Annotated in this window: 49 protein-coding genes (2 of these 49 only partly in view); 17 read left to right on the top strand and 32 right to left on the bottom strand. The window is 63.4% G+C overall.

The genetic code is table 11. The features are described 5' to 3' along the window. Positions 1–295, top strand: the end of a protein-coding gene (locus PJE01S_RS10810; RefSeq protein ID WP_068833618.1) for an NAD(P)/FAD-dependent oxidoreductase. 962 nt of this gene lie to the left of the window's left edge; 295 of the gene's 1,257 nt are visible here — the last part of the coding sequence; the start codon falls outside the window, past its left edge; its stop codon occupies positions 293–295. Positions 296–304: 9 nt separating this feature from the next. On the opposite strand, the gene PJE01S_RS10805 is transcribed toward PJE01S_RS10810, so the two are convergent. From PJE01S_RS10805 to PJE01S_RS10775, 7 genes are all read right to left on the bottom strand, one after another. After that, a complete protein-coding gene (locus PJE01S_RS10805) occupies positions 305–985 on the bottom strand; it encodes an aspartate/glutamate racemase family protein (protein WP_068833617.1) in 681 nt (226 codons plus the stop codon). 45 nt (positions 986–1,030) lie between these two features. Continuing rightward, entirely contained in the window at positions 1,031–1,810 is a 780-nt protein-coding gene (locus tag PJE01S_RS10800; RefSeq protein WP_068833615.1) for an amino acid ABC transporter ATP-binding protein, read from the bottom strand. A 1-nt stretch (position 1,811) separates the two neighbouring features. Beyond that, positions 1,812–2,480 (bottom strand): amino acid ABC transporter permease, encoded by a 669-nt coding sequence (locus PJE01S_RS10795; RefSeq protein ID WP_068833614.1) that lies wholly within the window; start codon positions 2,478–2,480, stop codon positions 1,812–1,814. Between the two features lie 11 nt (positions 2,481–2,491). After that, positions 2,492–3,331: a transporter substrate-binding domain-containing protein gene (locus PJE01S_RS10790; protein ID WP_068833612.1), complete on the bottom strand. Its 840-nt coding sequence runs from the start codon at positions 3,329–3,331 to the stop codon at positions 2,492–2,494. Between the two features lie 261 nt (positions 3,332–3,592). Next, positions 3,593–4,513 (bottom strand): DMT family transporter, encoded by a 921-nt coding sequence (locus PJE01S_RS10785; protein WP_068833611.1) that lies wholly within the window; start codon positions 4,511–4,513, stop codon positions 3,593–3,595. After that, positions 4,510–5,040, bottom strand: a complete 531-nt coding sequence (locus PJE01S_RS10780; RefSeq protein ID WP_068833610.1) for a methylated-DNA--[protein]-cysteine S-methyltransferase — start codon at positions 5,038–5,040, stop codon at positions 4,510–4,512. Before PJE01S_RS10780 ends, PJE01S_RS10785 begins: the two co-directional genes overlap by 4 nt. After that, the gene (locus tag PJE01S_RS10775; protein WP_084389463.1) at positions 5,030–6,688 is read right to left on the bottom strand and encodes a DNA-3-methyladenine glycosylase 2 family protein; all 1,659 of its coding nucleotides are present in this window, start codon (positions 6,686–6,688) and stop codon (positions 5,030–5,032) included. The genes PJE01S_RS10780 and PJE01S_RS10775 overlap by 11 nt, the downstream gene beginning before the upstream one ends. 149 nt (positions 6,689–6,837) lie before the next feature. On the opposite strand from PJE01S_RS10775, the gene PJE01S_RS10770 reads away from it, so the two are divergent. The 3 genes from PJE01S_RS10770 to PJE01S_RS10760 are packed head-to-tail and all read left to right on the top strand — an operon-like array spanning position 6,838 to position 10,620. Beyond that, the gene (locus PJE01S_RS10770) at positions 6,838–8,223 is read left to right on the top strand and encodes a phosphomannomutase/phosphoglucomutase (RefSeq protein WP_068833608.1); all 1,386 of its coding nucleotides are present in this window, start codon (positions 6,838–6,840) and stop codon (positions 8,221–8,223) included. 10 nt (positions 8,224–8,233) lie between these two features. After that, positions 8,234–9,277 carry a lipopolysaccharide heptosyltransferase I gene (gene waaC, locus PJE01S_RS10765; protein ID WP_068833720.1) on the top strand — a complete coding sequence of 348 codons (1,044 nt, stop codon included), beginning with the start codon at positions 8,234–8,236 and terminating at the stop codon, positions 9,275–9,277. Positions 9,278–9,282: 5 nt separating this feature from the next. After that, positions 9,283–10,620: a 3-deoxy-D-manno-octulosonic acid transferase gene (locus PJE01S_RS10760; protein ID WP_068833607.1), complete on the top strand. Its 1,338-nt coding sequence runs from the start codon at positions 9,283–9,285 to the stop codon at positions 10,618–10,620. A gap of 330 nt (positions 10,621–10,950) precedes the next feature. On the opposite strand, the gene PJE01S_RS10755 is transcribed toward PJE01S_RS10760, so the two are convergent. The 4 genes from PJE01S_RS10755 to PJE01S_RS10740 form a co-directional block, all read right to left on the bottom strand. Further along, positions 10,951–11,754, bottom strand: coding sequence for an oxidoreductase (locus PJE01S_RS10755; protein ID WP_068833605.1), 804 nt, complete (start codon positions 11,752–11,754; stop codon positions 10,951–10,953). A 40-nt stretch (positions 11,755–11,794) separates the two neighbouring features. Further along, the gene (locus PJE01S_RS10750) at positions 11,795–14,869 is read right to left on the bottom strand and encodes an efflux RND transporter permease subunit (RefSeq protein ID WP_068833597.1); all 3,075 of its coding nucleotides are present in this window, start codon (positions 14,867–14,869) and stop codon (positions 11,795–11,797) included. Next, positions 14,866–15,975, bottom strand: coding sequence for an efflux RND transporter periplasmic adaptor subunit (locus PJE01S_RS10745; RefSeq protein ID WP_068833595.1), 1,110 nt, complete (start codon positions 15,973–15,975; stop codon positions 14,866–14,868). Before PJE01S_RS10745 ends, PJE01S_RS10750 begins: the two co-directional genes overlap by 4 nt. A gap of 78 nt (positions 15,976–16,053) precedes the next feature. Then, complete coding sequence (locus PJE01S_RS10740; RefSeq protein WP_068833593.1) at positions 16,054–16,671, bottom strand: TetR/AcrR family transcriptional regulator; 618 nt, start codon at positions 16,669–16,671, stop codon at positions 16,054–16,056. Between the two features lie 93 nt (positions 16,672–16,764). Between PJE01S_RS10740 and PJE01S_RS10735 the strand changes: the two genes are divergently transcribed. The 4 genes from PJE01S_RS10735 (at position 16,765) to PJE01S_RS10720 (ending at position 20,781) form a co-directional block, all read left to right on the top strand. Then, entirely contained in the window at positions 16,765–18,225 is a 1,461-nt protein-coding gene (locus PJE01S_RS10735; protein WP_068833591.1) for an efflux transporter outer membrane subunit, read from the top strand. A gap of 5 nt (positions 18,226–18,230) precedes the next feature. Further along, positions 18,231–18,896, top strand: coding sequence for a TetR/AcrR family transcriptional regulator (locus tag PJE01S_RS10730; RefSeq protein WP_068833589.1), 666 nt, complete (start codon positions 18,231–18,233; stop codon positions 18,894–18,896). A 623-nt stretch (positions 18,897–19,519) separates the two neighbouring features. Beyond that, complete coding sequence (gene copC, locus PJE01S_RS10725; protein WP_068833587.1) at positions 19,520–19,912, top strand: copper homeostasis periplasmic binding protein CopC; 393 nt, start codon at positions 19,520–19,522, stop codon at positions 19,910–19,912. Further along, positions 19,912–20,781: a CopD family protein gene (locus PJE01S_RS10720; RefSeq protein ID WP_068833585.1), complete on the top strand. Its 870-nt coding sequence runs from the start codon at positions 19,912–19,914 to the stop codon at positions 20,779–20,781. The genes copC and PJE01S_RS10720 overlap by 1 nt, the downstream gene beginning before the upstream one ends. A 1,123-nt stretch (positions 20,782–21,904) precedes the next feature. Here the strand turns inward: PJE01S_RS10720 and PJE01S_RS24455 are convergent. The 3 genes from PJE01S_RS24455 to PJE01S_RS10700 all read right to left on the bottom strand — a co-directional run bounded on the left by PJE01S_RS24455 (position 21,905) and on the right by PJE01S_RS10700 (position 24,991). Beyond that, a complete protein-coding gene (locus PJE01S_RS24455) occupies positions 21,905–22,342 on the bottom strand; it encodes a ribonuclease HI family protein (protein ID WP_174548538.1) in 438 nt (145 codons plus the stop codon). 139 nt (positions 22,343–22,481) lie between these two features. Continuing rightward, positions 22,482–23,108: a response regulator transcription factor gene (locus PJE01S_RS10705; RefSeq protein ID WP_068833581.1), complete on the bottom strand. Its 627-nt coding sequence runs from the start codon at positions 23,106–23,108 to the stop codon at positions 22,482–22,484. Beyond that, the gene (locus tag PJE01S_RS10700; protein WP_169804375.1) at positions 23,105–24,991 is read right to left on the bottom strand and encodes a sensor histidine kinase; all 1,887 of its coding nucleotides are present in this window, start codon (positions 24,989–24,991) and stop codon (positions 23,105–23,107) included. The genes PJE01S_RS10705 and PJE01S_RS10700 overlap by 4 nt, the downstream gene beginning before the upstream one ends. Before the next feature lie 194 nt (positions 24,992–25,185). Between PJE01S_RS10700 and PJE01S_RS10695 the strand changes: the two genes are divergently transcribed. The 4 genes from PJE01S_RS10695 to ccsB all read left to right on the top strand — a co-directional run bounded on the left by PJE01S_RS10695 (position 25,186) and on the right by ccsB (position 31,443). Further along, positions 25,186–26,154, top strand: coding sequence for a DctP family TRAP transporter solute-binding subunit (locus PJE01S_RS10695; protein ID WP_068833577.1), 969 nt, complete (start codon positions 25,186–25,188; stop codon positions 26,152–26,154). A 147-nt stretch (positions 26,155–26,301) separates the two neighbouring features. Beyond that, positions 26,302–27,630, top strand: a complete 1,329-nt coding sequence (locus PJE01S_RS10690) for a dicarboxylate/amino acid:cation symporter (protein ID WP_068833718.1) — start codon at positions 26,302–26,304, stop codon at positions 27,628–27,630. A 522-nt stretch (positions 27,631–28,152) separates the two neighbouring features. Then, positions 28,153–29,904: a cytochrome-c peroxidase gene (locus tag PJE01S_RS10685; protein ID WP_157090287.1), complete on the top strand. Its 1,752-nt coding sequence runs from the start codon at positions 28,153–28,155 to the stop codon at positions 29,902–29,904. Between the two features lie 153 nt (positions 29,905–30,057). Then, entirely contained in the window at positions 30,058–31,443 is a 1,386-nt protein-coding gene (gene ccsB / locus PJE01S_RS10680; RefSeq protein WP_068833573.1) for a c-type cytochrome biogenesis protein CcsB, read from the top strand. 63 nt (positions 31,444–31,506) lie between these two features. On the opposite strand, the gene PJE01S_RS10675 is transcribed toward ccsB, so the two are convergent. The 13 genes from PJE01S_RS10675 to PJE01S_RS10615 form a co-directional block, all read right to left on the bottom strand. After that, positions 31,507–32,535, bottom strand: a complete 1,029-nt coding sequence (locus PJE01S_RS10675) for a cupin-like domain-containing protein (RefSeq protein ID WP_068833717.1) — start codon at positions 32,533–32,535, stop codon at positions 31,507–31,509. Positions 32,536–32,568: 33 nt separating this feature from the next. Further along, positions 32,569–33,912, bottom strand: coding sequence for a TolC family outer membrane protein (locus PJE01S_RS10670; protein ID WP_068833571.1), 1,344 nt, complete (start codon positions 33,910–33,912; stop codon positions 32,569–32,571). Between the two features lie 104 nt (positions 33,913–34,016). After that, on the bottom strand, positions 34,017–34,382 hold the full coding sequence (locus PJE01S_RS10665; protein ID WP_068833569.1) for a rhodanese-like domain-containing protein: 366 nt from the start codon (positions 34,380–34,382) through the stop codon (positions 34,017–34,019). A gap of 53 nt (positions 34,383–34,435) precedes the next feature. Continuing rightward, a complete protein-coding gene (locus PJE01S_RS10660; protein ID WP_068833567.1) occupies positions 34,436–35,125 on the bottom strand; it encodes a protein-L-isoaspartate O-methyltransferase family protein in 690 nt (229 codons plus the stop codon). Positions 35,126–35,176: 51 nt separating this feature from the next. Further along, entirely contained in the window at positions 35,177–38,449 is a 3,273-nt protein-coding gene (locus tag PJE01S_RS10655) for an efflux RND transporter permease subunit (protein WP_068833565.1), read from the bottom strand. Positions 38,450–38,461: 12 nt separating this feature from the next. After that, positions 38,462–39,640 (bottom strand): efflux RND transporter periplasmic adaptor subunit, encoded by a 1,179-nt coding sequence (locus PJE01S_RS10650; protein ID WP_068833563.1) that lies wholly within the window; start codon positions 39,638–39,640, stop codon positions 38,462–38,464. A gap of 2 nt (positions 39,641–39,642) precedes the next feature. After that, on the bottom strand, positions 39,643–40,338 hold the full coding sequence (locus PJE01S_RS10645; RefSeq protein WP_068833561.1) for a TetR/AcrR family transcriptional regulator: 696 nt from the start codon (positions 40,336–40,338) through the stop codon (positions 39,643–39,645). A gap of 106 nt (positions 40,339–40,444) precedes the next feature. Beyond that, complete coding sequence (locus tag PJE01S_RS10640; protein WP_068833559.1) at positions 40,445–41,221, bottom strand: YdcF family protein; 777 nt, start codon at positions 41,219–41,221, stop codon at positions 40,445–40,447. Between the two features lie 228 nt (positions 41,222–41,449). Beyond that, positions 41,450–42,646, bottom strand: a complete 1,197-nt coding sequence (locus PJE01S_RS10635; protein ID WP_068833557.1) for an acyl-CoA dehydrogenase — start codon at positions 42,644–42,646, stop codon at positions 41,450–41,452. 89 nt (positions 42,647–42,735) lie between these two features. Next, positions 42,736–43,878, bottom strand: a complete 1,143-nt coding sequence (locus PJE01S_RS10630) for a CaiB/BaiF CoA transferase family protein (protein ID WP_068833555.1) — start codon at positions 43,876–43,878, stop codon at positions 42,736–42,738. A gap of 5 nt (positions 43,879–43,883) precedes the next feature. Continuing rightward, the gene (locus tag PJE01S_RS10625) at positions 43,884–44,858 is read right to left on the bottom strand and encodes a Bug family tripartite tricarboxylate transporter substrate binding protein (protein WP_084389461.1); all 975 of its coding nucleotides are present in this window, start codon (positions 44,856–44,858) and stop codon (positions 43,884–43,886) included. A gap of 44 nt (positions 44,859–44,902) precedes the next feature. Next, the gene (locus tag PJE01S_RS10620; RefSeq protein ID WP_068833553.1) at positions 44,903–46,612 is read right to left on the bottom strand and encodes an acyl-CoA dehydrogenase family protein; all 1,710 of its coding nucleotides are present in this window, start codon (positions 46,610–46,612) and stop codon (positions 44,903–44,905) included. A 161-nt stretch (positions 46,613–46,773) separates the two neighbouring features. After that, positions 46,774–48,108, bottom strand: coding sequence for a serine hydrolase domain-containing protein (locus PJE01S_RS10615; protein WP_068833550.1), 1,335 nt, complete (start codon positions 48,106–48,108; stop codon positions 46,774–46,776). A gap of 201 nt (positions 48,109–48,309) precedes the next feature. On the opposite strand from PJE01S_RS10615, the gene PJE01S_RS10610 reads away from it, so the two are divergent. Then, positions 48,310–49,191: a LysR family transcriptional regulator gene (locus PJE01S_RS10610; protein ID WP_068833548.1), complete on the top strand. Its 882-nt coding sequence runs from the start codon at positions 48,310–48,312 to the stop codon at positions 49,189–49,191. A gap of 51 nt (positions 49,192–49,242) precedes the next feature. Next, a complete protein-coding gene (gene msrA, locus PJE01S_RS10605; RefSeq protein ID WP_068833546.1) occupies positions 49,243–49,782 on the top strand; it encodes a peptide-methionine (S)-S-oxide reductase MsrA in 540 nt (179 codons plus the stop codon). 103 nt (positions 49,783–49,885) lie between these two features. Here the strand turns inward: msrA and PJE01S_RS10600 are convergent, their stop codons facing one another. From PJE01S_RS10600 to PJE01S_RS26175, 5 genes are all read right to left on the bottom strand, one after another. Next, a complete protein-coding gene (locus PJE01S_RS10600) occupies positions 49,886–50,890 on the bottom strand; it encodes a M14 family metallopeptidase (RefSeq protein ID WP_068833544.1) in 1,005 nt (334 codons plus the stop codon). Between the two features lie 65 nt (positions 50,891–50,955). After that, positions 50,956–51,867: a metal ABC transporter substrate-binding protein gene (locus tag PJE01S_RS10595; RefSeq protein WP_068833543.1), complete on the bottom strand. Its 912-nt coding sequence runs from the start codon at positions 51,865–51,867 to the stop codon at positions 50,956–50,958. 54 nt (positions 51,868–51,921) lie between these two features. After that, positions 51,922–52,824, bottom strand: coding sequence for a metal ABC transporter permease (locus tag PJE01S_RS10590; RefSeq protein ID WP_174548537.1), 903 nt, complete (start codon positions 52,822–52,824; stop codon positions 51,922–51,924). Next, on the bottom strand, positions 52,824–53,591 hold the full coding sequence (locus tag PJE01S_RS10585) for a metal ABC transporter ATP-binding protein (protein WP_068833541.1): 768 nt from the start codon (positions 53,589–53,591) through the stop codon (positions 52,824–52,826). Before PJE01S_RS10585 ends, PJE01S_RS10590 begins: the two co-directional genes overlap by 1 nt. Next, positions 53,585–53,719, bottom strand: a complete 135-nt coding sequence (locus PJE01S_RS26175; protein WP_281178591.1) for a hypothetical protein — start codon at positions 53,717–53,719, stop codon at positions 53,585–53,587. The genes PJE01S_RS10585 and PJE01S_RS26175 overlap by 7 nt, the downstream gene beginning before the upstream one ends. A 169-nt stretch (positions 53,720–53,888) precedes the next feature. On the opposite strand from PJE01S_RS26175, the gene PJE01S_RS10580 reads away from it, so the two are divergent. The 3 genes in view from PJE01S_RS10580 to PJE01S_RS10570 are tightly spaced (each overlapping or abutting the next) and all read left to right on the top strand, a layout consistent with a single transcriptional unit that may run on beyond the window. Further along, entirely contained in the window at positions 53,889–54,395 is a 507-nt protein-coding gene (locus tag PJE01S_RS10580) for a Fur family transcriptional regulator (RefSeq protein WP_068833539.1), read from the top strand. Next, on the top strand, positions 54,392–55,060 hold the full coding sequence (locus PJE01S_RS10575; protein WP_068833537.1) for an ABC transporter ATP-binding protein: 669 nt from the start codon (positions 54,392–54,394) through the stop codon (positions 55,058–55,060). Before PJE01S_RS10580 ends, PJE01S_RS10575 begins: the two co-directional genes overlap by 4 nt. Further along, positions 55,057–56,211, top strand: the 5' portion of a protein-coding gene (locus PJE01S_RS10570) for an ABC transporter permease (protein ID WP_068833535.1). It continues 48 nt past the right edge of the window; only the first 1,155 of its 1,203 coding nucleotides appear in the window; the start codon lies at positions 55,057–55,059; the stop codon falls past the right edge of the window. Before PJE01S_RS10575 ends, PJE01S_RS10570 begins: the two co-directional genes overlap by 4 nt.

Below are 56,211 nucleotides of genomic sequence, written 5' to 3'. Positions count from 1 at the left end.
GCCCCCGCGCCATGCGCAGCTGGAGCTGGCCGAAAAAGCCGCGCGCCAGGCCATTTCCATGGGGGAGCGCATGGAGCGCGATGTGTGGCTGGGCCGCCGCCCGACGCTGCCTGACAGCCGTCCCATCATTGGCGAAATGCCGGGCCGCCCGGGCCTGTGGCTGGCCTTTGGCCACCAGCATGTGGGCTTTAGCACGGGTCCTGGAACGGCTGCCCTGTTGGGGGCACAGATGTATGGCGACGTCCTGCCGATCGATCCGGAACCGTTCCGTGCGGGCCGTTTTTTGTCGGCTTGAAATTCCCGCTTAAGGGCCGCCGACATGGCTCAACCACGCCTGGTTGAGCAAGGTCACGATGTCGTGCACGGGACGAGCCGTGGACTTGGCCACGGCGTCGCGGTACACCGGCATGTTGGTGCATTCGAGCACCACGGTTTTCACCTCAGGGTGCCGCGCCACCAGCTGCAGCGCCGCTTCGACCACATCACGCTCGGCCTGCGCGATGTCCATCTGGGTGTCGTTTGACAGAATGCGGTGGTGAAATTCACAGCCCGGGCGCACGCCTTGCACCGGCGTTCCCTCGGGCACGGCAGCCGCCCGCAAAATGGCCGGATGCAGTGACGCCGCGTTGATGGTCACGATGCCCGGCGCGGCGAGGGCGCGGCACTGCAGGAGGCTGGACGTGATGACGGGTACCGGCACGGCCGCCTCGAGCTGCTGCTGGTAAGCGGCCAGGAATCCGCAGCTGGTCGAGATCATGGCCGCGCCCTGCTCGACCAGCGCGATCGCCGCATCGACAAAGGGCTGCAACATGGCCGGGTCGGCCTGCTCGACGATTCTGGACGGTGAGGCGCCTTCAACCTTGCTCAGGCGAACGGGGATGCCCAGTGGCGCAAAGGTCTGCACATTCCCGATGTCTCCCGGCGGCCTTGGAAACCGTGTGTCCAGCATCAGGATGCCAAGAAAGGGGCGGCTTGTCGGGCTCATGCTGATTTATTGACAGGGGGTGCTGGAGCGCCGGCCTTGCGCTTCTCAAGCCTGGTCGGCTGCGGCACCGGCAAAGCGGCCCAGAAATGCGCGCGTCGCATCGTTCCTGGGGTTGTCGATGACCTCTTCAGGGGGGCCGGATTCGGCCACCACGCCATCGCGCATGAAGATGATCTGGTCCGCGACTTCGCGCGCAAACGCGATTTCGTGGGTCACCAGAATCATGGTCATGCCTTCCCTGGCGAGCGACTTGATCACGCCCAGCACTTCGGCCACCAGCTCCGGGTCCAGCGCCGAGGTGGCCTCGTCAAACAGCATCACGCTGGGCTGCATGGCCAGCGCGCGCGCTATGGCGACGCGCTGCTTTTGCCCGCCCGACAGCTTGTCGGGGTACATGTCCGCGCGCTCAATGAGTCCCACCTTGGTGAGCAGCGCCCGCGCCGTGGCCTCGGCCTCGGCTTTGGATTTGCGCAGCACGGTGACGGGACCTTCCATGACGTTTTGCAAAGCCGTCATGTGCGGGAACAGGTTGAAATGCTGGAACACCATGCCGGTCTTGGCGCGAAAGCCCGAGAGCACGCGGTCGCCCGGCAGTCTGGTGTGTTTTCCGCTGAAGGCCATGGTGTGCTCGCCCACCGTGATCTCGCCGCCTTCGGGAACGGTCAGCAGGTTGATGCAGCGCAGCAGCGTCGACTTGCCGGAGCCCGAGGGCCCGATCAGCGCGACCACCGTGCCGCGTGCCACCTGCAGCGAAATGTCCTTGAGGACGGTGTGGCTGCCAAATGACTTCTTCAGTCCTTTGATTTCAATCAGGGGCTTGGACATACTAGGCTTCGTGGGGCTCGGCGTTGCCGTGTTCCATGCGTTTTGCCCAGATCGTCACAGGCAGCAGGATGGCGAAGTAGGCCACGGCAATAAAGGTATAGACCTCGAGAGGCCGGTAGGTGTCATGTGCAATCACCTGGCCCTGGTACAGCAGGTCGGGTACCGCCAGCACCGACAGCAGCGAGGTGTTTTTCAGCTGCATGATGGACTGGTTCATCAGCGGCGGCACCATGCGCTTGAAGGCTTGCGGCAGCACCACGCGCTTCATCACCTGGTAGCGCGTCATGCCCAGCGCCTTGCCGGCTTCGGTCTGGCCCTTGTCGGTGGAAATGATGCCGCCGCGTATGATTTCCGAGTAGAACGCGCCGCCGTAGAGCGACAGGCAGATGGCCGCGGCCATGGGGGCCGACATTTCCCAGCCGACGAGCACGGGCAGCGCGTAGTAAAACCACACCAGTTGCACCAGCACCGGCGTGCAGCGAAAGACTTCCACAAAGGCCCGCAGGGGCGCTGTGATGAAACGCTGGTTTGACAGCCGGCCCAGGCCCGTCACCAGGCCCACGGCCAAACCGCCGGCCACGCAGATCACGGTGAACAGCAGCGTGTAGCCTATGCCGTTGACCAGCAGCGTCTGGTATTTCCACAGCGTGGAAAAGTCCCACTGGTACATACAGATCCTGCTTAGAACTTCACTTCAGCCGGAAAGCTGTCGGCCTTCACGCCGGCGAGCTTTTCCATGTTCTTCAGGATGACGCTGCGCACTTCGCCCTTGCCGCGCACTTCTTCAAGCCAGCCGTTTACAGCCTGCTCAAAGCCCTTGTCGGTTTCCTTGCGGATGCCGATGTTCACCGTCGAGGTTTCGACCGGCGCAGGAATGCTCATCGTGCCGACATCGGCGCGCTTGGCCAGCAGCGGCTGGGCCAGCAGGACCACCAGCACCTGGCAGTCGGCACGGCCGGTTTGCACGGACATGGTGGCGGCGCCCGAATTTTCCAGGCGGGCGATATTGGCCTTGGGCAACATGCGCGTTGCGAATTGGTCCTGGTTGGAGCCCACATCCACCACGATTTTGGTGTTCGGGTTGTTCAGTTGCTCCCAGGTCTTGACCGCGGGAAAGCCTTTTTTGCACACCGCCGTGAAGGTGTTGTTGAACAGGGTATGGGAGAAGTCCACGACTTCACGGCGCGCAGGCGTCGGGCCCATGCCAAACATGGCGTCGATCTTGTTGGCTTGCACATCCAGTACGGCGTTGCCCCAGGTGGTTTCTACATACTCCACCTTGACGCCCAGCTTTTTGGCCAGGCTTTCAGAGAAATCGGGGCCAAAGCCTTCCCATTTTTGGCTCACCAAATCTTTATTGAAATAAGGAACAGCGCCTGCAACGGCGCCCACGCGCAGCACCTTGGTGCGCTGGACACGGGCCAAGGTGCTTTCGGCCGAAGCCTGGGCAAAGGCACTGGCGGCCAGGGTCACGCTGGCGATTGCGGCCAGACTTTGAATCAAATAGCGCTTGGAAATCATTGAATACTCCAGGGTGAGAGGGGCCGCCTCAAAAAATACGGGTTTTTCCGTTGGCAGAGCCAAGAGTTTAGCGCTGCGGGTTGTGGGTCCCCGGCATGCATAACGATATTTCAGAGCAATTCCTGCGCCAGATTGACGGTTCAAACCGTCAATTCGTCGGCCGCCAGGGTTCCGGATGCCGGCTTGGCGCCGGCACGGGCGGCTTCCCCTTGGGCTTTATCCTGTGCGCCACGCTGCGTGGCCGGCCGATGATGTGTTGCCCTAGCGCTCCAGCTTCAGCAGGCCCGTGGACAGCGCCGTGCCGCACACGATCACGCCGGCGCAGACGATCATCCAGGGCGTGACCGATTCGCCGAGAAACAGCAGGCCGTACAGGACCGCAAACACCGGCACCAAAAACGTCACCGACAGCGCGCGCGGCGGGCCGGCATTCTCAATCAGGCGGAAAAACAGGATGTAGGCCAGCCCGGTGCAGAGCACGCCGACGGCCAGCAGGGCCAGCCAGGCGGAGCTGCCCGGCATCTGCGCCGGCCACAGCCACGCGGCGGGCAGGGCCAGGCCCACGGTGGCGCCCAGCTGGCTGCCGGCCGCCGTCACCAGCGGCGGCAGGCCCGCGAGGTAGCGCTTGGCATAGCTGGCGGAAATGCCATAGCAAACACAGGCCAGCAGGCAGGCCAGCACCGCCCAGCCGGGTGCCACACCCGAGGCGTCGGGCTTGAAGCTGGCCTTGTCCCAGGCCAGCATGGCGACGCCCGCAAAGCCGATGACCAGGCCCAGCACCCGCGAGGCGGTCGGTTTGTCCTTGAGCCAGGCCCAGGCGATCAACGCGCCAAACATGGGCACCGTGGCATTCAGGATGGCCGACAGCCCGGTGGTGATGGACAGCAAGGCGAACGAAAAGCAGGCAAACGGAATGCCCGAATTGAGCAGACCTATCAGGCCTATGCGTTTCCAGTTCGCCTTCAGCACCGGCAGCAGGCCGCGCAGCCACACGATGGGCAGCAGAAACAGCGCCGCAATCGCCACGCGCAGGGCGGCGGTGGGCAGCGGGCCAAACTCGACGGTGCTGATGCGCATGAAGAGAAACGACGAGCCCCAGATGGCGGCCAGCAGCACAAAGTCGCTGGCCCAGCTTTTAGAAGCGCTGACGGCCACCGTCGCGCCGGACGCGGGTGCGCTCACAGCGGGCTCCCCTGCAATGCGCCTTCCAGCTCAAGCAGGGTCGTCTTCCGGTCCAGCCCGCCGGCATAACCCGTGAGGGCGCCCGTGGCCCCGAGCACGCGGTGGCAGGGCACGATGACGCTGACCGGGTTGCGCCCGACGGCGGCGCCCACGGCCCGGACGGCCGCCGGCTTGCCGATGCGCGCGCTGATTTCGCCGTAGCTGGCGGTGTCGCCCTGCGGAATGCTCAGCAAGGCCTGCCACACCGATTGCTGAAACGCCGTGCCATAGGACAGATCCAGCGGCAGCTCGAAATGGCTGCGCCGGCCTGCGAAATATTCGGTGAGCTGGCGGCTGGCTTCTTTCAGCACGGAATGATCGGGGTCTGTGGGCCAGACGGCCTGCCCGGGCCGCCCCGAGAGTTCCGGAGGCAGATGGCGCTGGCCTTCAAACCAGAGCCCGGCGAGGCCCTTGGCCGTGGCCGCCAGGATCATGGTGCCCAAAGGGCTCTGGAAACGGGTTTGGACAATGGAGGGGTCAAATTTCATGGTGTTCACCTTGGAGTGTCTCTGATTTGGCTGGAATCTGCTTTTTTGAGCGTTTTAGGGCTGTAGCCCTTTTATGGTTGGCGTTTTCAGCTATCAATTTGGAAGCGGATTGGGCACTTGGGGCTGCCGGTTCGGTGCCGGGCCCGGTGGCCGCCCAGGTCCCGCTCCAGGTCCGGATGACGGCATAGCTGCGCCAGGGCTTCCACGCAGCCGACGCCAGCTCGGCTTGCCGGGCCGGGTTCTTCAGCCCCTGCACGCCCAGCGCCTTGTGCAGGGCCACATCGCCGGCGGGAAAGGCATCGGGCCAGCGCAGGGCGCGCATGGCGATGTACTGCGCCGTCCAGTCGCCTATGCCGGGCAGCTCCTTCAGCGTGGCAAGGGTGGCGTTGACATCGGCGCCGCCGTGCAATGGCAGGCGCTTGTCCGCCACGGCCCGGGCCAGGCCGACGATGGCGGCCTGACGCTGCCTAACGATGCCGAGCTGGCCCAGCGCATCGCCGCTGGCCGCAGCCAGCACCGCGGGCGCGGGGAACAGCCGCGTGAGCTGCGGCCAGGGCGTTTCTATAGCCTCGCCAAAGCGGTCCACCATGCGCTGCGCCAGGGTGCGGGCGGCGGCCACCGTGATCTGCTGGCCCAGCACGGCGCGCACGGCCAGCTCGTAACCGTCCAGCGCACCGGGCACGCGCAGCCCGTCGCCGCCCGGAAAGTGCTTGTGCAGCACGCCGTTGATGGCGGCCGGGTCGGCGTCCAGGTCGAACATGGCGCGCACCCGGCGAATCACCAGCGGCAGCGCTTCGCGCAGCGAGTCGCTGACGCGCAGCACCAGCTGGGAGCGCGCCTCATCAAAACTTGCCAGCAGCCAGCCGGCCTGCACCTTGCCCCCGGATTCGATGCGGAATGTCCTGCCCATGCCCGGCTGTTGGGCGTCAGAAGCTATGAATTCAATAGCGTTGATGCAGCGCATGCTGAAAAAACCGAGCATGGCCGCCACGTCGTAAGGTGGGCGGTAGCCGAGCCGGATGGTGATGCCATCGCTGGCGTGGCCTGCTCGGCCCGGGCCCTGGCGCCGCAACTGCGTGGGGTTGAGTTTGTAGTGCTCCACGAAGGCGGCGTTGAAGCGCCGCACGCTGGCGTAGCCGCTGATCAAGGCGACCTGGGTGATCGGCAAATCCGTGTCGGCCAGCAGCTGCTTGGCGGTGTGCAGCCGCCGTGTCTGCAGGTACTGCATCGGCGAGACGCCAAACTGCGCCTCGAAAATCCGCCGCACATGGCGGTCGCTCACGCCCAGGCGGGCGGCCAGCTTCTCGACCGAGGGTGCCCCGTCTGACCAGACCTCGGGCTCATCGAGCAGCCGGGCCGCCTGGTGCGCCAGGATATAAGACGCGTCCTGGGTGGACCAGACCACGGAATGCGGCGCCAGTTCGGGCCGGCAGCGCAGGCAGGGGCGAAAGCCGGCGCTCTCGGCTTGCGCGGCGTGATGGAAGAAGCGGCAGTTTTCGCGCTTGGGGGTTTTGACGCCGCAGACCGGCCGGCAGTAGATGCCGGTGGAGGTCACGCCGGTGAAAAAGCTGCCGTCAAAACGGGCGTCCCGCGCCTTCAGGGCGAGGTAGCAGTCGTCGTCAGCAAGAGGGGTATTGGCGGTCGTCATGGGGCAAATGATACGCTTGGCCCCGCCGTGGACTAGCCGTTTTCGGACATGTTCATGACGGCGCTTTGGCGGGCGGCCAGGCACGAGCCCGCCTGGGGGCCACGCCTACAATCGACGCGATCCAACTCTCTTTCCCGGAAGCTTCACCCATGCAAGTCAACGCATCCATTTTCAAGGCCTACGACATTCGCGGTGTGGTGCCGTCCACCATCAACGAAGAGGTCGCCGAAGCCCTGGGAAAGGCCTTTGGCATGGCGGCGCTGGCGGAAGGCGAAAAAACCGTGGCCGTCGGCCGTGACGGCCGGCTCAGCGGGCCCGCGCTCGGCGCCGCCCTGATGCGCGGCCTGGCCGCGGTGGGCGTCGAGGTGGTGGACGTCGGCATGGTCACCACGCCCATGCTCTACTTCGCCGCCAGCACGCTGACCCGCTCCGGCATCCAGGTCACCGGCAGCCACAACCCCAAGGACTACAACGGCTTCAAGATGGTGCTGGCCGGCCGCGCCATTTACGGCGAAGAGATTCAGGCGCTGCGCCGCATGATGGAAGCTGAAAACTGGACGATGCCAACGACCGGCGGCGCGATTCGCCAAGTCAATGTGGAGGGCGACTACCGCGACCGTATTGTTTCGGGCATCCGGCTGGCGCGGCCGCTCAAGATCGTGATCGATTCGGGCAACGGCATTGCCGGCGCCTCGGCGCCCGCCATTTTCCGCGCGCTGGGCTGCGAGGTCACCGAACTGTTCAGCGAAGTCGATGGCAACTTCCCCAACCACCATCCCGACCCCAGCAAGCCGGAGAACCTGCAGGATTTGATCCACGCCTTGCAGGACGGCGATGCCGAACTGGGCCTGGCCTTTGACGGTGACGGCGACCGGCTCGGCATTGTGACCAGGGACGGCCAGAACATCTACCCCGACCGCCAGATGATGCTGTTTGCCCGCGATGTGCTGTCGCGCGTGCCGGGCGCCACGATTCTGTTTGACGTGAAATGCTCGCAGCGCCTGGCGCCCGAGATTGAGGCGGCCGGCGGCGTGCCCCTGATGTTCAAGACCGGCCATTCCCTGATCAAGGCGAAGATGAAGGAAATCGACTCGCCGCTGGGCGGCGAGATGAGCGGCCACATCTTCTTCAAGGAGCGCTGGTACGGCTTTGACGACGGCACGTATGCCGGTGCGCGCCTGCTGGAAATTGTGAGTCGGGTGCCGGATGCGGGTGTTTTGCTCAATGGCCTGCCCACCAGCTACAGCACGCCGGAGCTCAACGTGGCCTGCGCCGAGGGCGAGCCGCACACCGTGGTGGCGGCGCTGATCAAGGCGGCGGATTTTGCGGAACCGGCGAAGGTCTTCACTATTGACGGCCTGCGCGTGGACTGGCCCGACGGCTTTGGCTTGATCCGCGCCTCCAACACCACGCCGGTGCTGGTGCTGCGCTTTGAAGGCCATACGCCCGAAGCGCTCAAGCGCATCGAGGCCGACATGCTGGCGCTGCTGCGCAGCGTCAAGCCCGACGCCAGCTTTGCCGCTGCGGCGCATTGAACACGTTGTAGTGAAGATACTTTTAGTCAAGCTCTCGTCGCTGGGCGATGTGGTCCATACGCTGCCGGTGCTGCAGGACATACGCGCCGCCCTGCCCAAAGCGCAGATCGACTGGGTGGTGGAAAAGTCCTTTGCGCCGCTGCTCGCGCGCAGCCCGGCCCTGCAGCGCATCATTCCCTGCGAAATCCGGCGCTGGCGCAAGTCGCCGCTGTCGGCCGCCACGCGCCAGCAGTGGCGTGCCTTCAAGGCCGATCTGCAGCAGACGCCTTACGACGCGGTCATCGACCTGCACGGCCTGAGCAAGTCGGCGCTGGTGGCCCGCCTGGCGCGGCTGGCGCCGGGCGGCAAACGCTATGCGCTGGCCAACCAGACCGATGGTTCCGGCTACGAGGCGCCCACGCGCTGGGTGGCCGATGTGGCGATACGGGTAGCACCGCACATCGACGCCGTCCGACGCTCCCGCGAACTGGCCGCACGGGCGCTGGGCTATGCCTTCAAGGGCGCGGCGGATTTTGGGCTGAAAGTGCCGCCAGACCTTGACGAGCTTGCGTCATTAGCTCCTGAAACCATAGCAGATGCGGCGAATCAAGTGGCCCTGGTGCACGGCACCTCGCGCGCCGACAAGGAGTGGCCGCTAGCTCACTGGGTGGAACTGGGCCAGCGCCTCAATGCCGCCGGCTACCAGGTCGTGCTGCCGCATGGCAACGCCCGCGAACTGGCCACCAGCCAGGCGATTGCCGAGGCGCTGAACCTTCAAGCCTCTAACGCTGCAGTCATCTGGCCCCTGCTTTCGCTGGACGCCCTGACGCAGCAGCTGGCCCGCTGCGCGGGCGTGATCGGCGTGGACAGCGGCGTGAGCCACATCGCTGTGGCGCTGGATTTGCCGCATGTGCAAATCTACAACTTCGACACCGCCTGGCGCACCGGCCCCGGCGCAGGCCTGCCGCCCGGTATCGTCAAAAGACAGGTCAGCGTGTTTGCGCAGCCCACGCCCAGCGTTGATCAGGTGTGGCAGGCCTGGCTGGGTTGTCTTGACACGGTGAAGGCTGCATGAGCCTCATGAACGGCGTGGCCCACGGGCTGTATTCGGCCCTCATGACGCTGGGCCAGCCCCTGCTGCGCCGCAAGCTGGCCCGCCGTGGCCAGAAAGAGCCGGGCTATCTGGAAGCCGTGGAAGAACGCTTTGGCCGCTACAGCCAGCCGGCCGAAACGCGCGCCGAGCTGGTCTGGGTGCATGCCGTGTCGCTGGGCGAAACCCGCACCGCGGCCATTCTGCTCAAGGCGCTGCGCGCGCAGCAACCGGCCCTGCGCCTGCTGCTCACGCACGGCACGGCCACCGGCCGCGAAGAGGGGCGGGCGCTGCTCAAAGCCCTGGGCCAGCCCGGCGACATCCAGGTCTGGCAGCCCTGGGACAGCCCGGCGGCGGTGGCGCTCTTTTTCAGCCACTTCAAGCCGCGCCTGGGCCTGCTGATGGAAACCGAAATCTGGCCCAACCTGGTGACTGAGGCTCAAGCGCGTGCCATGCCGCTGGTGCTGGTGAACGGGCGACTCTCGGCCAAGTCTTTGAAGCAGGCCGAAGGCATGGCACTGCTGTCGCGCCCGGCCTATGGCGCACTGTCGGCGGTATACGCGCAGACCGAGGCCGATGCCGGGCGCTTTCGCCGGCTGGGCGCACCCGTCGCGGGCGTGTTTGGCAACCTCAAGTTTGACGCCACACCGAACGCCGCCCAACTCGCCCAAGGCCAGGCCTGGCGGCAAGCGCTGACGCAGCCGGTCATCATGTTCGCCAGCTCGCGCGAGGGCGAGGAAGACGAGTTCCTCAAGAAAATAGTGGCTGTAGCCCAGGCGAATCGGGCGGTACCAGCTATAAATTCAGTAGCGAATGGCACTGCCAAACCCTTCAAGGCCCTGATCGTACCGCGCCACCCCCAGCGCTTTGACGAGGTGGCCGCGCTGGTGGCGCAGCATGGCCTGCGCGTGTCGCGCCGCTCAAGCTGGGTAGGCAGCCCTGTCGAGAGCGACGAGGCGATGAGCGCCGATGTCTGGCTGGGCGATTCCCTGGGCGAAATGGCGCTGTACTACGGTCTGAGCGACGTCGCCCTGCTGGGCGGCAGCTTTGCGCCGCTGGGCGGGCAAAACCTCATCGAAGCCGCCGCCTGCGGCTGCCCGGTCGTGATGGGGCCGCACACCTTCAACTTCAGCGAAGCGGCTGAGCTGGCCGAGGCTGAGGGCGCTGCGCGGCGCGTGGCCGAAATGCCGGAGGCCGTGAATGCCGCGCTGGGGCTGGTGAATGATTCGCCCGCGCTGGCGCAAGCGGTGGCTGCTGGAATGGCGTTCGCGGAACGCAATCGGGGAGCGACGGCCAGGACGCTGGATGCGTTGCGGGGCTATCTGTAAGGCGTCCGCCTGACAGGCTGTCTGTCGCAAACTGCTTCGACTGGACTGAGATCGTCTGCTGCCCTGAAGACATTCAATTTTTCATGCTTGGGTGGCTGCAAGGCAGCGGAAGCGGGCATCCGCCAGCGGCAGCTTTCTGGAAACCCAATTGCATCGGGTGGAGTACCAGTCAGCGGTCGGTCACGGCGGCCCGCATGGTGTCCGAACCCGCCATCCGAGCATGCGCTCCAAAGCGGTCAGTGAGTCACGTGACTTTGTTGCACAGATAATATCGGTCCACAAGGAGGCGCTATATGAAATTGCGCATCGGAACGATCTTTACGCTATCGATCACAGGCCGAGCTTTTTCCTCAGGCTTGCATCGACAGGGCCCGCAGGCATAAAACGGCGCAATTTACTCAAGAGGGATGCCTGTCCGGCCGGAGTGCGGCGCATACGCCAGGTGCCAAGTGCCGCTTCGACGATCGTGTGTGTCACCTCAGAAGGTTCAGGCGCGCCGTTGATGCTATCGGCGACAGAGCGCGAGACGATGTCGCGTTCGCGGTCATAGTCCGCGATTTTTGACTTTGCCTGAGGCGAGCTGGCCTCCAGATTGGTCTTGGTATAAGACGGCTCGACCAGTGTCACGCGGATGCCGAACTGACGCACCTCATGATCCAGGGTTTCGGACAGTCCTTCCACAGCATGCTTGGAGGCCGAATAAAGCCCCATGTACGGAGCCGGGAGAAAGCCGAGCACGGAGCTGACATTGACGATCCTGCCGCGACGTTGCGCTCGCATGTGCGGGAGTACCGCCTGTGTGGTGCGCACTATGCCGAACACGTTGGTGTCGAACAGAGATGCGGCCTCGCTGGTTGTTGTTTCCTCCACCGCGCCAATCATGTTCATTCCCGCGTTGTTGACCAGCACGTCGATACGGCCGGCCTGGTCGATGATGGATTGGATTGCACGTTTAACAGAAGCGTCGTCGCGAACGTCCATCTCGATGAGTTCGACACCGGGCAGTGGTTTCGCTTTGGCGATGCTGCGCACGGTGCCGAACACCTGGCATCCTCGCTTCGCGAACTTTTCTGCGGCGACACGTCCGATGCCCGATGACACGCCAGTAACAACGACCACGGTGGATTTCGACATAGCAGATCCTTTCGATACGTGAATGGTGAAGAAGATAAAATCAGCGCGGATCAGCTTCTGTTGCCGGGCGGATCTTGAACCAGATGGAATACATGGCCGGCAGGAACACCAGAGTCAGAACCGTCCCAGCGAAGGTGCCGCCGATCAGCGTGTAAGCGAGGGTGCCCCAGAACACCGAATGGGTCAGCGGGATAAAGGCCAGGATCGCAGCCAAGGCTGTCAAGACTACCGGCCGAGCTCGCTGCACAGTGGCCTCGACGACCGCGTGGAATGGAGCCAGTCCCGCCTGTTCGTTGTGGCGGATCTGCCCGATCAATATCAGCGTGTTGCGCATCAGGATTCCCGACAACGCAATCAACCCGACCAGCGCATTGATGCCGAATGGCTGCTGGAACAGAAGCAGGGTCGGCACTACGCCGATCAGTCCCAGCGGGCTGGTCAGGAAAACCATGACCATCGCGGAGATTGAGCGCACCTGCAAGATGATGATGAGCAGGGTGAATGCCAGCATGATGGGGAAGATCGGCAGCATCGCGAACGTCGCCTTGCCTGATTCTTCGATGGAGCCCGCCTGATCAATGCGATAACCGCTAGGCAGCTTGTCCATGACAGGCTGAAGCTGCCGGGTAATTTCTGCCGATACGTCCGGTGGCTGCAAGCCTTCGGCGATGTCGCCGCGGACCGTGATCGTGGGCATGCGGTCGCGCCGACGCATGACGGGTTCCTCCATGCGTACGTCGACCTTGCCCAGTTGCGACAGTGGAATGCGCTGCCCGTTAGCGCCAGCCAGCGTGAAGTCGCCGACCCTGGCGGGGTCGAGCCGGACCTCGCCAGCCGCGCGAGCGACGACCTGCACCGTACGGATATCTTCGCGCACGGAGGTGATGGGGACTCCCGTCAGAAAGAATTGCAGTTGTTGCGCCACCGCGTTGGAGCTCAGCCCGACGGCCTGCAACCGGTCTTGTTGCAAAGTGAGATGCAGAGCGGGCGTACGCATGCCCCAGTCGGTGTTGACGGTGCGCATCATCGGACTGGCGGCCATGACCTGCTGCACGTCAGTCGCAATTTCTCGCAACTTGTCGGGGTCGGGGCCGGTGACCCGGTAGGCCACCGGGAACGGTGAATAAGGTCCGAATACGAGCTGGGTGACACGCAGCCGTGCCTCCGGTGCAAGCCCCTCGGCGATGGCCTGTCGCAGCCGGTGTTTCAATGCCTCCCGCTCGTCCTGGTTGTCGGTGCGCACCACGATCTTCGCAAACGATGGATCGGGCAACTCCGGCCCCATCGAGAAGTAAAAGCGCGGCGCGCCCTGGCCGACGTAAGCGGTGACGATCCTGGCTTCCTTTTGCTGGGCCAGCCAGGCTTCCACTTTCGACGTGGCGGCGCTGGTCTGGACGATAGCCGTGCCATAGGGCATCTGCACCTCGATCAACACTTCGGGCCGGTCGGAGATCGGAAAGAACTGCTTTTTGACGACCGCCATGCCGAGTATGGCCACCACGAACAGACCCACGACGGAAGCGGCGACCAGCCACTTGCGCGCGATCACGCGTCCCAGAAGTCTGCGAAAGCGGTTGTAGCGCGGCGTGTCGTAGAGCGCCTCGTGGCCGCCTTCGGCCGGCTTGAGGTCGGGCAGCAGTTTGACGCCCAGATAGGGCGTGAAGACCACGGCAACCACCCACGAAGCGATCAGCGCGATACCGACGATCCAGAACATATTGCTGGTGTATTCCCCTGCGGTCGACCGGGCGAAACCGTTCGGCATGAAACCGACGGCCGTGACCAGCGTTCCCGAAAGCATGGGCGCGGCAGTATGGCTCCAGGCATAGGCGGAGGCGGCGATGCGGCTGTAGCCTTCCTCCATCTTCACCACCATCATTTCGATCGCAATGATGGCGTCGTCGACCAGCAGGCCCAGCCCCAGGATCAGCGAGCCGAGCGTGATGCGGTCGAAGTTCTTGCCGGTCGCGAGCATTACCACAAAGACTGTCGCCAGCGTCAGCGGCACGGCTGCGGCGACCACGATACCGACCCGCCAGCCCATGCTGACAAAACACACCACCATGACCACCAGCAGCGCGGCGAAGAACTTGACCATAAATTCATCGACTGCCGAACTGATGTTGACAGCCTGGTCCGTGACCTTGGTCAGGCCCATACCGAGCGGCAGATCGGCGTTGACCGCCGCCACCTCTTTGTCCAGCGCCTTGCCGAGGTCGAGCCCGTTCCACCCATCGCGCATGACGATGCCGAGCAGCAGCGCGGGTTCGCCGCCATTGCGGATCAGGAAAGTCGAGGGGTCTTCATGGCCGCGCCTGATCGTGGCGATGTCCGACAGCTTCAGGGTGCGTCCCTGCGCAATGACCGGCATATCGCGGATCTTCTGCAATTCGTCGAACGCGCCGTCCAGGCGGATAAACACCTGCGGGCCCTTGGTTTCCACCGAACCTGCGGGCGTCAGGGCGTTCTGACTATTGAGCCCGGCGAACACCTCCTGCGGGCTGACGCCCAACGTTGCCAGGCGCTCATGCGAGAACTCGACATAGATGCGCTCGGACTGCTCACCGACGATGTTGACCTTCTTGACGCCCGGCACGTGCAGCAGCCGCTGGCGCAGCGTCTCCGCATCGCGCACCAGCAAGCGCTGCGGCTCGCCTTTGGCCTTGAGCGCGAACAGGGCAAAGGTGACGTCTGCATATTCGTCGTTGACCATCGGCCCGATCACGCCGGACGGAAGGTTGTTGGTTTCGTCTCCGACCTTCTTGCGGGCCTGGTAGAACTGCTCCTGCACTTCCGAGGGCGGTGTGGTGTCGAGCAGGTTCAAGGTCGTGAAGGCCAAGCCCGGTCTGGTATAGGTCTCGGTGCGATCGTACCAACGCAGTTCCTGCAGTCGCTTTTCAATCTTCTCGGCGACTTGGTCCTGCATTTCCTGCGGGGTTGCCCCTGGCCAGGCGGTAATGATCGTCATCGCCTTGACGGTGAAGGAAGGGTCTTCCGCCCGGCCCAGCTTGAAGAACGCAATGAGCCCGGCCAGCGAGATCAGGCAGATCAGGAACAGAGTGATGGAGCGCTCGCGCACGGCGAGCGCCGACAGGTTGAAACGTCCTTCGCTCATGGCCGCGCGCTTACGGTTGCGACCGCTTGACCAGCCACGCGAATCTGCTCGCCTTCGCGCAGCAGATGCGTGCCAAGTGCGACTATCCGGTCACCCTGCTTGAGTTGACCTGCAATGTGAGCACTGTCGTCGCCCAGGCGCTGGACCGTTACCGGCCGCCACGAAACCTTTGCTGGCTCGCCCTGGATGACCCAGACTCCCGGCCCTTTGCCCGCGTCGGACAGGGAACCAATGGGTACCGAAAAGCCGCCTTGCGTAGTGGAATTTGCATCCGGGATTTGAACGGTGACTGTGCTGCCCAATGGGGCGTTGGACAGATCTCCATCCAGCACATACCGCGCCTCGAAAGTGCGCGTCAGCCGGTCTGCGGCGTTCGAGAGCTGCCTGAGTCTGGTCGGAACGGCTACGCCTTCTTGGCCAAAGAGCGTGGCCAGCCCGGTTGAACCGACCGCAGGGCGCAAGGTCTCCGGTAGTTGAATGACGGCTTCACGGCGGCCGGCATGGGCCACACGCACCACGACCTGCCCCGCATTGACGACCTGGCCGGGTTCAGCCAGCGTTTCCATGACGACGCCATCGCCATCTGCCACCAATTCCGTATAGCGGCTCGCGTTTCGAGCGACTTCGGCCTGCGCCTCGGTTGCGTTGAGCTGGGCTTTGGCCGCATCTGCTGCAGCCTTGACCTGGTCATAGGCTGAGGCTGAAATTGCACCGGTTCCGCGCAGGTCCTGGTAGCGGGCTTCGTCCAGCGCCGTTTGCTGCGCTCGCGCTCGGGCGGCGGCGACCGCTTCCTGCTGCGCATGAGCTGCGAGCTTCAGGTCGACGGGATCGATGCGCATGAGCGGTTGCCCACGCTTAACGGTTTGCCCCGTATCCACAAGGCGTTCCAGCACCTTACCGGAGACCCGAAAGCCCAGATCGCTTTGTACCCGAGCGGCTACGGTCCCGGTGAACGCGCGAGACGCAGCGACCGAGCCCTGAATGGTGGCCACACGTACCAGCGGCGCCTCGGTACGTGGATCAGATTGCGTCTTGTCGCCGCAAGCGGCCAACGCAAAAGGCAATGCACAAATGACTGTAGATGTAGCGAAGTAACGCCTGAGCATGAAAGTCCCATTGACGAAATGAATTGGACTTTCATTATGGTACTAGTGACCTAATTAGTCAATAGTCACTGTTTTGTGTCAGGGTGACAGGCTGCGGAGCACCAGGCTCGACAAATGCGCCGGCGCCTCTTTGTTGTAGTCAAAGCTATGTTGCAAGAGCAGAGGATTGAGGTAGGGGCGCATGACCAGATAGATTGCCAACGCCGTCTCGTCCAGGGGTGTCTTGCGCTCGAAGTCTCCGGTTTGCCGGCCTTCCTGCAAGACGTCCTGAAGCAGCTTCTGGATGCGTTCTTCGTAGGCATGAACTGCCTGCCAGCGCTCTGTAGCGGCCGATGCGGCAATCTCGTAAAGCTTTCGGTCCTGGAAAAACAGGCGAAGGCTCGCCTCAGTCATGGCTTTAAACATCCGCCGCAGCTTCTCTGGTGGCGTGTCGGCCCCTGCAATAGCCGCACTGACCTCGGTTTCGATTTCGCGCAGGCAGTTCGCGCAGATCATCTCGCCGATGGCCTGCTTGGACTCAAAGAACTTGTAGATGTAAGCCTTGGAAAACCCGATGGCTTTGGCGAGATCGGAGACGGTCGTTTTCTCGTAACCGTAGCGGCTGAAGTGCTCGGTGGCCGCGGTAACGATCTGATCTCGCACGTCGTGGTCGGCCGGGCCGCGGGCCGAAACCGGATAAGTGGTCGCTTTGTTCATGGTCTGAAGCTTACCTCTATCCCGAGAAGTGAACAACGAGTGACTGTTTTGTATTATAGTCACAGTATCGACTCTATGACCTGGAACAAGTCTATGTTGCCCAAACGCACCCTTGCCATATTCATTGTTGCCGGCCTCTCGGCCGGCTGCTCTGTCGGTCCCGACTACGTCAGGCCCGATACGCCCATGCCGCAACAGTACCTGGGCCAACCAGCGGTTGACCAGCGGCATGCCACTGCCCATGCCGATCTGGTCACATGGTGGACGGGTTTCGGCGATCCGCAACTGACCCGATTCGTCACGCTGGCGTTGGAGCAGAACCTCGATCTCGCGCAGGCGTCCGCTCGCGTCACCCAGGCGCGCGCGGAGCTTGGGGCGGCAAATGCCGCGTTGCTGCCTTCCGGCAACGTCAGCGGCCAGGCAGCAAGAGCCTACCAATCCCTTGAAACGCCTCTGGGCAAAGTCTTGAGCTCGAGCCCCGGTTTCGACCGCCACGGCAGTTCTTACGAAGCCAATCTCGGCGCGAGCTGGGAACTAGATGTATTCGGGGGCTTGCGTCGTGGAAAGGAAGCGGCACTTGCCGGGTACCAGGCGTCGGAGGCCGGCGCAACCGCCACCCGGTTGGCTGTGGCGGCACAGACCGCCGACACCTACATCATCATTCGTGGGCTGCAAACCCGCCTCGACGTTGCCCGCCGGCAGGTGCAGACGCAGCAGCAATTGCTATCAACCATTAACCTTTTGTATGGGAAGGGGTTGGCGGCCGAACTTCAAGTGAGGCAGGTCGAAGGTGAGCTTGCCCAGGTTCGGGCGTCCGTGCCGGTCCTTGAAGCGGGTCTGGACGTGGCCATGAATGCGCTTGACGTGATGCTGGGCTCACCACCCGGAACGCATCGGATGGAACTGGCCAATGCTAGTGTCATTCCTGCTGCCCCACAAATCACTGCGACAGGCTCCCCAGGTGAGTTGCTAAGGCGCCGCCCTGACCTGATCGTGGCTGAGCGCCGCCTTGCCGCATCGAATGCCCGTATCGGTGTCGCCATTGCCGAGTACTACCCCAAACTCTCTCTGAGTGGGCTGATCGGCAGCGCGACATCGGTGTCCGGCGGCAATCTGTTCACCAGCGGCGCCAGTCAGGCCGCCGGTGTGCTGGGTCTGCGCTGGCGTCTGTTCGATTTTGGCCGCATCAACGCACAGATCGACCAGGCCAGGGGCCAGGAGGCCGAGATGTTGGCTGCGTATCGGCTTGCCGTACTGCGGGCAACTGAGGACGTAGAAAACGCCTTTTCGGCTCTGGTCAAGCGCGAGGAGCAGGCGACTGTACTTGCCCAGGGAGTGGACTCTCTCGGCCGCGCACGATCAGCTTCGTTTGCGGCATATCAAAAAGGGGTACTCAGCCTGATCGAAGTCTTGCAGGCCGACGAAAACCTGCTACGCGCCTCCGATACGCGAGCGCAAGCGCAAACCGAATCCGCACGCGCGGCGGTTGCGGCGTTTAAAGCGCTCGGCGGCGGTTGGCAACCCCAGGAATCCAACGCGGTAGCAATTAGATAACAAGCCTGTCGAGCGCGCCCAAGCCCCCACCATCCCGCAGCACCTATCGCCACGGCGACCTGCGGCGCGCCCTGCTGGAAGCCGGTGTGGAGCTGGCCCGCGCCGGCGGGCCCGAGGCGGTGGTCCTGCGCGAAGCCACCCGGCGCGCGGGCGTGGCGCCCAATGCGGCGTATCGGCATTTCGACAGCCGCCAGGCCTTGCTCTATGCGGTTCGCTCCGCCGCGCTGGCGGCCGTGGCCCGTGCCATGGAGGCCGAGCTGGCCGCCGTGCCGCCCGATTTACCACCTGCCGAATTTGCCCGCGCCAACGTCCGCGCGCTTGGCGCCAGCTACCTGCGTTTTGCGCAGGCGGAGAGTGGGCTGTTCCGCACGGCTTTTGGCCCCTCGGACGACTTGAAAGAAAGAGGCCAGGGCATGCAGGCCAACGCCGAGCGCAAGGGGCAAAGCGGGCTGGACCCCTTCGAGCTGCTGCGCGCCGCACTCGACAAACTCGTGGGCGCCGGTGTGTTGCCGCCTGAGCGCCGTCCCGGCGCCGAGTTCCTTGCCTGGTCGGCGGTGCACGGGCTGGCCATGCTGGTCATAGACGGCCCGCTGGGTCCGATCCTAGGCTCGCAGATGCAGCAGATCGGCGAGCGCCTGGTGGAGATGGTGGAAAAAGGCCTGTGCGGGTAGTAAGCGCAAGGCTGGCGCAAACTGCCACCGCCGGCCCAGGCTGATCCCGCCGTGCGGGGCGGCAAGTCCATGCCCGTAGGTAGCCCCTCGCGAAGCGCCTCCACAAAGCGGCGCAACTTGGCCGGGTAAAAATTCGAGTACGGGTACAGCAGGGTAGACCGGCAAGGGCAACGCACTCCGCCGCGCTCTTTACCAATCATCTCCTGTAGCAGCGCGATAGATACATAGCATCTCTCGGTTTATATGGTGGATGTAACGGTCGCTGAGCGTCAGCTTTTGGTCGATGGCCGGTGCTCCTATCGGCGAATTCGTCGCTACATTGCCGACGATCAACATGCCGACATCAATGTCCGGTATGGAGCTACCACTTCGTAATGCTCTACGGCCGCAGTCAGTCTTTTGCGGCCGAACGACGCCAATCCCTTGATGGACAGCATTGCAGCTAAGTGGACTTTCAGCCTCGGCCGGAGAAGTGCAACTGCCGGCCAGGAACGGACGTTCAAACCTAGGACAGAATTTGGGCAAGCGGTCATAGTATTGGCGTGCGGCTGCAATCTCACTTCTTTTTCGATGACATTTCCCAAAATCCATCGGCAAACGCTTTTTTTTTTTAAGCCCTAGTCATGCAAAACTCTTCTTTTCACTGCTCTGCCATCCGTGCCTTTTTTCGCCGGTTCGCAGTCGTCAGCGCGCTGTGCCTGGGCAGCATCGGTCAGGCCTGGGCGCATGCACATCCTGAAACCCAGTCTCCCGTCGCAGGTGCGGTCGTCAGTGCGCCGCAAGAAGTCCGCATCACGTACAACGAAGCGCTCGAACCGGCGTTCAGCAGTCTGATCGTCATCGATGCTCGGGGCAAGCAGGTCAACAGCGCCAAAGCCTTGGTCGACTCCACCACTCACAAGACCATGCGTGTAGCGCTACCAACCCTGCCAGCCGGCGCATATCAAGTGAAATGGGTCGCGGTCGCAGATGATGGTCACCGTACTCGGGGGAGCTATAAATTCACGGTGAAGTGATGGATCTGGTCGCCGGCTGGATGCAAGCGCTATTTGCGGGATGGCTGAATATGGCGCTGGCAGCGGCCGTCGGCGTCGCGATGCTGCAAACTGCAGTGTCGTCGACAGCCTCCTCAGTGCGACTCGCCGGCATGGCCCGCCGGGCTTGTGTACTGCTCGGCATCGGACTCGCAGCCTACCTGTGCGCCGGCACCGTTGCCATGACCGAAACCCGTATCACCGGCCTGCCCGCCGCACTCTGGCTGGTACTCACGCAGTCACATTTTGGCGCCATGATCTGGGTTGCGTTGACTGCCTGGATCATGCTGATGGTGGCGACTGTCAGCTCTGCATGGCAAATACGAGATGGCTTGTTCGTGGTTGGCCTGATGGGATTCGCGCTGGCAAGGGCGGCGACCGGGCACGCGGCAGATCAGGGCTTCGTCAGCTTTTCTGTATTGATCCACACGGCACATGTGCTGGCAGCGACAGCCTGGGCTGGATCAGTCGGGATCTGCCTACTGCTGACGTCTGACTGGTCCAACTGGCAGCTGCAGCAGCGCAGTGCATTGGCACATCGCCTATCGGAAGTGGCAACGCTGGCGCTGCTCGTGGTGGTCGGTAGCGGGCTGTTTAATGCGGTACGGACGCTTGGACATGTCAGCAATCCCTGGGGTTCTGCCTATGTCTGGATATTGCTGGCGAAACTTTGTGCTGTTGCGATTGCTGCCGGACTAGGGGCGCGAAATCGCTGGTATTGGTTGGCGCGGCTGGATCGTGATCAGGTGGTCGGTGCCAAGGGGTTTAGGCTGGTGTTGCTGGTTGAGGCGGTGGTGCTGTTGGTTGTGCTGGCATTAGCCGCCAAGTTGGGAACTACCATGCCAGCGTAGGATGGATAGAGCGTATGGATTCCCGGCGCTCAAGCGGGACAGTCCCCGGCAAGCCGGGTCCTGCTACTTAGCTCTACTACAAGGGCTTCCCCACCTTTGTCAAACAGAATTCCATCGTGGTTGAATCGCGTAGCGATTGACGTACCCTGCTACCGTTGGCCAACCGCGCACGATTCTTTTGCAACCTTGAGTCTGCTAATAGGGACTTGTTGACCGAGGTGTGTGTCGTGAAGCAACGTCCCGACGGCGCTGGGCGGCATTGCCCGGTAGGCCATCACGGTACGGGATGGGCCCGTGCTGATATCCTGACTCAACGCCCTCCCGGGAATCAAGTTCGTGCTTTACATTCAAGACCATCTCATCATGGTCTCCGTAGCGGACCTGCAGCTTGCAGAAAAGTCCCTTCAGGTTGTCAAGGTGTCTGGACATGGGCATTCTCCTTGGGAATTCAACAATATGGTAGACCCGGTTACGGACAGCAAAAATCGGCACGCAGCCATATTTTGATTGAGGGAGAATCGCAAACCTGTCAATTAATGTGACTTACGTACGGCGCTGTATGCTCACGTGCCTCACCGCCGAAAAATGAGCCATCGATTGACCGGCATGGATGAGTGGGGCGTTTGTCTCAAGTGGCCGGTGCCTGGGTTTGGGTGGAAAGGCGCAGGTCCGACTATCATGTTCATCAGTGAAATGCAGAGGGAACGTTCAAGGATGAGACTCGCAATCGGAATTATGGTATTGGTTGCCGCGCTGGGGGCAGTGGCACTGTGGGCGTCCGGCGCGATTGGCAATTGGGTGTTGACCGGGGTCATGGCGGGTGCAGGACTCGGCGTTATTGTGTTCGCTTGGGTCGTGGGAATATGGTTGCGCAATCGGCAGCGCAGGCGGTTGATGGATATGCGGGACTCGGCGCTTTGGTGAGACGTCAATCAGAAATCGGCCAAGTGCCATCGCTTGCCCGGGCCAATTCACCTCAGACCTGAGTTGAGCGCCTGTCGATTGCCAACTGATTCAGTTAGTCGCAATAGTTTGGATATTCGCAAAGCAGGGTGAACGGCCGCCAGCGGGCGGATTTTTGGACGTCCGGTTCTGGCCGGCTGTAGCCTCAGCTCGTCTGGAACTAACGCCGCTTCCTGGATGTTTTGACAACGCGTTTTTCAGCAATCCCTAATGCGGCACGAGCGAGTGCATCAGCTTCGCTGTTGCGATGGCGCGGTATCCACACCAGGTTTGCTTGGTCGAACGAATTGAGCAGCGCTCGCGCTTCATCAAACAGGGAGGCCAGCCGGGCAATCGGCTTTGCTGCAGCGCCGCCGACCTGTTCGACAACGACACTGTTGTCGCAATGTATGAGAAGCGTGCCCGCACCACGCAACTTCAGTTCCCGAAGAGTCGCCAGCAGAGCTCTTAGCTCCGCTTCATTGTTGCAGCCGTTCTCATGCGCCGCTTGCGAAAGCGTATGGCGCGTGCCATCAGGCTCGGTAAACACCGCTCCAAGGCCGATACGACCGGGGTTGGGCACGGCGCTGCCGTCACAGTAAACAACCCAAGGATTCATGTGCAATGTCCGCTTCTTTTGGCCAATATAGGACGTCCGCTCACTGGTTAACAAATCACCCAATGGCGCCGCTTCAAAATAGCGCCAACCGTCTTGTCAAGCGGGAATGACGCGCCACCGCGCAGAAAAAATACCCGGCTCAGCCCGGAGGTGGTTGTGCGAAGCGGCCCATGCGATGGGCCAGCTCGACCGCCGAATTCACCTGCAGTTTTTCAAAGATATTGGCCCGGTGGTACTCCACCGTGCGCTGGGTGATGCCCAGATGTTCGGCAATGTTCTTGTTGTAGTGTCCTTGCAATAGTTGGTCCAGGACCTCCCGCTCTCGCGCACTGAGCGCAGCCAAGGCCTGCTGAAACAGCAGGCGCTCCTGCGAGTCGGCCTGCAGGGCGAGCGCTGCCTGGCGGGCGGCTTCAACCTTGTCCACCAGCAGGTTGTTCTGAAAGGGCTTCTCCAGGAAGTCCCAGGCCCCGTTCTTGACCGCCGCCACGGCCATGCTCATTTCGCCGTGGCCGGTCAGAAAGAGCACCGGCCAGGGCCAACCCATGGCCTTGAGCCGTTCAAACGTGGCCAGGCCGGACAGCGGTTCCATGCGGATGTCCAGTAACACCACGCAGCATTCCCACATCTCACTGCCCGGGCGCAGGGACTGCAAAAACATGTCGCCACCGCTCCAGCAGCGCGTCGGAAGCCCGCGCGAATCCAGCAGCCAGGCCAGGCCGTCGCGAAAGTCGGCATCGTCGTCGACGATGTGTACGGTGGGGTTCATGGGTTCAATGGCAGCCACAGCGTAAATTGTGCCCCGTTCAGCTCGGCGCTGCGCTCGACGTCGATCCGGCCGTGGTGCGCCTCAATGATGGAGCGGCATATCGACAGCCCCATGCCCATGCCCCCGGCTTTTTCGCTGGCAAAAGCGTCAAAAATACTGTTGCGCTGCTCTTGGGGCACGCCCGGCCCGCTGTCTTCCACCCGGATGCCCGCCATGGTCCCGGTCTGTTCCAGGCTTATCCGCACGAATGCCGGGGCCTGATCGCCGTGGATGGCCCACTCCGTGGCGTTGAGTACCACGTTGTGAAGTGCGTGTTCGAGGAGCAGCACATCGGCGGGCAGGGTGACCTCATTGTCCGGTAGACGCATCTCCAGCTTCAACCCGTCGGGTAAAGGCACATTGCCGACTACGCGCGTGATGAATTGGATGAGTTCCAGGGGTTGGCAGCTCATTTCCTGCCGCCGGGCGAAGGCGTTGACGCGCTGGATCACGCGACCCGCCTTTTCGGCCAGGCGTTCCATCCGCTCAACCACCGGCGCGACATCCGCCAGCGTCATGCGACCCTCCCGCATCCGGTTCAGCAGGCCGTTTGCAAAGCTGCTGAGCGCACCCAAGGGCTGATTGAGCTCGTGCGCCAGGGTGGATGCCACCTCGCCGACGGCAATCAGGCGGCCGGACGCTTCGAGTATTTCTTGCCGGCGTGAGGCCAGTCGCTCGGTGCGTTTGCGTTCCGTGATATCCAGTACCGACCCCATCCACCCAATCACCCTGCCATCCACCAGTGTCAACGGCGCGCCATGCGCCAGCACATCCAGCCTATGGCCTTCGCGGTGGCGCAATTGCATCTCCACGCCAACCTGTTGCTCCATGGGCAGGGTCAGGCTTTGCTTAAGCAGTTGGAACTCATCGCCCTGTTCGGCGGGCCAGTAGGGCATACCTTCTGTTTGGCCCAGAATGTTCTGCGGCGTCAAACCCACCATTCGGCAAAATGTCTGGTTGGCGTAGAGCAGACGCCCGTTCTGGTCCCAGGCTCGCAGGCCCAGCGTGATTGAGCGTTCCATGGCGGTGCGCAGCGCCATCTGGGTTTGCAGTTGCGATTCGGCCCGCTGACGGCGAGCGGTGTCGCGGCGCAAAAAATAAAGCGCCACCAACATGGCCGCCAGGCATATCAGGGCGACTCCGAAAAAAATACGCGGTGCCAGGGCCGGCTGGCTGTTCAGGGGGGCAACCCGCAACCTCAATGGGGCGCCAGGCAGGTTGATGGGCGCGAAGTAAGGCAATGGGTTGTCAGACTCCGCCGATGCGAGAGGAGCGGCTTCCGTGTCCAAGGCCAATGCGTGGTCCTTGAAAAACCATGACGGGACAACACTGGCAAGAACCCGGTCGAACCGGATGGCGGCAACGTAATCGCCGATAAAACGGTCCCTCTCAAACATTGGAACGGCAAGCCAAAGCATCTGCCCCGGGGTGCCGTCGGCCTGCAGCAATGGGCCGGCATAAGCCGCGCGCTGGAGTCCCCGGGTGGTCTTCAGCATGGCCGAAAGCGCTTCAGCATTGTCGGGGTGTTGCGCGGCGGCCTGCAGAAACAGGGGCCAGGTGGCCACTGTGGGCTGCCGGTCTACCGCCAGCCAGTCGTGGTAGGCAATCACGTCCGCGCTTTTCCAGAGCTGTCCTCCCGACAGCGCATGGGGCGCCGAAGCCTCACTGCGCTGTGCCTGCAGCGCCAACACACCCAGATCCCGCTCAAGGCGGCGGAAGTGAAAGTGCAGGGTCTGGTCCAGCCATTGGGCATCGGCGGTGCGGCGGCGGTCTTCTTCTTCCGTCTCCACCGTGCGCAGGAACAGCGCGAGCAACACAATGGACACTGTGACCAGCAGCAGCATGCCAACCAGCCAGGTCATGGCACGACGGTTCAAGATCGACAACTGGCGGGTGTCCAGGTCGAGGATCGCGAAGTCGATGGTTGGCTCTGTCATTGTGATGGGGGCTTTTGGGTAGCATAGCGGACATGCATGGCTTGAAGTGGATCAACTGGGGACGACTGGCGTGGCTCTGTTGCGCAGGATTGGGCGCCTGCATGTGGCAGGCTGGGCCGGTTCAAGCTGCGCAGGCAGAGGTGCTGGTCCGCTTCTCGCATGTGGTGGCGCAAGATACGCCCAAGGGGCAGATGGCCTCGCGCTTCAAGAAGCTGGTGGAGCAGCGCTCCGGCGGGCGCATACGGGTAGAGGTTTATCCGGATTCGCAGCTTTATGGTGATGACGATGAGATGGAGGCCCTGCAGTTGGGGGCCGTCGAGATGCTGGCCCCCTCGCTGTCCAAGTTCGGCACGGTGGGCGTCTCGGAATTCGAGGTCTTTGACCTGCCATTTTTATTCCATGATCTGGAGCAGGTGCGGTGTGTGACTCGGGGCCCGATAGGCCGGCAATTATTGCAGCGCCTGTTACGCCAGCAAATGGTGGGACTGGGTTTTCTGGACAATGGTTTCAAACAGATGAGCGCAGGCAAACCCATCCAGAATGTGCAGGATTTCAAGGGGCTTCGCATACGCATACAGGCCTCACGCGTGCTGACGGCTCAAATGCGCTCGCTGGGCGCGCACCCCGTGGTGTTGCCGTTTGACGAAACCCAACGCGCTTTAGCGACGGGGGTGGTCGATGGCGCAGAAAACCCGCTGTCCAATTTCCTGACGCAGGGGCTGGCTTCTGTCCAGCGCTCCGTGACGCTGACCAGCCATGGCTATCTGGGTTATGCGGTGGTGTCCAATCCCCGTTTCTGGGCCAGTCTGGATGAAACCGACCGAGGTATTTTGACCTCGGCCCTGAACGATGCGCTGGAGGAAGGCAATCGCCTGTCGGCCCAAATGAACCAGCAGGCCCTGGCAACGCTGCGGGAATCCTCCGGCGTTCGCGTCCATGCGCTATCAAGCGCGCAGCGGGATGCCATGCGCCGCGCCGTGCAACCGGTGTATGACAGCTTTCAACGCCGGGTGGGGGCGAACCTGTTGAGCCAGGTGCAACGCGACTGTTTGTCTCGGGATCTAGGGTAAACCCGACTGTTGAACGCCACAGTTGGCGAGTGGGTGATGGGTGCCTACCATTCACAGCTTTCCCGCCCCGCGGGATGCTGGCTGGTTGTGCCCCGGATGAACGGGCATGACCCGCTTTCATTTTCCACCCCATTCAAGGCCATAGCCATGTCGAAGACGCCCGTGCGCAAGCCGCTTTACAAGTCACTTTATGTCCAGGTCCTGTTTGCCGTCGCCATCGGCGTGCTGCTCGGCCACTTCTCCCCTGAACTGGGGGCCCAAATGAAACCTTTGGGCGATGGTTTTATCAAGCTGATCAAAATGATCATCGCACCGATCATTTTCTGTACCGTCGTGATCGGCATTGCCGGCATGGAAGACATGAAAAAGGTGGGCAAGACCGGTGGCCTGGCGCTGCTTTATTTTGAAGTTGTCTCCACACTGGCGCTGGTCATTGGACTGATCGTCGTGAACGTATTGCAGCCTGGCACGGGAATGCATGTGGATCCGACGTCACTGGACACCAAGGGAATTGCCGCCTACACGGCGCCGGGCAAGATGCAGGGCACGGTGGATTTTCTGATCAACGTGATTCCCTCCTCGGTGGTGGACGCATTTGCCAAGGGCGAGATTCTGCAGGTTCTGCTGTTCTCCGTTTTGTTTGGCTTTGCGCTGCACAGGTTCGGTGGGCGCGGCACCATGGTGTTTGACTTCATCGAGAAGTTTTCCCATGTGTTGTTCGACATCGTCGGCATCATCATGAAGGTCGCTCCGATTGGTGCCTTCGGCGCGATGGCGTTCACCATCGGCAAATACGGGCTGGGCTCGCTGTTTTCGCTGGGCAAGCTCATGGGCGCGTTCTACCTGACCTGCCTGATCTTTGTGTTCGTGGTACTGGGCATCGTGAGCCGTCTGCACGGTTTCAGCGTGTTCAAGTTTGTTCGCTACATCAAGGAAGAACTGCTGATCGTGCTGGGCACCTCGTCATCAGAATCGGTGTTGCCACGCATGATGGAAAAGATGGAAAACCTGGGAGCGCGCAAATCGGTGGTCGGGCTGGTGATTCCCACCGGTTATTCCTTCAACCTGGACGGCACCTCGATTTACCTGACCATGGCGGCGGTTTTCATCGCCCAGGCCACGGACACGCCGATGACGCTGACGCAGCAGTTGACCCTGCTGGCGGTGCTGCTGCTGACATCCAAGGGCGCAGCAGGTGTCACAGGCAGCGGGTTCATTGTGCTGGCGGCCACCTTGTCCGCAGTGGGGGGCGTGCCGGTGGCGGGCCTGGCGCTGATTCTTGGGATTGACCGCTTTATGTCCGAGGCGCGGGCGCTGACCAACCTGGTGGGCAACGGCGTGGCAACGCTGGTGGTGGCCAAATGGACCGGGGACCTGGACATGAATCGTTTGCGCCAGGGATTGGATCACCCAACGATGCAGGATTCGCAGGAACCTGAGGCTATTTTGGACCTCCAGGTCGCTCGCGGGCGGTGACGCAGTCTAAGGAGGCTGTCATCAAGTGGTTGCCAGGCAAGGGCCATTTCTATCTCTATTTGTAAGGTGTCTGCCTGGCTAGCTAGGGGTCGTCGCCATTGCCAACAAGATGGCCTGTGGATGGACAGGCCCTAAGTGCTGCTGGCCAAGAAGCAGGATTCCCGCCCCGCGGTGTGGGGCGTTCTGTGAGGCGTGTTGTCGCTGATTGATGGCTCGCAGGACTTCTCGAGCTTGACGCCGGAAGGACCGTTAGGGCGCCGGTCAGAGTCCCTGCGCGGCAAACGCAAGCCTGGTTTCATAGGGTCTTCCATACATTGCGGTATGGGCGCTACTACCTTTGCCGAAACCACCTCCAAGGCACTTCCCCGCCAATCAATAGATACCTAGACTAACTAAAAGTCACAAGTAAAAGTTGACTGTTAGCAGGGTAAACCGGTGGGGTAATGCGATATCTAAAGTCCAAATCAAATGACATAGGTGATCTCAACTTTTGATATCCATCTAGACATTTAGGAGGACGAAATGAAACACAGTATTTTGTATGGAGTTGTGTCGTCGCTCATAGTCGGCAGCACGGCATTCATTGCAATCCAGTCGCCTATCGTCTTAGCCAAAGGTGGGGGCGGTGGAGGAGGCGGAGGAGGAGGCGGAGGCGGTTTGGGAGGCGGGTTGGCGTCGCTCAGGACGGTAAGAGCCCCGGAACCGGCGGATCTGGCGACCTATGTGAAGAACAAGGATGCCGCCATCAAACTGGGCAAGGCGCTCTTCTGGGACATGCAGACCGGCGGCGATGGCAGGCAGTCTTGCGCCAGTTGCCACTTCGCCGCGGGTGCGGATACCCGGACCCAGAATATCTTCAATCCGCATGGCCTGCCAGTGCCACCTTGGGTCGCCAACACCCTGGCGACGCCGGCCATGTTCCCGATCACGACAAGCCTTGTGGCTGGCTCGGCGGGTGTTAAAAAGACGGACTTTACCGGCCTTGCTGCACTGGCGACTGCCGATTTCCTCGCAGACATTGGCACCTCGGTTCCCGATGGCACTTTCTTTATCGGCAACCATGTCAATGTACGGCAGGTAACCGGCAAAAATGCGCCTTCGGTGGTCAACGCGATCTACAACTTCCGCTTCTTCTGGGATGGGCGCGCGCGTGAAACCTTTAATGGCGTCAACCCAGGCGGCGACTCCGACCCCAACGCACGCGTATTGCGGGTGAGAAGTGACGGCGTGCCTGAGTTGGTGCGGATCAGCATCGCCAACGCCAGTGCCGCTTCGCAAGCCGTCGGGCCGGCCAATAACAATGTCGAAATGTCCTTTAATGGTCGTACCTTTTCACAACTTGGCAAAAAAATGCTGCGCGTGGTGAGTACGCCGCTGGCCCAGCAAAAGGTGGCCAGCAATGACAGCGTCCTGGGAGGATTGGCCAGCGCAAGCGGGCTGGGTTTGACCAGCCGGTACCCCCAAATGGTTGAGGACGCCTTTCAAAATCAGTGGTGGCAATCCAACCTTTGCGTGGATGGCAACAAGGCGGTATTAGCCACCGAGCCTAGTGGCTGTCCGAATTCGTACACAGTCAAGGAGGCAAATTTCCCGCTGTTCTGGGGACTGGCGATTCAGCTGTATGAAGCCACCTTGATCGCAAGCGAAACACCGTTTGACAACGGCTTCCTGACTCCGGCCCAACAACGCGGCATGCAGGTGTTTACCGGCCAGGGGCGATGCATTCAATGCCACAAAGGCGCGGAGTTGACCAAGGCATCGGTGAATTCCGTGCTGGGTGAAGTACCGTTCAATCCCTCCACCGGCTTCATCAATACCGCAGTGCGGCCAGTCGGCGAAGGTGGCGATGTCGGGGATGTTCTCAATCCGAACCGCGGCATGTTCAAGACGCCTCACCTGCGCAATGTGGAGTTGACCGGACCGTACTTCCATAATGGGTCCGCCGCCACGCTGCGCGATGTCGTCGACTTCTACGACCGCGGCGGAAATTTCCCCGGCAAATTCACGGACTCGCAAATAAGGCCCTTGAATTTGAGCAGCCAGCAAAAGAATGATTTGGTGGACTTCCTGCTTTCCCTGACCGATGAACGGGTGAGGTTCGAGAGGAAACCCTTCGATCATCCTTCCTTGCTCATCCACAACGGCGCAGACGCGGACGGAAATGATTTGGATATTCATCTTCCCGCTGTGGGGTCCAACGGCCGGCCTGACCCGCTGCAACCGTTCCTGAACCTGGACCCACACGACCCATCCCCAGCGATCCCCCGGCACTAGGGAGTTAAAGGTGCAGCGTGCTTTGCACGCTGCACCTTTTTTTTAACACCACGCCGCCATGGCCTTGTCCGCCCACCGTAAGGCCATGGACGGGAATAAAGAGCTTGAGAGCCTGAAAACGAAACTGCTGCAGGTGCTTTTATGAAAACGACAATGATCACTACCCGGGCTGCCAACATCACAAGCCCGGCGGCAGGGCGCAACACCACGCTAAGCCTGAACCAGGGCTATTTCGCCCGGCGCAACGCGCTGGACTGGGGGTTTGCTGCGCTCGTCATGGCGGGCGGTCTTTATGCCCTGGCCGCTTATGGCGAGTTCATGGATGTATACGAAAAGGGCATCCTGCTGGCAGCCATTCCTGCGGCGATTGCCATGGGCTGGTTCTGGCGGGCTCTGCGGGTGCTGATGCTGGTTGTCACCGTTTTCGCCTTGCTCGGCATCTGGTCTTACCAGGGCGAGCTGGCGCGCTCCGAGCAGGTGTTCTGGCTCAAGTATTTCCTGTCCAGCCAGTCGGCCATCCTGTGGATGAGCATGCTGTTTTTCATGAGCACGATTTTTTACTGGCTGGGCATGTTCGCCGGGAATAAGCCGGTCAGCGGCGCTTCAAGCCATAGCGCGACGCTGGAATCGCTGGGCTCCAAGATCGCCTGGGCGGCCGTCGGCATGGCACTGATCGGCACGCTGGTGCGCTGGTACGAAAGCTATCTGATTGGCGCCGACGTGGGCCATATCCCGGTCAGCAACCTGTACGAGGTGTTCGTACTGTTTTGCTGGATGACTGCGACGTTCTATCTCTACTTTGAATCGCAGTACAAGACCCGTGCGCTGGGCGCCTTCGTGATGCTGGTGGTCAGTGCCGCCGTCGGCTTTTTGCTCTGGTACACGGTCATTCGTGAGGCGCATGAAATCCAGCCGCTGGTGCCGGCCCTCAAAAGCTGGTGGATGAAGCTGCATGTGCCGGCCAATTTCATAGGCTACAGCATGTTTTCGCTGTCGGCCATGGTGGCCTTGTCCTACCTGATCAAGCAGCAGGCTGGCGAAACCCGCTGGTACAAACTCACGCCGATCTGGCTGCTGGGCGTGGTGCTGTGTTTTGTGCCGATTGTGTTTCGCAAATCGCCCGCTGATGCAGGCGGCAGCAGCTATTGGGTGGGCTATCTGCTGGTGTCGGGGCTGATTGCCACCGGCTTTTTGCTGGGCCGCCGGCATATTGCTTCGCGTCTTCCCAGCCTGGAGGTACTTGATGATGTGATGTACAAGGCGATCACCGTCGGTTTTGCCTTTTTCACGATTGCGACCGTGCTCGGCGCACTGTGGGCCGCGGAGGCCTGGGGTGGCTACTGGAGCTGGGACCCGAAGGAGACCTGGGCCTTGATCGTCTGGCTCAACTATGCCGCCTGGCTGCACATGCGGCTCATGAAGGGCCTGCGCGGCACTTTCGCTGCCTGGTGGGCCCTGGTGGGCCTGGCGGTGACCAGCTTTGCCTTCCTGGGCGTCAATATGTTTCTCTCGGGCCTGCACAGTTACGGAACCTTGTAGCAAGTATCGAAAATTTCTGGAAGGGCTTGTGCCGGCACTCCAATTCGACCGCTGCGCAGACTCCTAGCCCTTGCCCAACACCTGATGGCAGGTGCAATTGCCCCAGGCGTACCAATGCAAATGGTGCGCCCAGTCGCGCAAGGTGGCCCAGGCGCCGCCGGTGGCGACTTCCCAGGGCGTGAGGCCGAACATGCCCAGGCTGATCGATGGCTCCACTGACACCACCGAATGCCAGGTGCGCTTGGGCACGAACAGGGCGTCGCCCGCTTCGACGCGCGCGTAGAGGCCGTGGGCCTTTTCAAAGCTGGCGAGTTCTTTGGGCTGCTCGGGCAGGCGCGACACGTTGATGTCGCTGAGCGTGGCGCCCCAGTCGTATTTCTTGGCGGGGCACATGTGGGGGCTTTGCTCGGGCGGAAACAGCAAAAACTCCTTGGTGCCGGCGATCTGGCAAAACCAGTTGTGCGGGAAGTCGTTGTGCAGGCCGGTCACGGTGTTGGCCGGGCCCATGAACACGTATTCCCAGGTCATGCGCTGGCCTGGCCACAGGCTCTTGATGAGCAGGTCTTCGCGCAGCTTGGGAAATTTCTGCAGGATGTCCCATTGCGCCAGATAGAGCGTGGTGGGGCGAAAGGACTGCATGTGCGCCCAGTTCAGGTGAAAGCGTTCACCGGGTGGGCACTGGCGCAGTTCTTCGAGCCGGGCCTTGGGTAACAGTCCGGCGGCGGGGTGGGGTTCTTTTTGCGCGGCCTTGCCCAATTCGCGCAGGTAGGGTGCCACCGGCAGAAAGGGCCGGCCCTTGGTCACGCCCTGCTCGACCAGTCCGTCGGTGAACTTGACGGGCGCCTCGGAGCCGCTGCCTTCGCAAATGCCGGCCAGGTGCTCGAAGGACCAGATCCTGGCGGCAGGCCAGTGCTTGACGCCGCCCTTGACCAGCACGGGGCGCGAGAACGGCCACTGGCGGCCCGAGGCTTTCAGCGCCTCCCAGGTGGTTTCTTCCACCACTTCGAAGCTGGGGCCTGTGGGTATGTGCACCGGGGCATGCTTCACCGGCTCGGCCTCAATCGGCGGATGGCTCAGGTCTGCGGGCAGCATGCGCATGGATTGCAAGGGCCTTGGCGTGGGCGGTCAGGGGGCCAGCAGCGCGTTGATGGGTTGCAGGTTGTCGGGTGTCAGCGTGCCGTTGGCCTGGCGCAAACGCAGGTCGCCCAGCAGCACGTTGTAGCGCGCCTGCGCCAGATCGCGCTTGGTCTGATAGAGCTGGCTTTGCGAGTTGAGCACATCGATGTTGATGCGCACGCCGACCTGGTAGCCCAGCTTGTTGGCGTCGAGCGCGCTCTGGCTCGACAGCTCGGCCGCTTCCAGTGCCTTGACCTGGCCCTGGCCCGACAGCACGCCGAAGTAGGCGGTGCGGGTGCCCTGGGCCACGCTGCGCCGTGCGCCTTCCAGGTCGGTCTGCGCCTTGTCCTTGAGCGAGAGTGTTTCCCGGATGCGGTTTTGTACGGAAAAACCCGCGAACAGCGGAACATTGAGCAGCAAGCCGACGTTGCTGGTGTTGGCGCGCGAGGAGATGCCGTTTTGCGCCGTATTCGTGGGGTTGCGCGTGACGTTGTAGCTGGCGGTGGCGTCCAGCGTGGGCTTGTAGCCGGCTTCGGCCTTTTTTACCTCCAGCTCGGCGATCTCCACGTTGCTCCGGGCCTGGCGAATGCTCGGATGCATGGCTTCGGACTGCTGCACCCAGGTGTTGACATCGGCCGGCACCACGGGCGGCAAATTCACCGGGGCCAGCAAGGCCTTGGGCTGCGATTCGGTTTTGCCGACCAGCTGGTCGAGGGCAATTTTCTTGACGCGCAAGTCGTTCTCGGCCGCGATTTCCTGGGCAATCACCAGGTCGTAACGGGCCTGCGCCTCACGGGTGTCGGTGATGGTGGCGGTGCCGACTTCGAAATTGCGCTTGGCCGAAGCCAGCTGCTCGGCCACGGCCTCTTTTTGCGCGCTGACAAAGGTCAGCGTGTCCTGCGCGGCCAGTACGTCAAAGTAGGCCTGGCTGGTGCGCACGATCAGGTCCTGTTCGGCGGCTTCCAGCTGGGCCTTGGCCAGATCGACCTGCTTGAATCCCTGCTCATAGGTAGCCCAGTTGGCGGGCCGGTACAGCGGTTGCGAGGCGGTCAGCGTGGCATTTTGCGTGTTGAAGCTGCTGTTGATCGCCGGGTTGGTGTTGTCCACCCCGATGCGTGACGCGCCTGCCGACAGGCCGGCCGAGGGCAGGATGCCGGCCCTGGCCTGGTCGGCTCTGGCGAGGTTGGCGTCGTATTGCAGCTTGGCCGACTGGTAGGTGGCGTCAAAGGCACGGGCCGATTCATACAGTTCCACCAGGCTCTGGGCGCGCGCCAGCGGCGCCACTGCCATCAGCACCGACGCGATCGCCATCGACAGGGGTAGCGGCGTTGGCAGTTTCTTGGGCATCGTCATAAAGGTCCTGGGAAATGATTGAATCGGCAAGTTGACGCGTCAGCAGCGCAGGCTCAGGCGGGGGGCAAAGCGCTGCACCACATCAATAAGACATGGGCAAGGCATCAATACAGGGGCACCAAGGGGTCCACCTGCTGCGACCAGGCGTCAATGCCGCCCTGCAGGTTGACGACTTCGCTGAAGCCGCTTTGCGCCAGGTAGTTGGCGACCTGCAGGCTGCGCATGCCGTGGTGGCACAGGCAGGCAATCGGGTGGTCGGCGCCGTGCAACTGCTGCAGCTCGGCCAAGCGGGCCGGAATCTCGCGCATGGGAATGTGCACCAGCGTGAAGCCCTCAGCCCTGACCGAGGCGGTCTGCAATTCCCAGGGCTCGCGCACATCCAGCACCACGGGCAGGGCATGGGACGCAGCGCCGGCCATGGCCTTGTCACGCCAGGCGGCAAAATCGGAGGGACTCAATTGGGAAATCATCAGATCACTCTTTCAGGGCGGTAGCTTGAGGCGGCGGAATCGGTGGGGCCGGTTCAGAAACTGAATTTCGAGGGCTCAGGGAAATTGAGCAGGCGCGGAGCCACGGTGTCCCAGGCCTCGGTCGTGCGCCAGGCGTCCTCGCCCACGCGCGTGACCAGGGTGGAGCGCATCACCGGCTCAACACCGACGATGGCGCTCAAACGGCCACCGACCTTGAGCAGCGACAGCAGCGAAGCGGGGACTTCGGCGACCGAGCCGCTGAGCACGATCACGTCAAACGGGCCACGCAGCGGATCGCTGCCGGAAACCGCCTGCGCCAGCTTGGCGGCGCCGTCGCCGGTGCGGACTTCCGCGTTGTGAATGCCGGCCTTTTGCAGGTTGTCACGGGCGATCTGGGCCAGCGTGGGGTCGATTTCGAGGGTGATCACCTGCTGCGCGCGGTGCGCCAGCAGGGCGGCCATGTAGCCGGAGCCCGCGCCGATTTCCAGCACTTTCTCGTGCTTTTGCACCGCCAGGTCCTGCAGGATGCGGGCTTCGACCCGGGGTGCGAGCATGCACTGGCTGGGGTTTTGCTGCGGCGGCAGGGGGATTTCCATGTCCACAAAGGCCAACGCCTTGTGGGCCAGGGGCACAAAATCCTCACGCTTGACCACGGCCAGCAGTGAAAGGACCTGGTTGTCCAGCACTTCCCAGGGGCGGATTTGCTGCTCAATCATGTTGAATCGGGCTTGTTCGTAATTCATGGGTGACCTGTGGTGTTGGGGGGGTAATAGAAGAGGGGAGGCGGACGATGCTCAACCTCTGATTTTAGCCGGGGCGCCCGCTGGCAGCGAGTGGCTGGCGTGAGCCTCAAGGGGGGATGCCGGCTGCGCTTTGCCCCTGAATTTTCGCTTGAACCACTGGGCCAGATCGTCCATGTAGCAGTAGGTCACGGGCACGACGACCAGCGTCAGCAGCGAAGACGTGATGACGCCGCCAATCACCGCCTGGCCCATGGGCGCGCGTTGCTCCGAGCCTTCCGTCAGCGCAAAAGCCAGCGGCACCATGCCAAAGATCATGGCCAGCGTGGTCATCAGGATGGGGCGCAGCCGGACCTTGGCGGCGTGCAGCAGGGCTTCACTGCGCTCCATGCCGGGCACGCGGTGGCCGTCCACGTCCAGCCTGTCGGCGCGCATGCGAATCGCAAAGTCCACCAGCAAGATGGCATTCTTGGTCACCAGACCCATCAGCATCACCACGCCGATGATGGAAAACATCGACAGGGTGGAGCCAAACAACAGCAAGGCCAGCACCACCCCTATCAGCGTGAGCGGCAGCGAGGTCATCAGGGCCATGGGTTGCAGAAAGCTCTTGAACTGGCTGGCCAGGATCATGTAGATGAACAGGATGGCCATCACCAGCGCCGAAACGGCATAGCCAAACGATTCCGCCATGTTCTTGGTGGAGCCGCTGAACTGGTAGCGGTAACCGGGCGGGAAGTTGAAGCCGTCCAGCGCGGCCTTGATGTCGTTGGACACCTCACCGGCCGAGCGGTTGTAGACATTGGCGTTGATCGCGACTTCGCGGGTCAGGTCGCGCCGGTTGATCTGGTTGGGGCCGGTGGACTCCTTCACGCTGGCGACCTGGTTCAGGCGCACGATGCGCGCCGAGCCGTCGGCATTGCTGCCCAGGGTGCTGCTCATGAAAGGCAGGCGCTCCAGGTCCTGCGGCGCGTTGCGCGCATCGGGCGCCAGGCGCACGTTGACGTCATAGGTCTGGTCGTCGGGCGCGCGCCAGTTGCCCACGGTCTGCCCCGCCACCAGTGTGCGCAGCGAGGCGGCAATCTGCGCCACCGACAATCCCAGGTCCGACGCGGCATCGCGCCGCACATCGACCTCAATCACCGGCTTGTCGGCTTTGACGCTGGAGTCCAGGTCCACCAGTCCGGGGATGTTGCGGATTTTGTCGCTGACCAGGCGCGTCAGCCGTTCGAGCTCCTTCAGGTCCGGGCCTTGCAGCGAAAACTCCACCTGCTTGTTGCCGCCCACGGCGTCCAGCAGCCCGACATGGGTGACGGTGATGCCGGGCACCTGCTTGAGCCGCTCGCGCAGCACGCCCGACATCTCGTCCACACTGCGCGTACGCGCCTTGCGGTCGACCAGGCGCACATACACATTGGCGTACATCTTGCCCTGCGCGCTGCCGGTGTTGAGGGTCGCCAGCGTGTACTTCACCTCGGGAAACTCCCGGATGATGGCCTCCACCTGGCGTGCCTTGGTTTCGGTATGTTCCAGCGATGAGCCCACCGGCGTGTAGAAGTTGAGCGAGGTTTCCGAGAAGTCGGCCTTGGGCACGAACTCGGTGCCCAGCAGCGGCACCATGACAACACTGATGGCGAAAATCACCGCGGCCAGCGCCAGCGTCGCCGGCTTGTGCCGCAGCGACCAGCGCAGTATGCCCTGGTAGGCGTGGCTGAGCGACTCGCTGGCGCGGTCAAACCAGGCCGTCACGCGGCCAATGGTCTTGTCGTAAAGGGTGACCGGTGCCTTGCGCCGTCCGTGCGCTTCAATGGCCGGGTCGTGCCAGATGCTGGACAGCATGGGGTCCAGCGTGAAGCTCACGAACATGGAGATCAGCACGGCCGCCACGATGGTGACGCCGAACTCGTGAAAAAACTTGCCGATGATGCCGCCCATGAAGCCGATGGGCAGGAACACCGCGACGATGGAAAAGGTGGTGGCCAGCACGGCCAGGCCAATCTCCTGCGTGCCGTCCAGCGAGGCCTGGAAAGGCCCCTTGCCCATCTGCACATGGCGCACGATGTTCTCGCGCACCACGATCGCGTCGTCTATCAGCAGGCCCACGCACAGCGACAGCGCCATCAACGTGATCATGTTGATGGTGAAGCCGAACAGATTCATGAACAGGAAAGTGCCGATGATGGAAATCGGCAGGGTCAGCCCGGTGATCACCGTCGAGCGCCAGGAATTGAGGAACAGGAACACGATCAGCACCGTCAGCAGGGCGCCCTCTATCAGCGTGCGGCGCACGTTCTCCACTGCCACGCGAATGGGGCGCGAGCCATCGGTGATCAGCGCCAGCCGCGCGCCGGGGGGCAGCAGCGGCTGCAGCTCGGCGACGGCCTTGTTCAGCCCGTCGACCACGCCTATGGTGTTTTCATCCTGGGCCTTTTGCACGGTCAGCAGCAAGGTGCGCTGGCCGTTGTAAAGGGCCAGGCTGTCCAGCTCCTGGGCGCCGTCGGCAATGCGGGCGACCTGGCTCACCGTGACGGGCGCGCCCGCGCCGGCTTGACCGGCACCTCCTGATCCTTTGCGGGCCACGATGATCTTGCCGAAGTCTTCGGGCCGCTTCATGCGCGCGTCTATCTTGACCACGCGCTCCTGCGCCAGCGAACGGATGGCGCCCAGCGGCAGGTCCTGGTTTTCGCTGCGCACCGCATTGACCACCTGGTCGGCCGTGATGCCCAGCGACTCCATGGCCTGCGGGTTGAGGTAGACATTGATCTCGCGCTTGGTGCCGCCCACCAGCGTGACCGAGCCGGTGCCGCGAACGTTCTCAAGCCGCTTTTTCAGCACCTGGTCGGCCCAGTTGGTGAGTTCCACCGCATCCATGGCTTTGCCCTTGGCGGGATCGGGAAGAACGGCTACCGACCAGATGGCCCGACTGGCGGGGTCAAAGCGCAGGACGCGCGGCTCTTTCACCTCGTCGCGAAACGTGGGCCGGATCGCCGCGATCTTTTCGCGCACATCTTCGGCCGCCTTGCGCCCGTCCACATAGAGCTGGAACTCCATGATGACGATGGCCTGGCCTTCAACGCTGCGCGAGGTCAGGGCATTGATGCCGGCGATCGAATTGACGCCTTCCTCGATCTTCTTGGTGACTTCGCTTTCAACAATTTCGGGGGAGGCGCCGGGGTAGTCGGCGGTGATGACCACCACCGGAAAGTCGATGTTGGGGAACTGGTCCACCTGCATGCGCTGGTAGGAAAACAGCCCGAGTACCACGATGGCCAGCATGACCATGGTGGCGAAGACCGGATTTTTCAGGCTGACCTGGGTGAACCACATGGGCGGGCTTTCTCAGGGGGCCGGGGCGCTTGCCGCGGCGCTGGCCCGGGCCGCTGTCATCGGCGTGAACCGGACCAGGCTGCCCTCGCGCAAGCTGCCGATTTCGCCGCGAATGACCGGCGTGTTGTCGGCCAGGCCCTGGATGGCGACGACGGCTTCGCTGCCGGCCATGCCCCGCACCCCGAGCGTGACCGCGCGCTGGACCAGCTTGCCGTTTTCAACCGTCTGCACATAAGGCGTGGGCTTGTCGGTGCGCACCGCGCTGACCGGCACCGACAACAGCCGCGCACTGGCCGTGCCCAGCGTGCCCTGGGCGAACAGGCCTTGGCGCAGGGGCAGCGCATCGCCGCCGGCATTGTCTATGCTCAGGTAAACCAGCACGCTGCGGCTGCCCGCCAGCGCGCTTGGGTTGATGCGCACGACCCGGGCCTTGATGGTCTGCAGGCTGCCTTCAATCTGCAGCTCGGCGCTTTGGCCCGCGCGCACCGCCATGGCATCGGCAGCGCTCAGGGTGGCTTCCATTTCCAGGCGGCTGAGATCCACCACTTCGACAATCTTGCTGTCCACTCCCACGCGCTCGCCCGGCTGCGCCAGACGCTGCGACACCTGGCCGGCAATCGGTGTTTTGAGCACCGTGTCATCCAGCGATTTGCCGGCGACTTCGGTGGCGGCCACGGCGGCCTTGTAGGTGGACTGCGCCGCATTGAGGTTGGCCAGCGAGGTGTCCAGGGCGGTTTTGGAGATAAAGCCCTGGTCCACCAGCGCCTTGTTGTTGTCGTACTGCCGCTGCGCCACATCCACCTGGGCCCTGGCCGATTCGGCCTGCTCCCGGGCCTGGCGCACGCGCGACGCGTACTCGCCGGCCTCGATGCGCGCAATCACCTGGCCCGCCTTGACGAAGTCGCCCTCGCGCACCGTCAGGCCCTGAAGTTCGCCCGCCACGCGGGCCTTGATCACGGCGGAGTTGACGGCCTTGAGGGAACCCGAGACCGCCAGCCCTTGCACCACGTCGCGGACCTGGGCCCTGAGCACATCGGTGGCGGCGAGTTCAATGACACCCAGGTCTTTGGCGGCGCTGGCGGCGACCAGCGCCTGCTGTTGGGCCTTGCGCGCCGATAGGGCGCGCACCACGCCGCCCACGACCAGCACCAGGATAAGCAGGGCCACGGCCCATTGGATCCGGCGTTTCATGCTCAGACTTTCTCCTTGCCCTGGGCGGCCTGGTCCGGCGGCATGCTCAGGCCATGCAAGATGGTGTTTACTTGCGAGGCGATATATTGCTTCGGGTCCAGCGCCACGCTGTCGCTGACGCACACGCCCATGGAGTGCTTGGCCAGGATCAGGAAAATCATGGGCGCCACCACGCTGTAGACGGCATAGTCCAGGTCCATCGCGCGAAATTCGCCGCGGTCCATGCCGCGTTGCAGGATGCGGCGGATCAGCGCCTGGCCCGGCTGTATGACTTCCTTTTGGTAGAAGGCGGCAATGTCCGGGAAGTTTTTTGCCTCGCTCACCAACAGCTTGGTGATACCCGAGGCCTTGGTCGCCCCGACGCGCTCCCACCAGACATTCATGCAGTAAGCCAGCATTTCCCCGCTGCTGCCTTCAAAGCTGGCGAATTCCTCATTCCACTCCTTGAAGCGGCCGGAAATGTTCTCGCGCACCACCGCCTTGAACAGCTCTTCCTTGCTTTGAAAATAAAGAAACAGCGTGCCTTTGGAGACACCCGCGAGCGCGGCGACTTCTTCCACCCGGGTGGCGGCAAAGCCTTTTTCAACGAAGAGGTCCAGCGCCGCGTCCAGCAACTCGCCCGGGCGCGCTTCCTTGCGGCGCTCGCGCTTGGCGGCGACACCGTTGGTGTTATTGCAGAAAAATTTGGAAAGCGGCATGGTTACTGACTGGTTGGTTATTAATGTATCGTCATACCCCGGCAGCGTCAAGCCGGGCGGGGACGGATGAGGCCGGCCCGCAAAGCCTGCATGAGCGAATGCAGGCTCAGACCGGAAGGAAGCGGCCAGCGGCCAATCCCAGCCATTCGTGCAGCACCAGCTGCGTTGCCAGCAACCCGTGCGCCGAGGGCAGCCATTCCAGCAACTCCTGCTGGACGGGAAGGGTATAGCCGGTGGGGGCCGGCGTCACGGTGAGGCCGGCGCGTTCAAACGCGGCGACGGCACGCGGCATGTGCGAGGCATCGGTGACCAGCGCAATGCGCTGGATGCCGTCATGCTGGAGCAGGGGCGCCAGCAGGCGGGCATTGCCCGAGGTGTCGCGCGATTGCGCCTCGCTCCAGCGCAGCGTCACGCCATAGTCTTGCCGCGCCACGCGTGCGGCCACCTCGGCTTCGGATTCCTGCTGTGCGCCATGGGCCGCCCAGCCCAGGCCACCCGAAAAAGCCACGGGCAGGCCGGATTGCCTGGCCAGCCCCATCCCGTAGCGCAGCCGGGCGGCGGTGTGGGGGCCGGGCTGGGCCTGCCCGTATTCCGGCGCCTGCGGCAGCACGCCGCCGCCCAGCACCACGATGGCCTGCACCTTGCCGGTTTTCAGCGCCACGGCAGACAGCGGGGGAAATTGCGGCAGGGCATGGCGTGCCAGCCAGACGGCCGTGCCGTGGCAGCTGAGCAGTCCCAGCAACAGCAGCGAGAGCGTTGTCAGCAGCAGGCCGGCGCGCTTTTTCCTGACGGCCAGCAACACGCCCAGCAGGGCCAGCAGCAGCGGCGCCGTGGGCGGCATCACCAAAACGGTCAGCAGGGGTTTGAGCGCGCCAAATTCCATGATTTGCTATGAAATTAGTAGTGTATTGCGCTTCATTCTATGGGGCCGGCGGCCTGAATGACTCATAAGGCAGAGGCGGGCCGGTGCGCCCGGTCCTGGACCGGGGCAGAGGCTGCCGCTCGGGCAAGCCCCTTTCCAGAGGCCAGCCGCGCCGGCCTGCGGCGCCCAGCCAGCTATAAAAAATATAGCTCGCTGGGCGCATCCCCCTTGGGCTGGCGCCCGAAAAGATCAATAAAACGCCTGCAGGCCGGTCTGCGCGCGGCCCAGGATCAGCGCATGCACGTCGTGCGTGCCTTCGTAGGTGTTGACGGTTTCCAGGTTGATCATGTGGCGGATCACATGGTATTCGTCATGGATGCCGTTGCCGCCGTGCATGTCGCGCGCCATGCGGGCAATGTCCAGCGACTTGCCGCAGGAGTTGCGCTTGATCAGCGAAATCATCTCGGGCACGGCCTTGTCCTCGTCCATCAGCCGGCCCACGCGCAGGCAGGCTTGCAGGCCCAGCGTGATTTCGGTCTGCATGTCGGCCAGCTTCTTCTGGATCAGCTGGTTTTGCGCCAATGGGCGGCCAAACTGCTGGCGGTCCATGGTGTACTGGCGGGCGCGGTGCCAGCAGTCTTCGGCCGCGCCGAGCGCGCCCCAGGCGATGCCATAGCGCGCTTTGTTGAGGCAGCCAAACGGGCCCTTCAGGCCGCTGACATTGGGCAGCAGGTTTTCAGCCGGCACAAACACGTCGTCCATCACGATCTCGCCGGTGATGGAGGCGCGCAAGCTCATCTTGCCTTCGATCTTGGGCGCCGAGAGGCCCTTCATGCCTTTTTCCAGCACAAAGCCGCGGATGCTTTCCTGGCCGCCGACCTTGCCGTCAGCGTCTTCCAGCTTGGCCCAGACCACGAATACATCGGCAATCGGGCTGTTGGTGATCCACATCTTGCTGCCCTTGACGATGAAGCCGCCGTCCACGGGCTTGGCACGCGTGAGCATGCTGGCCGGGTCGGAGCCGTGATTCGGTTCGGTCAGGCCAAAGCAGCCGACCCATTCGCCGGTGGCCAGCTTGGGCAGGTATTTCTGGCGCTGCGCCTCGCTGCCGTAGGCGTTGATGGGATGCATGACCAGCGAGGATTGCACGCTCATGGCGCTGCGGTAGCCGCTGTCCACGCGCTCCACCTCGCGCGCCACCAGGCCGTAGCTGACGTAGTTGAGGCCGGCGCAGCCGTAGCCCTCGATGGTCGAGCCGAGGAAACCCATGGCGCCGAACTCGTTCATGATCTCGCGGTCGAATTTTTCATGGCGAGCCGCCATCAGCACGCGGGGCTGCAGCTTTTCCTGGCAGAAATCGTGGGCGGCGGCAACGATGGCGCGCTCGTCGTCGCTGAGTTGCTCCATCAGAAAAAACGGGTCTTCCCAGTTGAATTTGGTTTTCATGGCAATTTCCTTTAAAGGTTTCTAGCAGTGTACCGAAGTTGATGAATATGCTTTAAGTGTCAACTAAATGATGGGCCGGATTGATTGCCTCAGGCTTTGGAGTCATGGGAAGGCAACTCTGTTGGCGGCGCATGGCGGTAAGTCGCCGGCGTGCGGCTCAGCTTGATCGGGGAGGCGATGCCCGTGTAGTCTTCGCCGATGCGCACGACCATCTCGCGGTGGCGGGTATGCGGGTGCTGCAGGGCGGCGTCTACCGACAGGATGGGTGCGCAGGGCACGCCAAGCTGCATCAGGGCCTCGGCCAGTGCTGCGCCGTCGTGTTGTGCCAGCGCCTGCTCGAGGAGCCGGCGCAATTCCTGGCGGTGCACCGAGCGCGCACCCGCCTGGCTGAATCGCGGGTCGCGTGCCAAGTCCTCGGTCTGCAGGTGCTGGCACAGCAGGCTGAATTGCCGGTCGTTGCCCACCGCCAGAAAGACCGGCACGCTGCGGGTGGGAAAGGCGTCGTAGGGGTAGATGTTCGGGTGGGCATTGCCCGTGAGCCCGGGGTTCTTGCCGTCCAGAAACCAGTTGGCCGCATGCGGATGCAGCAGCGACAGGCCGCAGTCGAACAGGCTGGCCTCGACAAACTGGCCCTTGCCGCTGCGCGCGCGCTCCTGCAGTGCCAGCAGCACACCCAAGGCGGCGTTGAGCCCGGTCACCATGTCGACCACGGGCAGCCCCACGCGCAGGGGCTCGCCGCCGGATTCGCCGTTGACACTCATGATGCCGGTCAGCGCCTGCACGGCGGCGTCATAGCCGGCCAGCCCGCCCAGCGGGCCATCGGCGCCGAAGCCGCTGACGCGGCAGTGAATCAGGCGCGGAAAGCGTTGGGCCAGGTTTTCGTAGCCCAGTCCCCATTTCTCCATGGTGCCGGTCTTGAAGTTTTCGATCAGCACGTCGGCGCCTTCCAGCAGGCCCAGCAGCACGGCCTGGCCCGCTGCGCCGGCGAGGTCGAGCTGCATGCCGAGCTTGTTGCGGTTCAGGCCCAGGTAGTAGGACGCCACGCCATGCCGGAACGGCGGGCCCCAGGCGCGCGTGTCGTCGCCTTGCGGTGGCTCGACCTTGAGCACGTCGGCGCCGTGGTCGCCCAGGATCTGGCCGCAGTAGGGGCCGCCCAGGACGCGCGAGAGGTCGATCACGCGTATGCCTTGCAGCGCGCCTTGCGGCGTTGTGGGGTTGGAATCGGTGTTCATGGTGCTCAGTCCGCCTTGGCGCCGGACACCTTGATCACCTCGCGCCATTTGGCGGCTTCGCTGCGCATGTAGACCGCCAGTTGTGCGGGCGTGGTCTGCGGTGGCGGCTCCAGGCCCTGCTGGGCCAGGTGCTGCTTCACGTCGGGCTGCTGCAGCACCTGTGCGAACGCGGCATTGAGTTTCGTCACCACCTGCTGCGGCGTGCCCGAGGGCGCGACGATGCCGAAAAACACGCTGGCATCGAAGTCCTTCAAACCCTGCTCCATCAGTGTCGGCACCTCGGGCAGGGCGCGCGAGCGGCTGGCCGAGGTCACGCCCAGCACGCGCAGCTTGCCGGCCTTGATGTGGGGCAGGGCGGTGAGCACGTCGGTGAAGGACATGGCCACCTGGCCACCGAGCAGGTCGTTGAGGGCCGGGCCCGTGCCCTTGTAGGGAATATGCTGGATGTCGGTGCCCGCGCGCATGTTGAACAGCACGCCCGCCAAGTGCGACGATGCGCCGCTGCCTGAGGAGGCGAAGCTCAGCTTGCCGGGGTTGGCCTTGGCGTAGGCGATCAGCTCTTTCATGTTCTTGGCCGGCACGCTCGGGTGCACCACCAGCACATTGGGCAGCTGGCCGATCTGGATGATGGGCGAGAAGCTCTTGAACGGGTCGTAGTTGATCTTCTGGTAGAGGTTCATGTTGATCGCCAGCGGCGCCGAGGTGCCGAACAGCAGCGTGTGGCCGTCGGCCTCGGCGCGCGCGACGTAATCGGCGCCTATGTTGGCGCCGGCGCCGGCCTTGTTTTCGACGATCATGGTCTGGCCCAGCACGGGCCTGATGGCGTTGGCCAGCGTGCGCGCCATCGCGTCGGTGGGGCCGCCGGGTGCATAGGGCACGACCAGCGACAAGGGCTTGTGCGGGAAGCTGGCCTGGGCCCAGGCCGTACCGGCGCCTGCAAGGCAGGCCAGCGCGAGCAGACAGGTTCTGCGTGTGTTCATCTTTGTCTCCTTTAATAATTGGTGTGAGGTGTTAGCGGCCGGGTTCAGGCCGCCAGGAAAATGTGCTCGGCCTCGGGGTCGCCGTCGTGCCCGGCTGCCAGCGGGTCGGCGGGCAGCAGGCGGTGCCGCAGCACCAGGCGCGCCAGGTGCATGCGCTCGGGCGTGCCGATGCGCGCCGACTCCCAGGCCATCGCCACCGCCGTGGTCGTGTGATAGAGCGCCGATGCCGCGCGCCGCGCCAATGCTTCGCCGCCGTCGGCCACGGCGGCATGGGCCAGCGCCACGGCGCGCACCATCACGTCCTGCAGGCTGGCGCGCAGCCTGCCGTCCATAGGCGTGTCATCAAGCAGTTTTTCGAGATGCGCCATCAGCGCGGTCAGCGACTGTTCGCGCCGGATCGCGCGGATCACGTCCAGCGCCACGATGTTGCTCGTGCCTTCCCAGATCGAGCCCAGGTGCGCGTCGCGCACCAGCCGCGGGTCGCTCCACTCCTCGATGTAGCCGCAGCCGCCGCGCACTTCCATCGCGTCGCCGGTGACCTTGCGCGCATCGCGGCAGGCGCGGAACTTGATCAGCGGCGTGAGGATGCGCGCCAGGCGCAAGGCCTCGGCGTCGCCCGCGTCGGCGCGCCGCAGCGCCTCGGCGGTCTGGAACACCATGGTGCGCGCCTGCTCGCTGGGCAGCAACAGCTTCAGCAGCTGGCGGCGCATCAGCGGCAGCGCTATCAGCTTCTTGCCAAAGGCCTGGCGATTGCGTGCAATGTAAAAGGCCTCGCTGACGGCGCGGCGCATCAGGCCGGCGGCGCGCACGCCGTTGGACAGGCGCGAGTTGTTCACCATGTCGGCCATCTGCACAAAGCCGCGGCCCTGTTCGCCGACGAGCCAGGCGCGCGCGCCTTCGAGGCGGATTTCGCCGCTGGCCATGGAGCGGGTGCCCAGCTTGTCTTTCAGGCGGATGATGCGGTAGTGGTTGTGCGCGCCGCCCTCCAGCTCGCGCGGCAGCAGGAACAGCGACACACCCTTGAGCCCGGGCTCGCCGCCTTTACCGTCGTCCACGCGCGCCAGCACCATGGCCAGCGCCGCGTCGGGGTTGGAGCAGAACCACTTGTCGCCCGTCAGCAGCCAGGCGCCGGGATGGTCGGGGTCTGGCCGCGCCATTGTCTCGGTGGCCGCGATATCGGAACCCGCGCCCTGCTCGGTCATGAACATCGCGCCTTGCGAGAGCGTGTCCATGTCCAGGCTGGTGAGCGAGGGCAGGTAGCGCTGCACCAGTTCGGGGGCGCCGAATTTCTTGAGCGTGCGCGTCAGCGAGTCGGTCATGGACACCGGGCAGCACAGCCCGAATTCGGCCTGCACAAAGAGATAGGTCAGCGCGTACTTGGCCATGGCCGGCAGCTGGCCCTGCCAGCCCAGCACGTCGCTGCGGTGCGAGATCGCCGCCAGCGCGTATTCGCTGAAGGCCAGGCGCTCCATCTCGACATAGGCCGGGTGCTTGATGAGCTTCTGCTCGTCACGCCCGCTGCGCGAACGGTGTTGCAGTTCCGGCGGGTTCTTGTCGGCGGTGTTCGCCAGTTCGTCGAGTGTGCTACCGGCCAGCGCGCCCAGCCGTTCGAGATGCGGCGTGAGGTGCGTCACCAGTTCGGGCGGCAGGTAGACCTGCAGCAGCGCGCGCAGGCCGGGGTCGGTGGTGTAGAGGTTGGCGCCGTGCTGGTCGGGAACGGGATGGCTGGGCTGGGGGGGCTCGTTGATGGGCATGGATGTCTGGTCTCCTGGGTTCATTGTTGGAACGACATTAATATTTTTCCAATATTGAATATGTCTTCGGCAATACAATTTTTATATTCAAGAAATTTCGCCATTGACGCTACTTTCTGGTCCTGGCCGAAGAGCTGCACTTCGGCCGGGCGGCGCGTCGCCTACTGCGGATGGGCCAGCAGGTGTTTGGCCAATGCGTGGTAGGCAGGCAGCGATGTGGGGTCGTTGTTCGGGTTTCCCGCCAACGGGTGCGAGGCGAACCGGGCGATGACCATTTCAGCCTTCGGATCGATATAGATCGCCTGGCCATGAACGCCGCGCGCCGAATAGGCACCGTGCTCGTTGTGCGACACCCACCACATGTTGCGGTAGCTCCAGCCCGGCAGCGTCTTGTAGCCCGCTTTGGCGAACTCGGCCTTGCCGGCCCCGTTGCGAATGTCGGCCACGACCTTCCTGGGCACGATCTGCTGACCGTTGTAGTTGCCGCCCTGCCGCATCACTTCACCGAAACGGGCCATGTCGCGCAGGCCCGCGTTAAACCCGCCGCCGGCGAATTCGGTGCCCACGGTGTCGATCGTGAAATAGGCGTCCTGCTCGGCACCGAGCTTGCTCCAGATGCGTTCTTGCAGGTTTTCACCGATCGACTTGCCGGTTGCACGGCGGATCACCCAGCCCAGCGCGTCGGCGTTGACCGTCTTGTACGCAAAGGCCTGGCCGTGCGCGCCTTCTTTCTTGATCGTCTGCAGGAATTCGTAGAACGACTTCGGCCCCTCGTAGCCGGGCGGGCGAGGTGTCACGCCGCCCGCACGCGTATGGTCAAAAATTTCAGCCTTGGGGTCGGCATAGTTCTCGGAGTATTTGATGCCGGTGGTCATGTCGAGCAACTGACGCACGGTGACGTCCCCAAAACCGGTGTCCTTGAGTTCGGGAACGTATTTCGAGGTGAGCGCGTTCTCGTCGATCACACCCTCCGCCACCAGCATGGCGCTGAGGGTGCCGATGAACGACTTGGTCACCGACATCGCGATGTGCTGCCCCTGGGGCTTGAACACACCGAAGTAGCGCTCGTAGACGATGCGGCCCTTGTGCAGCACCACGATGCCGTCGGTGTAGTTGGCGCCGAGCGATTGCGCCCAGGTCATGGTTTCGCCAGTGCCGAGCACCTGAAAGCTCACACCGTCGATGTCCTGGCGCGCGGCCATGGGCAGCACACTGACCGGCCCGGTACCGCGTGCCACGGTGCTGGTCGGAACAAACTGGCGGTAGTTGGAAAATGACCAACGTATCTGGGGAAACTTGCGGAACGTGCCATCGGCGAACTGAATCAGTTTGTCGGCAGGTGGCGGAGAACCCGCCATCCACCCCATCGTGACCGGGTCGCTGGCTTGGGCATCCGCAAACTTCGGCGTGGTCTGCGCGCCCGCCTGCAGGCTCGTCACGAGCAAGGCCATTGCGGCCGCCCATCGAGCCGGGTTCGTTATCACTGTGTCGATCATGGTGTAGCCCTCGAAGAGGTTGGTGGTTTGGGAAATTGCCGGCGCAGGGTAGCGGCCAGCATGCGCGGCTACAGGAACTTGCCCTCGCCGCAGGGCGGTTCGTTGATGGGCATGGATGTCTGGTCTCCTGGGTTCATTGTTGGAGTGGCATTAATATTTGTCCAATATTGAATATGGCTTGAGCGATATAATTTTTTAATCATGGAATTTCGCCACCTGCGCTACTTTCTGGTGTTGGCCGAAGAGCTGCACTTCGGTCGGGCAGCGCGCCGCCTGTCGATTTCGCAGCCGCCGCTCTCCCTGAACATCCAGCAACTCGAGGCCTCGGTCGGGGCCAAGCTCTTCATCCGCAGCAGCCGGGAGGTGCGCCTGACCGCTGCAGGCCAGGCCTTTGTGCCCAAGGCGCGTGCGCTGCTGGAGCAGGCCCAGGAAGCCGGACGCCATGCGCGCGATGCTGAGCAGGGGCTGGTGGGCCGACTGCATATCGGCTTTGTTGGTGCGATGCTGTACCGGGGCTTGCCGCAAATGCTGCGCCAGTTTCAGGCGCAGCATCCCTTGCTGCGTGTGCTGCTGAGGGAGCTCAATTCGCAAGACCAGCTGATTGAACTCTCGCATGAGCGGCTGGATCTGGGCTTTGTCCACACCACCCGCGTGCCGCCTGACTTGTCGCGCATCCTGGTGGCGCGCCAGCCCTTTGTGTGCTGCCTGCCCACAACGCACCCGCTGGCGAAAAAGCGCAAGCTCGCCTTGCGCCAGTTGCAAGGCGAGCCGTTTGCGATGGTGGCCCGTGCTGTCTCTCCCGACTACCACGAGGCCATTTTGTCCCTCTGCACCGAGGCCGGTTTTCATCCTGAAATCCGCTATGAGCTGCGGCACTGGCTCAGCGTGGTGTCGCTGGTGTCGCAAGGCCTGGGCGTGGCGCTGGTGCCGGAGGCGCTGCGCCAGTCCGGCCTGGCCGGTACCGCCTTTGTTCCGCTGGACAGCGAAACCACGCCCTATGACACCTATTGCCTGTGGAAGACGGCGCGCGACAATGCGGCATTGAGCTCATTCCTGGACGCGGTGCGCGCCGCTGCGGTGTAAGGTCCGACCTGAAGCGACGACTACCGGGTTGAATATTTTTTGGAGAAAACCATGGAAAACCTGCAAACCATCACCCTGGGCGGCGGCTGCTTCTGGTGCACCGAGGCCGTGTACGTCAAGGTGCGCGGCGTCACCGACGTCGAGTCCGGCTACAGCAACGGCCAGGCCAACCGGCCGAGTTATGAGGACGTCTGTACCGGGCGCACCGGCTGCAATGAAGTCGTGAAACTGGTTTACGACCCGGCCGAAATTACGCTGCAGGAAATCCTGGAGATTTTTTTCGTCATCCATGACCCGACCACGCTGAATCGCCAGGGCAATGACACGGGCACGCAGTACCGCAGCGGCATTTATTTCTCGACGCCCGAGCAAAAGCAGGTGGCCGACGACATGATCCGCCAGATGAGCCAGGACAAGCTGTTTGGCAAACCCATCGTGACCGAGGTGCTGCCGCAGGCCAACTACTGGCCGGCCGAGGACTACCACCAGGACTTCTTCGAGAAAAACCCCTACCAGGGCTATTGCATGGCCGTGGCCGCGCCCAAGGTCGAGAAGTTCCGTAAGACCTTTGCGGCGCGGGTCAAGGCTTAAGGCGAGAGCGGCATCCGCTGCAGGGTGCTATTGAATTTATAGCTTACTGCGGAGGCCGATATTGGGCGTAGGCCCGATTTGATGCCTGAAATGGCGCCCGGCCTCAGGCCCGGCGCTGCGCGAAGTAAAACCACTCCTGCGCCACGCCGGCGCCCGGGTTGGGAAACACCACAAAGCCGTCTTCGGGCGCCTTCACTTCGGCGCCGCTGTAGCGCGTGCCTATCACTTCGCCGGCCTCCACCGCGTCAAAGCTGCGCCATGGGCGGCTGAAGCTGTCGCCTGGATGTTCGCGGTCGGTCACATCCACCAGGCGCAGGATTTCCCGGTCGGTCGAGGCCGGCGCCAGCGGCAGCGGCGACAGGCCGAGCAGGGCCAGGGTCTGCAAGATGGCGCGGCGCGCCACATTCACCGCCTCGGGGTCGTCGTGCTGGCCGCATTCCAGCGTCACGCCGTAGCCGCCGCGCGAACGCATGTATTCCGTCGTGCCCACGCCGTAGTTGGGGTCGGTCGCCAGGGCTTGCGTGCGGGCGCTGTCATTCGCGACCGGGGCGGCCGCGCGCCGCTGCACGCCGCGCGCGTAGGTTTCCAGCCAGCCCTCGACGACGCGGTGCGGCCCGGTGTGCAGGGCCAGCTGCATTTCCTCGGCGGCGTAGCTGAAGGGCTCCAGCGTGCCGCTGTTGTTTTGCGGGCCAATCATCACAAAGGGGGCGCCGCCGGTGTGAAAGGAATGCAGGTCCAGCAGCGCCTCGTGCGACTCCAGCAGCGGGCACAGCACATTGGCAATGCGGTCCTCGAAATCCTGCGGAATCGCGCTGGGCGCCATGTTGCGGTTCAGGTTGCGCTCGCCGGTGCGCTGCTTGAGCCGGTAGGCCAGCGGGTTGGTGACGGGCACAAAGGTGACGCTGCCGCGGACTATGCTGAGCGCGCCGCTGTCGAGTTCGGCCAGCACTTGCGCGATGGCGCGCGCACCGCAGATCTCGTTGCCGTGGACCGCGCCCAGCACCAGCAGGCGCGGGCCGGGCGCCAGGCCGTGGTAGGTATGGGTGCGCAGGTGGGTGGGGTGTGCTTGGGGCGCGGTCAATGTGTCTCCCTGGATGGTGTCATTCATGGGGTGGTTATACCGCGGCTGACTTGATCACGGTGTCGCCGTCGCCGCCCGGCGGCCGTTCAGGTTCAGTTGAGCTGCATGCCGCGCACGAGTTGCGTCACGTTATGCCGCATCAGCTTGAGGTAGCTGTCGGCCGGGCCGCCAGGCGCTGACAGGGCATCCACATACAGCGCGGGCCCCGGCGTCACGCCCGCATCCTTGCTCAGTTGCGCCAGCAGCTTGGGGTTGCTCATGTTTTCCACAAACACGGCCTTGATTTTTTCGCGTTGGATCTGCTTGATCAACTGGGCAACTTCCCTGGCGCTGGGCTCGGCTTCGGTGGAGACGCCCTGGGGCGCGAGGAAACGGACCTGGTAATGCGCGCCGAAATAGCCGAAGGCGTCGTGCGAGGTGATGACCTTGCGCTTGTCCGCCGGGATCGCGGCAAATTGCGCTTTGGCCCAGCTGTCGAGTGTCTGCAACTCTTTCACATACGCCTCACTGTTGCTCTGGAAGCTTGAGGCCCCGGCGGGGTCGGCCTGGCTCAGGGCTGCGGCGATGTTGCGCACATAGCGCACGACATGGGTTGGATCCTGCCAGGCGTGCGGGTCGGTTTCCGCGTGGTGCTGGCCTTTTTCGGCGGGCAGGCTGCGCGGTTTCACGCCCTGGGAGGCCACCACGGACTGGCCCCGGTAGCCGGCGGATTTGGCGAGCTTTTCTGCCCAGGGCTCAAAGCCGAGGCCGTTGGTCACCAGCAGCCGGGTTTGCAGGATGTTTTTGGCATCAAGCGGTTTGGGCTCGAAGACATGGGCGTCCTCGTCCGGCCCGACCAGGGTGGTGACGGCCACCCGGTCGCCACCCACCACGCGCACCAGATCGCCCAGGATGCTGAAGCTGGCCACGACCGGCAGCTTGTCGGCGGCCAGGCCGGCCGTGGCGGCGCTGCACAGCGCCAGTGCCGCCAGGCAAGCCGCGAATTTTTGACGCAGGTTTTTCATGGGGAAGTCCTTGGTGAATATGGAGAATGAAGAAAAAAACGCTTCAGGCCACGCTCAGGCCACGCGATGGGCGCGGTTCAGCACGCGCGGCAGCCAGCCGCCGGGCGCCAGCAGCAAGGACGCGAAGTACAGGGCGCCTGCGCAGCCGATGATGGTGGGGCCGGATGGCGTGTCCAGGTGGTAGGACAGCAGCAGCCCGAGGTAGCCGGCCAGCATGGCTTGAGCGCTGGCATTGACAAGTTGCGCGGGCAGGGTGTCGTGCCACAGCTTGGCCGAGACGGCGGGCAGCATCATCAGCCCCACCGCCATCAAGGTGCCCAGGGTTTGAAACCCGGCCACCAGGTTGATGACCACCAGCATCAAAAATCCCTGCTGCCAGACCCAGGTGTGCCAACCGCGCCGGCCGGCGGCGCTTAGAAACACCGGGTCAAAGCTTTCCAGCACCAGGCCGCGGTAGGCCGCAGCCAGCGCCAGCATGCTCACGCTGGCCACCGTGGCCACCAGCCACAAACCGGGTGTGTCCACCCCGAGCGCACTGCCAAACAGGATGTGCAGCAAATCGAGTTGCGTGCCGTGGCCGGAGATGAGCGTGACGCCCAGCGCCAGGGCCGCCAGATAAACGGCGGCCAGGCTCGCGTCTTCTTTCAGCGCCGTGGACCGGCTGATCCATCCGGCGAGCGCCGCCACCAGCATGCCGGCCACCACGCCGCCCGCGGCCATGGCGGTGAGCGACAGGCCGCACAGCATGAAGCCGATGGCCACGCCGGGCAGGATGGCATGGCTGAGCGCATCGCCCAGCAGGCTCATGCGCCGCAGCGTCAAAAAAACGCCCAGGGGCGCGGCGCTGAGTGACAGCGCCAGGGTTGCCACCAGCGCGCGGCGCATGAAGGCGAAGTCGGCAAACGGAGCCCACAGCAGATCCCAGATGCTTTGCAGCACGGTCAGGCTGCCGGCCATCAGGCGGCCACCTTTTGCCACAGCGGCAGCTGCGGCTGCGGCTGGTCCACCTGGCAGATATCGGCGTCTTCATCCCAGGCCTCGGCCATGCGGCGGGCCCGCGCCAGGTTGGCCTCGGTCATCACCTGCGCGGTGGGCCCCCAGGCCACGACTTCGCGGGCCAGCAGCAGGGTGCGCGGAAAATGCTGGCGCACCTGCGCATCGTCGTGCAGCACGGCGATCACGGTGCGGCGCCGCTGGTGCCACTGCCGGATCATCGCCAGCAGAGCCGAGGTGGTTTTGCTGTCCATGGCGTTGAAGGGTTCGTCCAGCAAAATCAGCTCGGCGTCCTGCACCAGCAGGCGGGCAAACAGCATGCGCTGCAGCTGTCCGCTTGAAAGCGAACCGATGGGCCGGCGCTCAAATCCCTCCAGCCCCACGGCATGCAGGGCCGCATCCACACGCGCCAGCCGGTCGCCGCGCACGCCGCCCCAGGCGCCCTCGGCGGGCCAGCAGCCCAGCAGTACGCAGTCGCGCACATCAATCGGAAAGCCGCGGTCAATTTCGGCGAGCTGCGGCAAATAGGCCATGCGTGCACGCGGCGCGGACACGGCCACCCGCCCGCCCGAGAAGGGCAGCAGGCCCATGACGCTTTTGAGCAGCGTGCTTTTGCCCGAACCATTGGGCCCCACCACCGCCGTGAGCGAGCCTGGCGCAAAGTGGCCGCTGATGTGGTGCAGGGCGGGGTGGCGGCGGTAGCTCACCGTGAGGCCGTCCAGCGTCACCATGGCATAAGCACCAGGTTGGCCCAGCTGACCGCCAGCCATAGCAGCGCTACCGCAGGCACCACGGCCAGCACACGCAGCCAGGCAGGCCAGGCCAGCACGCTGCGTGCCGAGGGTTTTGCGTCAATCAAGGGGGTTGGCTGGGGTGGCATGCGAAGTCTGTCTTTACAAATGGGTGCAATCAAATGACATAAAAAAGTCACAAGTCGCGGTCATAATGCAACTCGATTGCGGTATAGTTTAATGCAACTAAGTTGCGTTATTGAAACCTCGGCAGAAATTTAAAAACTTCAAAGACGCATGGCTTCATCCATTCCTCCAAGCGACCTCACCGCGGACCCGATTGACGCGCTGCTTTCCGCACACGGCCTGCGCCGTACCAGCGCGGCGCGCCTGGTGCTGGGCTGGCTGCTGGCCCATCCCGACACCAGCTACACCCACGCGCAACTGCAGATGGCCTTGCTGAGCGACACCGAATCGGCGCTGGACCGTGTGACGCTGTACCGCCTGATTGACCGGCTCACCCAGGTTGGCCTGCTGCTGTGCCGGGTCGACGCGAACCGGGTGCGCCGCTACCAGGCCATGCCGAGCAGCGTGCATGCGATTCCTCACTTTGAGTGCCAGAGCTGCCACCGCGACAGCCCGCTGGCCGGTGCGCTGAAGACCAGTGCCAACGACCTGGAGCGTGCCGCGCAAACCGCGCTGGAGGCCCTCAAGGCCCTGGGCTACCAGGGCATGAGCATGGACTTTGCGGTGCGCGGCGTGTGCGCCGACTGCGCCACCGGCACGCCGGGCCTGGCTTCATGATCAGCACCCGGCAACTGGCCTACCGCTACGGCGGCGGCCCCGAGCTCAGGTTTGAGGATGTTGACGTGGCGCAGGGCGACGTGCTGCTGCTGCGCGGTGCCTCGGGCTCGGGCAAATCCACCTGGCTGGCGCTGGCCGCCGGCTTGCTCAGCCCCGGCGAGGGTGACATGAGCGTGGCCGGGCAGTCCATGAAGGCGCTGGGCAAGGTGGCCGGCGATGCCTGGCGCGCCACAACCATAGGCTTCCTGCCGCAGCGCCTGCATTTGAGTTCCGCCCTGACGGTGCATGGCAACCTCGCCATGGCGCAGTGGGCGGCCGGCCAGCCGCCCGATGAGGGCCGCATTGACCAGGCGCTGGCGGCGCTGGATGTGCAGGCGCTGGCCAGGCGCAAACCGGCGCAGCTCTCCGGCGGCCAGGCCCAGCGCGTGGCGCTGGCGCGGGCGGTGCTGCTCAAGCCGCGTGTGATCCTGGCGGATGAACCGACGGCCAGCCTGGATGACGAAGCGGCCACGGCGTCGCTGGAATTGCTGCAGGCAACGGCAAGGCATGAGGGCGCGACGCTGGTGATCGCCACGCACGACAGCCGCGTCGCCGGCTTTCTTGAAACCCGGATGGATGGTGAAAAAGGCTTCCAGTCCTTGTTGATAGGGCGCAAGTGGCTATGAAAACAATAGTAATTTCATGGCGTTACCTGTGGTCGCGGCCGCTCGCGGCGGCCCTCAACCTGCTGCTGCTGAGCCTCGGGCTGGCCTCCATCACCTTTGTGCTGCTGGTCAGCCACCAGATCAACCAGGCGTTTGACCGCGACCTCGCGGGCATCGACGTGGTGGTGGGCGCCAAGGGCAGCCCGATGCAGCTGATCCTGTCGGGCGTGTTTCACCTCGATGTGCCGACCGGCAATGTGCCGCTGGCCGCCATCAAGGCGCTTGAAAGCCATCCGCAGGTGGCCAAAATCATTCCCATCAGCCTGGGCGACAGCTTCCGCGGCTTTCGCATCGTCGGCACCACGGCTGAGTACATCCGGCATTACGACGCCAAACTGGCGCAGGGCAAGGGCTGGTCCGGGTCCATGCAGGCCGTGATTGGCGCTCAGGTGGCGAAGCAGACCGGCCTGAAGGTGGGCGACAGCTTTGCCGGCACGCATGGGTTGGGCGGCGGCGGTGATGTGCACGCCCGGACGCCTTACACGGTGGTGGGGGTGCTGGCGCCTAGCGGCTCCGTGCTGGATCGCCTGGTGTTGACCGCCACCGAGTCGGTGTGGAAGGTGCATGAAACCGATACCGCCCTCGACGAGGAAGATCAGAAGATTCTGGAGGCCGAGCGCGAAGTCACGCTGGCGCTGATCCAGTACAAGACGCCAATGGCGGCCGTGACCTTTCCGCGCTTCATCAACACCACCACCGAAATGCAGGCGGCCGCGCCGGCCCTCGAAATCACCCGCCTGCTCAGCATGGTGGGCGTGGGCACCGACGTGCTGCGCGCCCTGGCCGGCGTGCTGTTGCTGACGGCCGGCCTGAGCGTCTTCATCGCCCTGTGGGGCGCCGTGCGCGAGCGCCGCGCCGACCTGGCCCTGCTGCGCATGCTGGGCGCACCGCCGCGCAAGGTCGCCGGCCTGCTGCTGTGCGAGGCGCTGTGGCTGGCGCTGCTCGCCGCCGTGCTGGGCGTGCTGGCGGGCCAGGGCCTGACGGCCTTGCTGGCCTGGGCGCTGCAACTTGAAAACTCCATCTTGATCGGTGCCTTGTCCTGGCCGGTCGAGCTGGTCATCGTGCCGGTGCTGGCGCTGGGGGTGGCACTGGCGTCCGCGCTGCTGCCGGCC

It is taken from the genome of Polaromonas jejuensis NBRC 106434 (assembly GCF_001598235.1).
GTDB classification, from domain to species: Bacteria; Pseudomonadota; Gammaproteobacteria; order Burkholderiales; family Burkholderiaceae_C; genus Polaromonas; species Polaromonas jejuensis.
This window is presented reverse-complemented; position numbering and strand designations above follow the sequence as displayed.

Excerpts from the sequence above, each read along its gene's own strand:
- PJE01S_RS10790 (WP_068833612.1), bottom strand. The coding sequence starts at position 3,331 with ATGATTTCCAAGCGCTATTTGATTCAAAGTCTGGCCGCAATCGCCAGC.
- PJE01S_RS10795 (WP_068833614.1), bottom strand. The coding sequence starts at position 2,480 with ATGTACCAGTGGGACTTTTCCACGCTGTGGAAATACCAGACGCTGCTG.
- PJE01S_RS10690 (WP_068833718.1), top strand. The coding sequence starts at position 26,302 with ATGTCGAAGACGCCCGTGCGCAAGCCGCTTTACAAGTCACTTTATGTC.
- PJE01S_RS10775 (WP_084389463.1), bottom strand. The coding sequence starts at position 6,688 with ATGACGACCGCCAATACCCCTCTTGCTGACGACGACTGCTACCTCGCC.
- PJE01S_RS10640 (WP_068833559.1), bottom strand. The coding sequence starts at position 41,221 with ATGGAATTTGGCGCGCTCAAACCCCTGCTGACCGTTTTGGTGATGCCG.
- PJE01S_RS10615 (WP_068833550.1), bottom strand. The coding sequence starts at position 48,108 with ATGATCGACACAGTGATAACGAACCCGGCTCGATGGGCGGCCGCAATG.
- msrA (WP_068833546.1), top strand. The coding sequence starts at position 49,243 with ATGGAAAACCTGCAAACCATCACCCTGGGCGGCGGCTGCTTCTGGTGC.
- PJE01S_RS10595 (WP_068833543.1), bottom strand. The coding sequence starts at position 51,867 with ATGAAAAACCTGCGTCAAAAATTCGCGGCTTGCCTGGCGGCACTGGCG.
- PJE01S_RS10755 (WP_068833605.1), bottom strand. The coding sequence starts at position 11,754 with ATGTCGAAATCCACCGTGGTCGTTGTTACTGGCGTGTCATCGGGCATC.
- PJE01S_RS10665 (WP_068833569.1), bottom strand. The coding sequence starts at position 34,382 with ATGATTTCCCAATTGAGTCCCTCCGATTTTGCCGCCTGGCGTGACAAG.
- PJE01S_RS10700 (WP_169804375.1), bottom strand. The coding sequence starts at position 24,991 with ATGCTGCTGCTGGTCACAGTGTCCATTGTGTTGCTCGCGCTGTTCCTG.
- copC (WP_068833587.1), top strand. The coding sequence starts at position 19,520 with ATGCAAAACTCTTCTTTTCACTGCTCTGCCATCCGTGCCTTTTTTCGC.
- PJE01S_RS10610 (WP_068833548.1), top strand. The coding sequence starts at position 48,310 with ATGGAATTTCGCCACCTGCGCTACTTTCTGGTGTTGGCCGAAGAGCTG.
- PJE01S_RS10630 (WP_068833555.1), bottom strand. The coding sequence starts at position 43,878 with ATGAACACCGATTCCAACCCCACAACGCCGCAAGGCGCGCTGCAAGGC.
- PJE01S_RS10735 (WP_068833591.1), top strand. The coding sequence starts at position 16,765 with ATGTTGCCCAAACGCACCCTTGCCATATTCATTGTTGCCGGCCTCTCG.
- PJE01S_RS10800 (WP_068833615.1), bottom strand. The coding sequence starts at position 1,810 with ATGTCCAAGCCCCTGATTGAAATCAAAGGACTGAAGAAGTCATTTGGC.
- PJE01S_RS10660 (WP_068833567.1), bottom strand. The coding sequence starts at position 35,125 with ATGAATTACGAACAAGCCCGATTCAACATGATTGAGCAGCAAATCCGC.
- PJE01S_RS10580 (WP_068833539.1), top strand. The coding sequence starts at position 53,889 with ATGGCTTCATCCATTCCTCCAAGCGACCTCACCGCGGACCCGATTGAC.
- PJE01S_RS10805 (WP_068833617.1), bottom strand. The coding sequence starts at position 985 with ATGAGCCCGACAAGCCGCCCCTTTCTTGGCATCCTGATGCTGGACACA.
- PJE01S_RS10575 (WP_068833537.1), top strand. The coding sequence starts at position 54,392 with ATGATCAGCACCCGGCAACTGGCCTACCGCTACGGCGGCGGCCCCGAG.
- ccsB (WP_068833573.1), top strand. The coding sequence starts at position 30,058 with ATGATCACTACCCGGGCTGCCAACATCACAAGCCCGGCGGCAGGGCGC.
- PJE01S_RS10670 (WP_068833571.1), bottom strand. The coding sequence starts at position 33,912 with ATGACGATGCCCAAGAAACTGCCAACGCCGCTACCCCTGTCGATGGCG.
- PJE01S_RS10590 (WP_174548537.1), bottom strand. The coding sequence starts at position 52,824 with ATGGCCGGCAGCCTGACCGTGCTGCAAAGCATCTGGGATCTGCTGTGG.
- PJE01S_RS10720 (WP_068833585.1), top strand. The coding sequence starts at position 19,912 with ATGGATCTGGTCGCCGGCTGGATGCAAGCGCTATTTGCGGGATGGCTG.
- PJE01S_RS10625 (WP_084389461.1), bottom strand. The coding sequence starts at position 44,858 with ATGAACACACGCAGAACCTGTCTGCTCGCGCTGGCCTGCCTTGCAGGC.
- PJE01S_RS10645 (WP_068833561.1), bottom strand. The coding sequence starts at position 40,338 with ATGCCGCTTTCCAAATTTTTCTGCAATAACACCAACGGTGTCGCCGCC.
- PJE01S_RS10740 (WP_068833593.1), bottom strand. The coding sequence starts at position 16,671 with ATGAACAAAGCGACCACTTATCCGGTTTCGGCCCGCGGCCCGGCCGAC.
- PJE01S_RS10585 (WP_068833541.1), bottom strand. The coding sequence starts at position 53,591 with ATGGTGACGCTGGACGGCCTCACGGTGAGCTACCGCCGCCACCCCGCC.
- PJE01S_RS10780 (WP_068833610.1), bottom strand. The coding sequence starts at position 5,040 with ATGAAATTTGACCCCTCCATTGTCCAAACCCGTTTCCAGAGCCCTTTG.
- PJE01S_RS10675 (WP_068833717.1), bottom strand. The coding sequence starts at position 32,535 with ATGCTGCCCGCAGACCTGAGCCATCCGCCGATTGAGGCCGAGCCGGTG.
- PJE01S_RS10635 (WP_068833557.1), bottom strand. The coding sequence starts at position 42,646 with ATGAAAACCAAATTCAACTGGGAAGACCCGTTTTTTCTGATGGAGCAA.
- PJE01S_RS10685 (WP_157090287.1), top strand. The coding sequence starts at position 28,153 with ATGAAACACAGTATTTTGTATGGAGTTGTGTCGTCGCTCATAGTCGGC.
- PJE01S_RS24455 (WP_174548538.1), bottom strand. The coding sequence starts at position 22,342 with ATGAATCCTTGGGTTGTTTACTGTGACGGCAGCGCCGTGCCCAACCCC.
- PJE01S_RS10620 (WP_068833553.1), bottom strand. The coding sequence starts at position 46,612 with ATGCCCATCAACGAGCCCCCCCAGCCCAGCCATCCCGTTCCCGACCAG.
- PJE01S_RS10600 (WP_068833544.1), bottom strand. The coding sequence starts at position 50,890 with ATGAATGACACCATCCAGGGAGACACATTGACCGCGCCCCAAGCACAC.
- PJE01S_RS10650 (WP_068833563.1), bottom strand. The coding sequence starts at position 39,640 with ATGAAACGCCGGATCCAATGGGCCGTGGCCCTGCTTATCCTGGTGCTG.
- PJE01S_RS10750 (WP_068833597.1), bottom strand. The coding sequence starts at position 14,869 with ATGAGCGAAGGACGTTTCAACCTGTCGGCGCTCGCCGTGCGCGAGCGC.
- PJE01S_RS10695 (WP_068833577.1), top strand. The coding sequence starts at position 25,186 with ATGTGGCAGGCTGGGCCGGTTCAAGCTGCGCAGGCAGAGGTGCTGGTC.
- PJE01S_RS10770 (WP_068833608.1), top strand. The coding sequence starts at position 6,838 with ATGCAAGTCAACGCATCCATTTTCAAGGCCTACGACATTCGCGGTGTG.
- PJE01S_RS10705 (WP_068833581.1), bottom strand. The coding sequence starts at position 23,108 with ATGAACCCCACCGTACACATCGTCGACGACGATGCCGACTTTCGCGAC.
- PJE01S_RS10655 (WP_068833565.1), bottom strand. The coding sequence starts at position 38,449 with ATGTGGTTCACCCAGGTCAGCCTGAAAAATCCGGTCTTCGCCACCATG.
- PJE01S_RS10745 (WP_068833595.1), bottom strand. The coding sequence starts at position 15,975 with ATGCTCAGGCGTTACTTCGCTACATCTACAGTCATTTGTGCATTGCCT.
- PJE01S_RS10760 (WP_068833607.1), top strand. The coding sequence starts at position 9,283 with ATGAACGGCGTGGCCCACGGGCTGTATTCGGCCCTCATGACGCTGGGC.